This window comes from Alteromonas sp. AMM-1 (assembly GCF_047290655.1).
In the GTDB taxonomy this organism is placed as follows: domain Bacteria; phylum Pseudomonadota; class Gammaproteobacteria; order Enterobacterales; family Alteromonadaceae; genus Alteromonas; species Alteromonas mangrovi.
In genome coordinates this window covers 1-57,671 of record NZ_JBLBUE010000002.1, presented here as the reverse complement: position 1 = coordinate 57,671, position 57,671 = coordinate 1, and the positions used below count along the sequence as shown (strand labels likewise).

The 57,671-nt window shown below is 48.6% G+C and carries 38 protein-coding genes (1 of these 38 running past the window's edge); 20 read left to right on the top strand and 18 right to left on the bottom strand.

Annotated features, from left to right (window positions below):
- From ACLR2L_RS00855 to ACLR2L_RS00830, 6 genes are all read right to left on the bottom strand, one after another.
- On the bottom strand, positions 1 to 209 hold the start of the coding sequence (locus ACLR2L_RS00855) for a tryptophan halogenase family protein (protein WP_413364861.1). 1,324 nt of this gene lie to the left of the window's left edge; the window shows 209 of its 1,533 coding nt (coding positions 1-209); it begins with the start codon at positions 207 to 209; its stop codon lies off the left edge, out of view.
- Positions 210 to 248: 39 nt separating this feature from the next.
- Positions 249 to 1,745, bottom strand: a complete 1,497-nt coding sequence (locus tag ACLR2L_RS00850; RefSeq protein ID WP_413364859.1) for a tryptophan 7-halogenase — start codon at positions 1,743 to 1,745, stop codon at positions 249 to 251.
- A gap of 1 nt (position 1,746) precedes the next feature.
- Positions 1,747 to 3,306 carry a tryptophan halogenase family protein gene (locus ACLR2L_RS00845; RefSeq protein ID WP_413364857.1) on the bottom strand — a complete coding sequence of 520 codons (1,560 nt, stop codon included), beginning with the start codon at positions 3,304 to 3,306 and terminating at the stop codon, positions 1,747 to 1,749.
- A 119-nt stretch (positions 3,307 to 3,425) separates the two neighbouring features.
- Positions 3,426 to 6,014, bottom strand: a complete 2,589-nt coding sequence (locus ACLR2L_RS00840) for a glycoside hydrolase family 3 protein (protein ID WP_413364855.1) — start codon at positions 6,012 to 6,014, stop codon at positions 3,426 to 3,428.
- Positions 6,015 to 6,555: 541 nt separating this feature from the next.
- Positions 6,556 to 7,797 carry an ABC transporter permease gene (locus ACLR2L_RS00835; RefSeq protein WP_413364853.1) on the bottom strand — a complete coding sequence of 414 codons (1,242 nt, stop codon included), beginning with the start codon at positions 7,795 to 7,797 and terminating at the stop codon, positions 6,556 to 6,558.
- Positions 7,791 to 8,498 carry an ABC transporter ATP-binding protein gene (locus ACLR2L_RS00830; protein WP_413364946.1) on the bottom strand — a complete coding sequence of 236 codons (708 nt, stop codon included), beginning with the start codon at positions 8,496 to 8,498 and terminating at the stop codon, positions 7,791 to 7,793. Before ACLR2L_RS00830 ends, ACLR2L_RS00835 begins: the two co-directional genes overlap by 7 nt.
- A gap of 232 nt (positions 8,499 to 8,730) precedes the next feature.
- On the opposite strand from ACLR2L_RS00830, the gene ACLR2L_RS00825 reads away from it, so the two are divergent.
- The gene (locus tag ACLR2L_RS00825) at positions 8,731 to 9,645 is read left to right on the top strand and encodes a DUF2608 domain-containing protein (protein ID WP_413364851.1); all 915 of its coding nucleotides are present in this window, start codon (positions 8,731 to 8,733) and stop codon (positions 9,643 to 9,645) included.
- A gap of 86 nt (positions 9,646 to 9,731) precedes the next feature.
- On the opposite strand, the gene ACLR2L_RS00820 is transcribed toward ACLR2L_RS00825, so the two are convergent.
- A complete protein-coding gene (locus ACLR2L_RS00820; protein WP_413364849.1) occupies positions 9,732 to 10,871 on the bottom strand; it encodes an MFS transporter in 1,140 nt (379 codons plus the stop codon).
- A gap of 162 nt (positions 10,872 to 11,033) precedes the next feature.
- Between ACLR2L_RS00820 and ACLR2L_RS00815 the strand changes: the two genes are divergently transcribed.
- The 4 genes from ACLR2L_RS00815 (at position 11,034) to ACLR2L_RS00800 (ending at position 22,805) form a co-directional block, all read left to right on the top strand.
- Positions 11,034 to 11,798: a DeoR/GlpR family DNA-binding transcription regulator gene (locus ACLR2L_RS00815; protein WP_413364847.1), complete on the top strand. Its 765-nt coding sequence runs from the start codon at positions 11,034 to 11,036 to the stop codon at positions 11,796 to 11,798.
- A gap of 157 nt (positions 11,799 to 11,955) precedes the next feature.
- Complete coding sequence (locus tag ACLR2L_RS00810; RefSeq protein WP_413364845.1) at positions 11,956 to 13,224, top strand: pectate lyase family protein; 1,269 nt, start codon at positions 11,956 to 11,958, stop codon at positions 13,222 to 13,224.
- Positions 13,225 to 13,507: 283 nt separating this feature from the next.
- Positions 13,508 to 16,510, top strand: coding sequence for a TonB-dependent receptor (locus tag ACLR2L_RS00805; RefSeq protein WP_413364843.1), 3,003 nt, complete (start codon positions 13,508 to 13,510; stop codon positions 16,508 to 16,510).
- A gap of 1,888 nt (positions 16,511 to 18,398) precedes the next feature.
- A complete protein-coding gene (locus tag ACLR2L_RS00800) occupies positions 18,399 to 22,805 on the top strand; it encodes a pectinesterase family protein (protein ID WP_413364944.1) in 4,407 nt (1,468 codons plus the stop codon).
- A 443-nt stretch (positions 22,806 to 23,248) separates the two neighbouring features.
- Here ACLR2L_RS00800 and ACLR2L_RS00795 read toward each other — a convergent pair whose 3' ends face one another.
- Entirely contained in the window at positions 23,249 to 25,087 is a 1,839-nt protein-coding gene (locus tag ACLR2L_RS00795) for an SLC13 family permease (protein WP_413364841.1), read from the bottom strand.
- Positions 25,088 to 25,294: 207 nt separating this feature from the next.
- Positions 25,295 to 26,344, bottom strand: a complete 1,050-nt coding sequence (locus tag ACLR2L_RS00790) for an arabinan endo-1,5-alpha-L-arabinosidase (RefSeq protein ID WP_413364839.1) — start codon at positions 26,342 to 26,344, stop codon at positions 25,295 to 25,297.
- Between the two features lie 112 nt (positions 26,345 to 26,456).
- Here ACLR2L_RS00790 and ACLR2L_RS00785 point away from each other — a divergent pair, with 112 nt between their 5' ends.
- Both ACLR2L_RS00785 and ACLR2L_RS00780 read left to right on the top strand, forming a co-directional pair.
- Entirely contained in the window at positions 26,457 to 27,482 is a 1,026-nt protein-coding gene (locus ACLR2L_RS00785; RefSeq protein WP_413364836.1) for a family 43 glycosylhydrolase, read from the top strand.
- A 235-nt stretch (positions 27,483 to 27,717) separates the two neighbouring features.
- Positions 27,718 to 27,999: a hypothetical protein gene (locus tag ACLR2L_RS00780; protein WP_413364834.1), complete on the top strand. Its 282-nt coding sequence runs from the start codon at positions 27,718 to 27,720 to the stop codon at positions 27,997 to 27,999.
- A 565-nt stretch (positions 28,000 to 28,564) separates the two neighbouring features.
- Here the strand turns inward: ACLR2L_RS00780 and ACLR2L_RS00775 are convergent.
- Both ACLR2L_RS00775 and ACLR2L_RS00770 read right to left on the bottom strand, forming a co-directional pair.
- Positions 28,565 to 29,470, bottom strand: coding sequence for a sialate O-acetylesterase (locus ACLR2L_RS00775; protein ID WP_413364831.1), 906 nt, complete (start codon positions 29,468 to 29,470; stop codon positions 28,565 to 28,567).
- 154 nt (positions 29,471 to 29,624) lie between these two features.
- On the bottom strand, positions 29,625 to 31,253 hold the full coding sequence (locus ACLR2L_RS00770; RefSeq protein WP_413364829.1) for a sodium:solute symporter: 1,629 nt from the start codon (positions 31,251 to 31,253) through the stop codon (positions 29,625 to 29,627).
- 552 nt (positions 31,254 to 31,805) lie between these two features.
- Here ACLR2L_RS00770 and ACLR2L_RS00765 point away from each other — a divergent pair.
- The 4 genes from ACLR2L_RS00765 (at position 31,806) to ACLR2L_RS00750 (ending at position 35,289) form a co-directional block, all read left to right on the top strand.
- Positions 31,806 to 32,525, top strand: a complete 720-nt coding sequence (locus ACLR2L_RS00765; RefSeq protein WP_413364827.1) for a FadR/GntR family transcriptional regulator — start codon at positions 31,806 to 31,808, stop codon at positions 32,523 to 32,525.
- A gap of 61 nt (positions 32,526 to 32,586) precedes the next feature.
- Positions 32,587 to 33,366, top strand: coding sequence for an SDR family NAD(P)-dependent oxidoreductase (locus ACLR2L_RS00760; RefSeq protein ID WP_413364825.1), 780 nt, complete (start codon positions 32,587 to 32,589; stop codon positions 33,364 to 33,366).
- 305 nt (positions 33,367 to 33,671) lie between these two features.
- Entirely contained in the window at positions 33,672 to 34,376 is a 705-nt protein-coding gene (locus ACLR2L_RS00755; protein ID WP_413364823.1) for a sulfite exporter TauE/SafE family protein, read from the top strand.
- Positions 34,303 to 35,289, top strand: coding sequence for an SMP-30/gluconolactonase/LRE family protein (locus ACLR2L_RS00750; RefSeq protein ID WP_413364821.1), 987 nt, complete (start codon positions 34,303 to 34,305; stop codon positions 35,287 to 35,289). Before ACLR2L_RS00755 ends, ACLR2L_RS00750 begins: the two co-directional genes overlap by 74 nt.
- Before the next feature lie 29 nt (positions 35,290 to 35,318).
- Here ACLR2L_RS00750 and ACLR2L_RS00745 read toward each other — a convergent pair whose 3' ends face one another.
- Positions 35,319 to 36,323, bottom strand: coding sequence for a LacI family DNA-binding transcriptional regulator (locus ACLR2L_RS00745; RefSeq protein WP_413364819.1), 1,005 nt, complete (start codon positions 36,321 to 36,323; stop codon positions 35,319 to 35,321).
- Positions 36,324 to 36,507: 184 nt separating this feature from the next.
- Here ACLR2L_RS00745 and ACLR2L_RS00740 point away from each other — a divergent pair, with 184 nt between their 5' ends.
- The 6 genes from ACLR2L_RS00740 to ACLR2L_RS00715 all read left to right on the top strand — a co-directional run bounded on the left by ACLR2L_RS00740 (position 36,508) and on the right by ACLR2L_RS00715 (position 43,743).
- Positions 36,508 to 37,569: an aldose epimerase family protein gene (locus ACLR2L_RS00740; RefSeq protein WP_413364817.1), complete on the top strand. Its 1,062-nt coding sequence runs from the start codon at positions 36,508 to 36,510 to the stop codon at positions 37,567 to 37,569.
- A 332-nt stretch (positions 37,570 to 37,901) separates the two neighbouring features.
- Positions 37,902 to 38,945 (top strand): UDP-glucose--hexose-1-phosphate uridylyltransferase, encoded by a 1,044-nt coding sequence (locus tag ACLR2L_RS00735; RefSeq protein ID WP_413364815.1) that lies wholly within the window; start codon positions 37,902 to 37,904, stop codon positions 38,943 to 38,945.
- Position 38,946: 1 nt separating this feature from the next.
- Positions 38,947 to 40,089 carry a galactokinase gene (gene galK, locus ACLR2L_RS00730; RefSeq protein WP_140958718.1) on the top strand — a complete coding sequence of 381 codons (1,143 nt, stop codon included), beginning with the start codon at positions 38,947 to 38,949 and terminating at the stop codon, positions 40,087 to 40,089.
- Between the two features lie 61 nt (positions 40,090 to 40,150).
- Complete coding sequence (locus ACLR2L_RS00725; RefSeq protein WP_413364812.1) at positions 40,151 to 41,713, top strand: sodium/sugar symporter; 1,563 nt, start codon at positions 40,151 to 40,153, stop codon at positions 41,711 to 41,713.
- Positions 41,714 to 42,072: 359 nt separating this feature from the next.
- Positions 42,073 to 42,528: a hypothetical protein gene (locus ACLR2L_RS00720; RefSeq protein ID WP_140958720.1), complete on the top strand. Its 456-nt coding sequence runs from the start codon at positions 42,073 to 42,075 to the stop codon at positions 42,526 to 42,528.
- Between the two features lie 243 nt (positions 42,529 to 42,771).
- Positions 42,772 to 43,743: a class I SAM-dependent methyltransferase gene (locus ACLR2L_RS00715; protein WP_413364809.1), complete on the top strand. Its 972-nt coding sequence runs from the start codon at positions 42,772 to 42,774 to the stop codon at positions 43,741 to 43,743.
- A 175-nt stretch (positions 43,744 to 43,918) separates the two neighbouring features.
- Here the strand turns inward: ACLR2L_RS00715 and ACLR2L_RS00710 are convergent, their stop codons facing one another.
- From ACLR2L_RS00710 to ACLR2L_RS00690, 5 genes are all read right to left on the bottom strand, one after another.
- Positions 43,919 to 44,611: a PEP-CTERM sorting domain-containing protein gene (locus ACLR2L_RS00710; RefSeq protein ID WP_413364807.1), complete on the bottom strand. Its 693-nt coding sequence runs from the start codon at positions 44,609 to 44,611 to the stop codon at positions 43,919 to 43,921.
- A gap of 369 nt (positions 44,612 to 44,980) precedes the next feature.
- Positions 44,981 to 47,557, bottom strand: a complete 2,577-nt coding sequence (locus ACLR2L_RS00705; protein WP_413364805.1) for a cellulase family glycosylhydrolase — start codon at positions 47,555 to 47,557, stop codon at positions 44,981 to 44,983.
- 4 nt (positions 47,558 to 47,561) lie between these two features.
- Positions 47,562 to 48,584: a UDP-glucose 4-epimerase GalE gene (gene galE, locus ACLR2L_RS00700; protein ID WP_413364803.1), complete on the bottom strand. Its 1,023-nt coding sequence runs from the start codon at positions 48,582 to 48,584 to the stop codon at positions 47,562 to 47,564.
- A gap of 22 nt (positions 48,585 to 48,606) precedes the next feature.
- Positions 48,607 to 50,844, bottom strand: coding sequence for a glycoside hydrolase family 2 TIM barrel-domain containing protein (locus tag ACLR2L_RS00695; RefSeq protein ID WP_413364942.1), 2,238 nt, complete (start codon positions 50,842 to 50,844; stop codon positions 48,607 to 48,609).
- Between the two features lie 249 nt (positions 50,845 to 51,093).
- Complete coding sequence (locus ACLR2L_RS00690; protein ID WP_413364800.1) at positions 51,094 to 53,730, bottom strand: TonB-dependent receptor; 2,637 nt, start codon at positions 53,728 to 53,730, stop codon at positions 51,094 to 51,096.
- 474 nt (positions 53,731 to 54,204) lie between these two features.
- On the opposite strand from ACLR2L_RS00690, the gene ssb reads away from it, so the two are divergent.
- The gene (ssb, locus tag ACLR2L_RS00685; protein ID WP_413364797.1) at positions 54,205 to 54,771 is read left to right on the top strand and encodes a single-stranded DNA-binding protein; all 567 of its coding nucleotides are present in this window, start codon (positions 54,205 to 54,207) and stop codon (positions 54,769 to 54,771) included.
- A 123-nt stretch (positions 54,772 to 54,894) separates the two neighbouring features.
- Here ssb and ACLR2L_RS00680 read toward each other — a convergent pair whose 3' ends face one another.
- Positions 54,895 to 56,235, bottom strand: a complete 1,341-nt coding sequence (locus ACLR2L_RS00680; RefSeq protein WP_413364795.1) for a magnesium transporter — start codon at positions 56,233 to 56,235, stop codon at positions 54,895 to 54,897.
- A 180-nt stretch (positions 56,236 to 56,415) separates the two neighbouring features.
- On the opposite strand from ACLR2L_RS00680, the gene ACLR2L_RS00675 reads away from it, so the two are divergent.
- Both ACLR2L_RS00675 and ACLR2L_RS00670 read left to right on the top strand, forming a co-directional pair.
- A complete protein-coding gene (locus tag ACLR2L_RS00675) occupies positions 56,416 to 56,685 on the top strand; it encodes a hypothetical protein (protein ID WP_413364793.1) in 270 nt (89 codons plus the stop codon).
- Complete coding sequence (locus ACLR2L_RS00670; protein WP_413364791.1) at positions 56,682 to 57,548, top strand: mechanosensitive ion channel family protein; 867 nt, start codon at positions 56,682 to 56,684, stop codon at positions 57,546 to 57,548. The genes ACLR2L_RS00675 and ACLR2L_RS00670 overlap by 4 nt, the downstream gene beginning before the upstream one ends.
- Positions 57,549 to 57,671 lie beyond the last annotated feature (123 nt).

Sequence of the window (57,671 nt, the reverse complement as noted above, 5' to 3'; positions counted from 1 at the left end):
AATTCACTTTCGCTGATGCCCAGTAATTTATTAAAGTTGATCATGTCGGGGATAGTAGCTTCACCCACACCAATGGTGCCAATCTGTTCAGACTCCACCAGAGTAATCTTAACGTCGCCAGTGGGCAGCATGCGAGACAGCGCGGCAGCGGTCATCCAACCGGCAGAGCCGCCGCCGACAATGGTTATGTGTTTTATGATGTTTGGCATTGTGTCTTTCATTTTATTCTTCGTGACCTTGCTGCGTTCTTATTGGCTGCGCTTTTGAGACAGATAAGCCATTAGCTTTTCCAGGTAAATAGCGTGAGGCGGCATTTGGCTCACCACCTGCTGAATCACATTGCCCATGCCGTTTAATTGATTCGCCATCTCCGCGCGTGGCACCTGATCTGCCACTATGTCGTAAGTTTGTGGGCGGCGCTGCATGCCACTGTGCAGCATAAGCCATTCCTGTTCATTAAAGGGTTCTAAATCGTAGCTTACCAGAATGCCCCGATGATTATATTGAGTGAGCTTGCGGGTAAGTTTCTCAATTTGCACAAACTGCGCAGCCTGTTGCCAATAGGTATGCTCTGGCAAGGAGTCTGGAAGATGTTCAAGCGCAAACAACGCACCTTGAAATAACTCGGTATGTTCAACATCGGCGATAAAGCGGCGGTTATATTCAGTTGCCTCTACCGACATATTGTTGGTTATCGGAATGAGTTCCAGCAAGCGCTGAATATCGCGCATCAGCATCATCAATGGTGCAGGTGTGAGTGGCTCTATCACACTGGCTGCCTGACCGATAGCGACGCAGTTGCCTGTCCAGGCTTGTTGCCGGTGCCCGGCGCTAAACGCCATGGCAATACTGGCCTGTGCCCCGTGAGCGTCTATCGCCTGTGATTTCTGTTCAGGCGAACACACGGTTAATCGTTGAATGCTGTCGCGCAGATAGGTATCGGCTTGCCAGCCAAACTCACAAGCGCGAATGTACCTGTGTGTAGGCAGTGCTTCTCCGCGTTGCCGCGTGCTGTGAATCGCAAACAGGGTTCGTGCATTTTCGACCCGGCTTTTTGGGGCTTGGTTATTTTGTGCTAGCGCGGAATACAACCTTGCATCAGGACCGGTGCAGTCGATGTATAAATCCGCTTCAATCCGTTGGCCGTTGGTCAGTTGCAAGCCGGTTATGCTTATATCGCCGGTGTCTGTAACCACCTCTGAAATGCTCGCATTGATCACCGTTACCTTGCTGCTGAGTTTACTTGCATACAGCGCGCTTAATGCGCTGGCATCAAATTGATACCCGTATTCTGCTCTGGAAAGCGGATGGCGATTGTCTTCAGGCGGGTGGGCAAATTTACCGGTTTTGTCGGCCTGTGCATTGATTAGATAAGTTGCCAGCTCGGTTTCACCGTGGCGGGTAACAAAGTGATGTAAGCCTACGCCGCGCATGGCGGGAAACGGCAAATGAAAGCCCTGTAACCACGAGCAGGATGTCATGGCCCAGCGATCAAAATAATTGCCCCAGCAGAATGTACTGTTGGTGTTAAACAACAGGTCAGGCTCAGACACGTTAAGCGTCAGGTTAAAGGCGTACATGTCTGGCACGCTGGTACTGCCATAAAGAAAATCCAGATCCGCATGCTTTGCACTGCTAACCAAAGTCAAAGTGATGTCAGGCGGTAGTTGTTGCTGTAACGCAAGCGCGGTCATGTTCGCTGCAAGGCCGTTACCTGCAATGACGATGTGCTTTATGCCGGACATGCTAGTTGCCCTCCGACGTTGTTGATGCCATGGCAGACATAAGCGGCTTACTGTTTGATGCCGCGCCATAGCGGGTAAGGAATTCGCGGTGTAACGGCGTGTTATTTACGGAATTAACTATGGCCTTGCGCATGCGTTCGCTGGTTTGGATAAATTCAGTATCAGAGGTGTTATTTACTCGCGGATCAAATCCTGTTGGCATTAAATTCTGCCCCAGCAATACCGCTATCCAACTGGGTGGCAGGAACACACCAAACTCGTAACGCTGAATATAGCCGCGACTCAGCCACAGTTCGATTTTGGTTTGTAGGCTGTCGGGCAGGGTCAGGTTACGGAAGTATCGCCACATGTCACTGTCGTCGCGCTTCGTAGCAACATAGTGCAGTAACAGGAAGTCTCTTACCCGCTCGAAGTTCAGCGCCATACGGCGGTTGTATTCGTCGGCATCTTGTTGCTGAAGACGTTGCTGCGGGAACAACTCAATTAACGTGGTGATCCCTTCCTGAATTAAGTGAATCGACGTGGACTCCAGCGGCTCTAAAAAGCCCGATGACAGACCAATGGCCACCACGTTCTTTTTCCAGCAGAGGTTACGTCGACCCGCTTTAAAGTACAGCTGATTAGGCTCGGCCAGCGGCTTGCCATCCAGCGCGTTTAGTAACTGACTACAGGCTTCGTCGTCGGAGATATGCTCGCTCCAGTACACAAAGCCATTGCCGGTGCGGTGTTGCAGCGGAATTCGCCATTGCCACCCTGCCGCTTTGGCGGTTGCTCTGGTATACGGCATCAGTGGGTCGGTGCTTTCGCAGGGGATCGCCACGGCGCGATTACAGGGTAACCATTCAGACCAATCGTCGTAGCCGGCGTGTAAGGTTTGTTCTATTAATAATCCTCTGAAGCCAGAGCAATCAACAAAGAAGTCGCCTGCAATTACCGCCTGGTTATCCAGTACCAGTGAGACCACTTCACCGGTGTCGTTGTGTTGTTTAACCTCAACGATTTTGCCTTCGGTGCGCATTACGCCCTTGGCCTGAGCATAGCGTCGTAGAAATTTGGCGTACAGTGAGGAGTCAAACTGATACGCGTAGCCGTAGTGTTGTTCTATGTTGGAGGAAGACTGCTCGGGTATGCGGAATTTGTTGTGTTTTGCCGACATCACGCCCGCAGCATATTCATGTAATGGTGTGGTGATGGCACCGCTCTGAAAATGCTTTAGCCAGTGTTGGTAAAATTCAACGTTATTGATTGGCAGGCCAAAGTCGCCGAAGGGGTGAATGTAGCTTTCGCCCAGGTTACCCCAGTCACAAAACTCGATCCCTAGTTTTATAGTGGCTTCGGTTTCCCGCATAAATGCGGCTTCATCAATGCCCAGCGCGGAATTAAAAAAGCGAATGTGGGGCAGCGTAGCTTCGCCAACGCCTACGGTGCCGATACTGTCAGACTCAATGAGCTCGATATCAATCGCCAGCCCTTGTAGCTTGTTGGCCAGCGCTGCGGCGGTCATCCAACCGGCAGTGCCGCCACCCACAATTACCACTCGCTTAATGTCATTCCGGTTCACGTTGCTTTTTCATTCCTTATGGCGCAATGATGCGAATTTACTCCCATCATTGCGCATGTTGCAGGCCCTCACAAGTCGTTCGGGCCGACTTCTGCTTCATTTACTGCTTTTTAATTTCTCTACTGACAGCTCAGTGTTGCTTCATCAGCCTTACCCGGTACGCTGGCAATGTTGGTGATACTCAGGTCGACATTACCTTCCATGCTTAAGGCAAATGGCACAACAATGTCACCTAAGCGTATTCCTTGTGCGGTAAAACAGGCTAAGTCGACAGACATTTCACTCCATTCACCCTGAGGTAATTGCTGCATGTATTCGGTGATATCCAGGTAGGCTCTGCAAGAGCCTTCCGGATCCGCGGTGCCTTCGCAGTTCATACCCAGCTTAATACTCGCATTGTCGATGTCGTCTGCTTTTACTTCAAAGCTTAAGGCTGCCTTGGCTTGTAAATCAGACAACATGTCTTCGCGGAAATGGCTCTTGCTCACAACGCGCATTTCCGCTGGTTGCGTGCCGTCTACGGTGAGTTTCACCGCATCTTCCTGCACCACTTTGTCAACGGTACGGAAGGTTAACGAGCCGAGCGTGTGAACACTGGCGCTTACGTTGACGTACTGGCCGCCAGAGAGCAATGCCATTTCCCAGGGCGCGTGCATTTTGCCATCAAACATCTTACGCACCTGTACGTCATCCATGTCCAGTTCAAAACTTTCGTTCAGATCGTCGGCAAGCACATTCTCGTCGCCATAGGCTAATCCAAACCCATAAGGCAGCAGCGGTGCGTAGTCTTCGTCTCCGCGGTTAAGCACTGCCTGGGTTGGGCTTTTCGGCCAGGAATACGACAGTTTACCTTTAAAGTCGTGTTGCAATGAGCCGTCTTTGTTAGTCAGTAGTACATCGGCAACGGCCAGTCCTTCAGAGCCGGGTAGCCAGGCCGCCACAAACGCATCGGAACTGTTCAGTTCGGCATTGACCCACATAGGGCGTCCACTAATGAACACCGAGACCACAGGAATGCCCTGGGACTTAAGTTTTTTCAGAAGTGCTAAATCCGTTTTATTGCCGCGCTGGTATTCCAGGTTCTCACGATCACCGTGCCCTTCTGCATAAGGCTCTTCACCAAACACCACAATGGCAACATCCGGCTTTTGCGAGTAGTTACCTTGTTCGCTGAGTATTACTGTGCCGCCTGCTGCCTCAACCTGTGATTTGATGCCATCGTAAATGGACGAACCGCCTGGGAAATCCGCATTGGTGTTGTTGGTACCCTGCCAGGTAATGGTCCAGCCGCCAGACTGCTTGCCAATATTATTGGCACCGTCACCCGCTACCAGAATCGTTTGAGTGGGGTCGAGGGGTAACAGGTTTGCTTTGTTTTTAAGAAGTACCAGTGATTCGCGTACGGCCTGGCGGGCCACTTCGCGGTGGGCGTCTTGTCCAATCAGTTCCGTTTTACCTGAAAATTTGCGCTTGGCCGGGCTGGGCTTGTCGAACAATCCGGCACGTAATTTCACGCGCAGAATGCGGCTCACCGCATCATCAATACGCGATAAAGGAATGGTGCCGTCTTTAACTTGAGCAATGGTGTTTTCGTACAAAGGTTTCCAGGCTTGAGTGGGCACCATATACACATCCAGCCCGGCGTTAACTGCCTGTGGGCAGTTGTCGTTAGAGCAGCCTGCAATCTGACCGTGGCCATTCCAGTCACCTACCACAAACCCATCGAAGCCCATACGGTCTTTCAGTACATCAGTAAGCAGGTACTTACTACCGTGTATTTTCTTGCCATGCCAGCTGTTAAACGACGCCATAACGGTTTGTGCGCCTACGGTTAAGCCTTCTACATAACCCTGCGCGTGAATATCGAAGAGCTCTTGTTCAGATGCAACGTTGTTGCCCTGATCATCGCCACCTTCAGTGCCGCCATCGCCTAAGAAATGCTTAACCGTGCTGATTACACGGTTGTCACTCAGAAAGTCATTATTTGCATGGCCCTGTAAGCCGTTAATGATGGCCTTGGCGTATTCACCTACAATGACAGGATCTTCTGAGTAACCTTCATAGGTACGCCCCCAGCGGTCATCCCGGACTGTGGCAACGGTGGGCGCAAACACCCAGTCAATACCGGTTACCATGACTTCCGTTGCCGTTACATTGGCGATTTTTTCAATTAATTCAGGATTGTTTGCTGCGCCCAGGCCAATGTTGTGCGGAAACAGCGTTGCGCCAATCACATTGTTATGGCCGTGTACCGCGTCGGTACCCCACATGGTTGGGATGCTTGAACCATCAAGCGAATCATCAACTGATGCCTGGTACATGTCTTCGGCTAACTGTATCCAGTCGGCCGGCGTGGCGTGCTTATTATTATTCGGGAAGGCGCCACCGCCATTTAGGTATGAACCAAACCCATATTTGCGCATGTCTTCAACGGTGATGTCGCGTATTTCAGGCTGAATCATTTGCGCGATTTTTTGTTCCAGCGTCATCGAACCGAGTAGCTCAGCTATTCTGGCCTCTATGGCTGGGTCTTGTTTTACTACAATGTCCAGCCTGGGCCAGATTTGTGCGGTTTGACTGTTATCGCCCGGTTGGCTGCTTTCATCCGGTACGGCGGGCTCGACTGTGTTGCTCTGTTCCTGATCTTTGGCACAACCCGCCAGCATTAAAGTGGTGACGCTTGCCATTACAATTGATTTTATTTCCATTAGCAGTATTCCATGATGATTTTTGTTTAACGTGCTTGTTGTCTTTCAAATCATCAAAAACAATGGGTAAGTAGCAGCTAATTGGCGGGACATTTGAAAGTTGCACTTCACAGTAACCAATGCGTATTCCCAACCACGAAGGAATTGCTTGTGTCCTGTGAAGTGCGCAAAAGAGACACAATGGCCTCTGGCTTTCATGTTCACATTTTTACGTTTTTTGTTATTAGACTTGCTCGTCGGCTAGATCACACACCAGGTAAAATGCCGGTTTTGTCAAATTGAAAGCGCTTACAGTATCCTGTGGCTGATGTTAAATTTCAACAGAATATTGTGCTTTCCTGCCTGAAAAATAAGCGTAAGCAGGCTAGATATTCGCTATTTCCTGAGTGGGTTGAACATGAGGGTTTTGTTTATGCTTTTGAAAATTAAAGATTAAGTTTGTTTTTTGGTGTGTTGGTGCGCTCGTTTTTTCTGTTAACTTTTTTGAAAAGTTTTTATTACAAATTAACAGCTTAGGTAGCCTGCAAAACACATCTGCCAATCAGGATGACAAACGCTGGCTTAACGCACCGCGGTAGGCGTCGATAGCCGGTATTAAACTACAAATAAGTGTAGCGACCATAATAATCCCCACCACCATCAGGCTGTGCTGGTTAAATACGTTGGCCGATATGAACATACCGTACTCACTGGCTAACCAGTCTGTCGACAGCGTAAACACCGTAAATACCAGTATTAAGGCAGAGGCACTGGCTGCTACCGACAGTAATAACGCTTCTACCAACACCAAACGAAAAATCGTACCTGCACCGGCACCAATAATACGCAGCACGGCAATTTCTTTCTCCCGCTGCTGCATGGACGCGAGTAACATGGTGGACAGCCCGAATAGTGATGACAACATGATTAGCAGGCTGATAAATCGCAACAGGTTTTCAATACCCGACATCATCTGCCACATTTCAGCTAGTGCAACGCCCGGCAGAATGGCCATCAGGCGGTCGTCAGGGTAATTGTTGAGTTCGCGCTGTAAGGTAAAAGTGGCAAATTTGCTGGTGAGCCCCAGCATAATGGCCGACACATTGTCTACGTTCAGAAGCTGAGGGTCAGCCTCTTCCGGGTGTTCCAAAAGCGCGTGTAACTGCGCTGGTGGCAGATGCATCGCTTCAATACCAGCCAGCGAAACATGCACGGTGTTGTCTACCGGTGTGCCGGTTGGGGCCAGAATCCCGGTAATGGTAAAGGGTGATTCGTCGTGATTGTGAAAACTCACGGCGCCCATACCATGTGCGATGACAATGTTATCGCCCACCTTGTAGTTCAGGGTATTGGCAACATCAGCACCAATTACGGTGCCAAACGTGCCAGAAAACGTATTGCCTTTGGCAAAGGTGAGTGGTTGTTTATTGCCGTATTTGTAGTGCTCAAAATAGGCCTGAGTGGTGCCCAACACGCGAAAGCCTTTGTGTGAATCGCCCAAAGAAATTGGAATAGCCCAGCTTACCTGCGGGTGGTTTTGCAACATGGTGTAACTTGCATAATCAATATTGTTGGTGGGCGACCCCATTCTGAATACGCTGTACAACAGTAGATTGAGCTGGCCACTGGGCGCTCCCACTATCAGGTCAACATCGGAGACCGTGCGCTTAAAGCTGGCTTGTGCCTGTAATCGAACATGCTCGACACTCAGCAACACGCTTACGCTGATCAGAAGGGACAAAAAGGTCAGTGCAAGCGATTTGCCGCGGCTTTTCAGGCTGCTCAAGGCAAACGACATTAACATGCGTTTGTCTCCTCAAACACGAGAATGTCGTTCACTGACACGCGGGATGTTAAGTACTTACTGAGCGACTGATCATGACTCACAAAAATAAGCGTAGTGTTATGCGCCTCACATAAATCAATAAGCAGCGTCATGAAAGCGTCTCTGGCATCGGCGTCCAGTGCGGAGGTAGGTTCATCCACCAGTAAAATTTCTGGTTCATTCACCAGCGCCCGGGCAATCGCAACACGCTGCTGCTGACCCACGCTCAATTGCTGCGCTTTTTTATGCAGTACGTCTGCCGGGAGATGCAATGCGTTAATTAACGTTTTTAATCGGTCGTTATCGGGGTGTTTATTACCAGCAAAATGCGCCGCTAACCGAATATTCTGCGCAACAGTTAAATGCGATATCAAATTGAACTGCTGAAATACCACACCAATATGACGGGCCCGAAAGCGATCGCGTTTAGACTCTGATAATGCTGAAAACGGCTCGTTGAGTACCGTAATACTGCCTTCTACTGGAGTGATAATACCCGATAGCAGATTCAACAGTGTGGTTTTGCCTGAGCCAGACTTACCGTGTAAAAAAATGCGCTCGCCTTGTTTTACCTGCCAGTCCGCAATCCGCAGGGTGGTTTTGCTATTGGGATAACAAAACGAGACGGCATTCAACTGAATGACAGCGGATTCGGCGAGTGTGGAGAGCGGTGCGTTCATCACAGTTATTGTCGGGTTACTGGCTTAATGTGCTGACTTAATGAGTTCCCAGTGTAGAGGTTTACCCATATCGATACAAAATATTCCTACAGCGGAAATTCGACAATTGGTCTGTTCTGACTCTGATAACTCATGTTCACCTGTGTACCTGTAGCTTTCATCGATTGAAATAACAGTAATCGCGACGCATTGGTGTAGTATTCTCACTAAGTTTGATTATGTACTGATTCTTATGGCTTCTGTTTTTAAACCTATTTACGCCAATCCTTTAGCGACGGTGATTCTTGCTTGTGCTGCAATCAGTTTAACCGCCTGCGCCGCGGCTCCCGTTCCGCATAAAACGGGTGCTTATGTTGAAGAGGTTATCTCGTTTAATCAGATTGCGCCGGTTGTTGAGGCTCTCAATCAACGGTATCAGCCTGAAAACGTGCTAATCGTGTCAGATATCGACAATACCTTACTTACTAATAACGGCGGTTTGGGAGGCGATATCTGGTATCAGTGGCAGCGCGGAAAATTACCAGTTAAACCCACACCCGAGCAAAGTGTGAGTTGTTTGTTTGAGGATGTGATTGGCATGCTTTACGAGCTAAGCCCCATGGCATTAACCGAACCTCAGGTGCCTGCGCTGATAGCACAATGGCAGTCTGCCGGAAACCCCGTGATGTTGCTCACTTCCCGCTCACCCGATTACCGTTCTCCTACGGAAAGAGAATTATTGAATAAAGGGATTAATACGCGCATTTCTGCACTGCTTCCTAAAGATGGTAGCAACCCGGAATACCGGGAAAAGCTGGAACGTGAAATGAGCTATAGCCGGGGAATAATGATGACCACTGGCATGCACAAAGGAAAGATGCTGGAGTGGATCCTAAATAAAACCGGTCGCGAATTTACCGCTATCGTATTTATTGATGACTCACAACACAACATCGACGATATGTTCGGGAGCTGGCAAAACAAACCGGTAGAGATGGCTATTTTTCACTATACTCAGGTAGAAACGAAGCGCATTGAAAAATTTGGACAGGTGTTGAACGCTGAGCAAGCTGATGCCTTGGCTAACGATTATGCGGCGTTAAGCCAAACACTCAAAACGGTGTTTCCCAAACGATATGAAAGTGGCCGTTGTTTGAGTACGCAATAATATTGCATTAGCTGCCCGGTTTTCGGCTTCCGGTAACCGGTTATCTGCGCAGTTTCTCGTGTTGGCGGTGAATGTTGTCGACTGCCCTACACACGGATCTTTAAGCTGATCAGCAGCGCCAGCACCATTAAACCAACAATGATGTGCAGTGACACAGGCAGGCTGAACAGCTCAGCCCCAAAACCTACCAATGCCGGTCCTGCCAATACCCCGGCATAACCTAATGTAGATACTGCGGTAACGGCCATGGATTCAGGCATGACGGTTTGCTTGCCGGTGGCTGAAAACATAATGGGTACAATATTAGCGCAACCAAAACCAATCAACGCGTAGCCTGCTAATGCCAGTTGCCAGGTATCGGTATGCAAGGTAAGCAGAAAGCCGAAAATGGCGGTTAATGCGCCGGCGTTTATCACGATTCTCGGGCCCATGGATGATACAATTTTGTCGCCCGTTAAGCGGCCAATGGTCATTGCCACGGAGAAACTGGCGACACCCAGCCCGGCGCTGGATGTTTCAATGTTCATGAACTCGGTTAAGTAGATCCCGCTCCAGTCCAGTACGGTACCTTCCGAAAGAAATAGAATGCTGCACACCAGGCCTATTAGCACCACAATACTGCGAGGCATAATCATGATTGGTCCCGAGGAAGTCTCTGCGTTATTTAGTAATCCAGTGAGGCTGTAAAACAGCATAGCCACAACCAGTATGGACGTTACAACACAAGCAAGCATAACAGGCACGTCCAGTGAAAGTTGTGTTGTCATTACCAACGCGCCAGCCATGCCGCCCAAACTGTAAAACCCGTGGAAGCCAGACATCAGTGGATTGTCTGAGGCCTTTTCAACCACCACAGCCTGAATGTTCATGGCACAGTCGGTTAAGCCAATGCTCATTCCAAACAGGAACAGTGTGAATGCCAGGCTATAGATGCTTTCCATCATCGGGATAAGTAAAAAGAGTATCGCAAAACTCAGTACAGAGGCCGTAAGCAGACGCTTGCAACCAATACGGCCAGCCCATACTCCTGCTAGCGGCATGCCTGCCAGGGCGCCAGCGCCAAGACACAGCAAAAGTCCGCCAATCACGCCGTCACTGATCTGCACATTGTATTTTACGAAAGGAATAATCGATGCCCAGGCCGCTGTAATCATGCCTGCACTGAGGAACATTATACGGGTAGCCAGGCGTGTTTGCGGTGTATTGTTTGAGACTGAGTTGTCCATGTTGGCGGATATAAAATGTTCGTTTTCGTTATGGTAAACGATATCATAACGCTAAAACTGGTTTAAATAAACACAAATAAACTAAAGTAAAAATAAATGAACAAATTTGATGAGTCGTGTAGTATTCATTGGTTAGCGTAGCAAGCAATACAGGTTTTGATTGTGGAAAAATACTCGCCTGAAGAACGGCATCAGCACATTATTGAACAGCTCAGATCACAAAATAAGGTAATGGCGTCCGAGCTGGCAGAACGCTTAGGCACGACGGAAGCAACCATACGTCGCGATCTCAGACATCTTGCCGAACAGGGTTTGTGCAAGCGTATTCACGGTGGAGCAATGTCGTTTGCGCCAGCGTCAGGCACGCAGCAAGAACGATTGCAGCGCAATAGCGATGAAAAGCAACGTCTTGCCGGCCGGGCTTTAACCGTTGTAAAAGCACACCAATTGATATTTTTGGATGCATCCAGTACCAATTTAATTCTGGCCGGGATGTTACCAACAGATAAACAACTCACTGTGGTAACCAACAGTCCGTTAATTGCACTTTGCTTGTTGGAACAGAACGCGGTTAAAGTGATTCAAATCGGGGGAGAGTTAGACCCAATAGTAGGCGGAGCGGTTGATAATGTGGCTATCCAGGCTCTCAGCCGATTTCATTTTGATATTTGTTTTCTGGGGGTGTGTGCCTGGTCTTCGGAGCATGGTTTTAGCGCCAATAATTTCCAGGACGCCGAATTTAAACGGGTAGCGGCATCGCGTTCCAGCGAATCGGTGGTCATGATCACTCAGGATAAAGTTGACGTATTTGGGCGATACCCGTTTTTACCATCAGATCAGTTGGGTTGCTTGGTTAGCAGTGACCACAGTAATGCCTTGCAAGCGGTGTTTGCCAATGCAACCTGCCAATGGATAACCACACAATAATAGATGGGGTAAAAACCACAAATATGTGAAAATAGTTATCAGGTTGTAAATGCAGTCATATTGGTGTATTTTTGATTGAAATGCTACCGGTGGCACAATAAATTTATTTACAATTAGCCAATCGGTTTACAACGTGAATTTTCAAAGGTGGTACATTATGGCAAGAGCCATTACGCTTTTTGGCACGCTAATCTGGTTTGCGCTTTCCCTCTCTCAGGCTCAGGCTGGGGGGCCTGAAAAGGCCTTCGAAGGTGCCTTGGGATTTGGTCAGTATACTCAGGGCGGACGTGGTGGAAAATTACTTGTTGTAACGTCTCTGGCCGATAATCCCGAACATCCGGAACCCGGTACGCTACGCTATGCTGTTAAGCAAAAAGGCCCGCGTATTATCGAATTTGCGGTGTCAGGGGTAATTCATCTGCAAGATGTGCTGGAGATTACCCGGGATAATGTCACCATAAATGGGCAGTCATCCCCCTACGGCATTGTGATCACCGGTGCACAAACATCGATTAAAGCGAATCAGGTCATCCTGCGTTATCTGCGCTTTCGTCCCGGAACCGAACAGGGTGAAGGCGATGCGTTAAATGCCAGAGACAGACAACATATCATTATTGACCATTGCTCGTTGAGTTGGGCAAACGATGAGGTTGCATCTTTTTATAATAATCAATGGTTTACGCTGCAAAAATCCATCATTTCTGAAAGCTTAAAAGAAGCAGGACACCACAAAGGCAGTCACGGTTATGGTGGTATTTGGGGCGGCGCTAAAGCAAGCTTCATTCGTAACGTGATAGCCCATCACGACAGCCGTAACCCGCGTATTAATGGCTATCGGCTAAAACCGCCTTATCCGCAATCTGAAGCGCTGGTTGATATCCGCAATAATGTGTTTTTTAACTGGGGCGACAACAGTGGCTATGGTGCAGAAGGCGGGAAATTCAACTTAATTAATAACTACTATAAACCTGGCCCAGCCTCTGAGGCAGACCATTTTTTCCAATTCTGGTCGAGCACTGATTTACCCGGAACCCAGGCATATATTGCCGGTAATGTTATGCACGGTAAGCCTGAGGTAGAAAGTAACAATCGTCTGGGATTGTCGGTAAAAAACCAGAAAAAAATGTCGCCACAGGAAGTGGAAGATGTGTATTCATCTGCATTAGTAAACAGCCCATTTGAACAGCCTGAAGGTGCTACGCTGTCAGCTAACGACGCATTTGATTTGCTGATCGTGAAAGCGGATGTTGGTGCAAACCAAAATGCCCACGGCGCGTTTCAGGATTCAGTAGATATGCGATTACTGAATGAAGTAAAGCGGGGCGAAGCCACGTTTGGCAACGGGCTGATTAACACTGAACACACTGTGTTGGGTGCTGGTGGCTGGGCCGCCTATGCGTTGGAATTTTCTGCCAAAACTCACTAAATAACTTAAAAATGAGACACGTTTTACGTGTCTCTGCCTGCACCGTTAACGGGTGCTATTTTACTGTTTTCCCTTTGTTTGCCCTTTTTCACTCTGCTGTTACGATTTCTTTCCTAACCTGTACTATTTCTGTTAATAAAATGTTGATCTCGTGTGCTAATGGCGATATATTGCCACCGGTGGCACTGGTTTGGTGTGTTATGCCTGTTGTACCTGCCATCAGAAAAAATTATATCGCCACTCATCAACACCAGCCTGCGGGCTCGTGTCTGGAGAAAGGATTATGAGAACATTTAAGTTAAACGCGGTAATGGCCTGCCTGGCATTCAGTTTGCCCGTTTACGCACAGCAAGCTTCGACCCCGGCCGAACAGCAAGCACATCAAGAAAAAGCCAACGCCACAGCGCTGCAGTCTGCTCAAACAGAAGCAGATGCTCAGCAAGCCGAACAAAACGCAGAACAACAAGATCTGGAAATCATCCAGGTTAAAGGCGTTAAGACGGCAGATTTAAAAGCCCGTGACCTTGAACGAATGAAAGACGGATTTAGTTCTGTTATTTCTACCGATGAACTGGGTAACTTTGTTGACCAGAACGTAGCGGAGTCGTTACGCCGTCTGCCAGGTGTTACGCTTCAGCGTAGCGAAGGCGAAGGTAAATTTGTAGCCGTTCGGGGTCTTGGTCCCAGCTTCGTTACAGTTAGTATGAATGGTGCTGAAATGGCCGGTGCAGGTGAAGACCGGGCAGTGAGTCTGGATGCCTTACCGGCGGATTTATTGGGTACTATCGAAGTACTAAAATCACTCACACCGGATCAAAACCTGAACTCCATTGGTGGTACGGTAAACGTAAGAGCTATTTCAGCTTTTGATCGTGGTAAAGAAACGCTGAACCTGAAAATCCAGGACGCTTACAACGAGCTTCGCGAGTCGCATTCTCCCCGCTTCAGTCTGAACGGCACCGAATTACTGATGGGCGACAAAGTCGGTATTGGTTACGCGTTGTCGTATGAAGACCGCGAAACGCTGATAGATGAAACTCGTCATCACAGTACTAACGAAATGAATTTCTATCGCGCCGATTTCCCGCTATCAGCAGAGGACATCGCCGCCGGTAACGTAGGGCCTGAAATTCTGGGGCCATCGCAGCTGGAAATTCGTCGTGAGATTGCCGATCGCACCCGCACTGCAGGTGCACTGAACGTTGAATATAAGCCATCGGAAGATGCTTATTATTATATCAAAGGTACTTACACCAAGTATGAAGACGGCGACTTTGCCCTGCGTGAGTTTTACGACTTCCAGGATGCCGGTTCGTTTGGCAGTAACGAAATACTGTACGTAAACGATCAGACCAAAGAATTTATCCTGTCTGACATCGACGTGTTCCATCAGCAATTTATTCAGGAAAGTACTAACGAAACCACTACGTTCAGTATTGGGGGAAGAAATACCTTCGATAAAACCTGGATCCTGGACTATGAATACGCCCGTTCCAAGTCAGAAGAAGACTCCCGTGGCGACCGTCGGGTGCAGTTCCGTGAACGCGACTTAATTGTGTATGGTCAGGGCTCGCGCAACAACATTAAAGCCCAGGTGATGACACCTGAAGAGGCTGCGGCGTTCGCCGGGTTGGACTATACCGACGACATGTTCGGAAGTTCTGGTCGTGGTGATGCCAGTGATTTGAGTAACTTCGAATTTGACAATCTGTTCCTCGAAGGCGGTTTGCGCACTGATGATCTGGAAAGTTTCCAGGTAAACCTGCGCAAAGACGTGTACAGCGACTATATCAACTACATCAAAGTAGGTGGCTTGTTTACACAGCGCTACTACGATCGCGATAAAAACCGTTGGAGCTTCGACCCTTCTGCTGCCGATTGTAACGGCGACCAGGCGTGTATTGATGTTGTGAATTCCAGTCTGGCAGATTATGTCAGCGCCATTCCTGCTAACAGTACATTCCAGTATCCGTTTGAAAGTGCAGCCACGGTGGATGCTATGGTTGCGGTTACTCGCCAAACGGTAGAAAGCGCGACGAATGGCGAAGAGTCAATTGAGAGCACGAAAGGCGATTACACCATTAACGAAGACACCAAAGCCTTGTATGCCATGACAGAAATTCCGCTGGGTGCAGATGCAACGCTGATCACAGGTGTGCGTTGGGTGGAAACTGAATTTGCTTCTACCGGCTTTATGTCACTGGAAAACGATGACTTTGAGTTTAATGGTGCTGGAAACGGCAGCCTGGACATCGCTATTCCACTACCGGAAGCATCCATTAAGTACAGCGAGTTTTTCCCGAGTGCTCATTTGCGTTACGAGCCTACCGAAAATATTTTGGTACGTGGTGCGGTATGGAGCAGCTTTACCCGTCCTTCATTTAGCCAGGCTCGTGCCTATGCAACGTTCGACAGCGACATTGAATTGTGTCCGCCTGCCAGTGACAACTGTGATGACTCACAGGGTGGGGCAAGCATTCGCCAGTTGCAGGATTACATTCTGGCCTCAGACAACGCGCTGGACGTAGGTAACCCTAACCTCACGGCGATGACGTCAATTAACTACGACGCGTCATTAAGCTGGTACGCCAGTGAAAACCTGTTTATGGAAATTGGCCTGTTTTACAAAGACATTAAAAACTTCATTGTTGATGTAAACGGTATTTCCATGTCATTGGCTGACCTGCCAGTGAGTTTGCCGGTAAATCAGGTAACGCAATTCGTTATTCCTCAGGATCTGGTTTTGGATGAAATCAACATCACACTAAACGGTGACAAAGCCAAAGTGTACGGTGTGGAACTGAGTTACAACCAGTATTTTGAAAACGGCTTCTTTATTCAGTCCAACGCTACCTTCCTCGACAGTGATGCGCGTTTGGATGGCACGGTTCGTCAGGGCTCATTGCCTCTGCCAGATCAAGCTGACCAGACTTTCAACTTCACGGTTGGCTGGGAAAACGAAGTGTTCTCGGCGCGGTTAATTACTAACTACCGGTCTGAGATCCTTGAGCAAATCGGTTCTTGTCCGACGACTGCTGATGTGAGCAATGTGAAAGCCTGTAAGATCTGGGGAGACCAGTATCAGGCGGGTTACACCAGCGTAGATATGAAACTGAAATACGACCTTAGCGAAAACATACAGTTGTATTTCGATGCGCTGAATCTGACTTCGGCTGAAGACCTGCGCTACTTCGAGGGTAATGAATACAGCGGTGGCAACATCCTGTACCAGAAAGAAGTGTACGGCCAGACCTATCAGTTGGGTGCCACGATCAAGTTCTATTAATGCAGGGATTGAGGCATAGCCTCAGAACAATTAATCGAATCGGGAACGTGGCATTTCATAACGGGTAACAGCGGTTGCCCGTTAGCCGACTTCCCGCTCCATCATCCTTGGGAGGGTGAACATGAAAAAGCTCAATCGCATAGCCGCCATGATGAGCGGCGCCGTGCTGGTGACCGGCTGCGGATTTGAACAAACCATAAACGTAAAAGAAGAGCCCGCACCTGCGCTTACCGGCCAGTTTGTTGATGCACCGGTTGGCGGCTTAGGCTACCGCTCAGAATCTTTCCCCGACGGAACAACGAATGCCAACGGGGAGTTCTCTTATTTCCGCGGCGACCAAATTACCTTCTATATTGGTGATTTTGAGTTCCCCAGCGCACCGGCATCCAGCATTTTAACGCCGTTGGCGCTGTTCCAAACCGATAACCCATTTAATCCGTCAGTAGTGAATACGCTGCGCTTACTGCAGGCGCTTGACGCAGATGCAGATGCCAGCAACGGTATTAGTATTTCTGCCAACGCCGCAGCGGCTGCACAAATGGCCCTGGCTGATGGCGAAACCATTGAAAGCTTTTTTGCTCAGGACCCGGCGGACTTTGCTGCCGACGTAGAGCCATGGCTTGCCACGGCAGGCGGTAGCGCCAGTTTGGTTAGCTACGACGATGCCGTAGAACACTTTGTGAATTATCTGGAATCAGAATACGGCACGCTGCTTACCAATGCCATTAACGTAGAATTGATTACCGGCACGCTTTACAACACCTTCATTCGCGGCAAAACAGCGGTTAAAAACAGCATAGATTTTACCCCGGATGACGCTACCGGAATGACGGGTACCTTTACCATGGTGGAAGGGGAAACCTCCGTTACCGGTACTTATGGCTATGCCTTTGGTCGTCGGGCGTTGGTGTTGACTACAGAAACCAGCACCCATTACCTGGTGTCGCGTTCGTTTAATACCGTGAATCAGGTTTACAGCATGTGTTGGTTCGACAACCCAACCCAGGCCGTGACCAGTTTGGTACGTAGCTGTGACGCCGACGAAGATCCGAAGGACAATTTACTGGTATTAACTGAAGAGCAAGCCGATCTGGAACTGATTGCGTTGGAAGAGGCCGCGTCAGCTATTGAGCCTGCGCTGGCGGAAAGCTTTGATACCGATATCACTACGTTCTTCTCTTCGGGTTACAAGCGGTTAAGCGACGATGAAAACGCTGGCCCTATGTACTACAAAACGGGCGGTAGCCCGATTATCGATCCGGATTTAGGCCAGTTAACCCTGGCTGGTGCACGTTTTACTATAGGTAACGCGGCTGCAAATCCAGGAGCAGAAACCGCCGATACCGATACGGTAGGAACCGGTATTTTTAATATCAGCCAGGGCTTTACCATCAGCTTTGACGTGGTTGCCCACAATGGCGCCGGTAGCCTTAACGTGTATGTAGACAACAACACTACCAGCCAAAGCAAGTCAATTCAGGGCGCGGCCAGTAAGTTTATTGGTTTAAGCATTACTGAAGAAAACTTCCCGGTAGGCCAGCGTTATACCTACACGTATGTACCGGGCACAGATGTAACCGGATTGCCAGCAGATGATCCGGATGCGCGTATTTTAAATCCTGATGTAACCAACTCTTTCTTCCAGTTCCGTACCGATAGTTCAGGTAGCATCACAATTGATAACCTGACCATTGAAACGGTTGCTGATGCGGTGGATGTGCCTGATGAGCCGGAGGAACCAGTAGAGCCAGAAGAACCGGATACACCGGAACAACCTGTTATTCCTCAGGTTGATTTACCACTGGTATATGACTTTGTGGGTGTAACAGAAGACATTTTCTCAGACGCCTTTGCCAGCCTGGTTAATAGCGCTGGTGAAACGCTGCCAATGTACACCCGGACCGGGGGAACAGTGGTAGTGGTTAGCGAGGGTCTGCAAATCGACTCTGGTCGCTTTACCATTGGTAACTCCACACCTGATGTGGAAACCTCGGCGGATGACGTTACTCACTCTGGTGTACTGGATTTAAGTCGCCCGTATAAAGTAGTCATGGACATTGTGTCGGTAAGTGATCCCGATGGCGATAACAACTTCCAGATTTATGTTGATAACAACACCAGTAGCAGTAGCAAATCGATACTCGGTGGAGCGTCAAAATTCTACAGTGAACTGATTAACACGCTTACCCCTGGCACTACGCTGGAAGTGGAAGGACCTATCGCGTCTGAAAACTCCTTCCTGCAACTTCGCACAGAAAGCGGCGGTACTGTGGTGATTAATAACCTGCGTATCGAATATCTGGACGACACCAGCGTGTTCTCGTGTGACGATCAGCCTGAATTGTATTTCTGTGATGACTTTGCCAGCGGTACAACCGATAACTGGGAAGTTCTGGCGCAGCCAGATAACACAGAAGGTGCGGTAGGCAGTTTCGACATCTACAACGATGAAGGCAACAAAATACTGCGTTATACCGCAGGCAGTGCCGGAGGCGAAATTCTGCAGTTAACCGAAGCCGCCATGGCGAAAATTCCGGATACCGCAGATTATTTTGTGGAAGCGCGAATTCGCCCTCGTCAGAACAGCACTACTGCCAATAAACAGCTCTACTTTACTGCCCGTTACGACAGTGAAGGTAACTGGTACGGCGGCGGTATGAACCTGCAAAATTCATCCAGTAACACACGGATTGAAATTGCAATCAGTACAGATGGTTCAATTAGCCGTCCTGTTCAGGCAAAAACACCGCTGTTAATGGGTGAGCAGGACGGAACCGATGGCGTGTGGTATCGCGTACGCTTCGACCTGGTAGGCGAAACGCTCACAGCGTACCTCGACGGCGAAGAAATGGGCTCAGTAACCGATAGCACGTTCACCGCGAAAGGGCTGATTGGTATGTTCACCAACAACCGTTCGTTCGAAATGGACGACTTTAAAGTAGGTGATCCGAGCGTTAAACCCGTACAGCTAACGCTGGACTACAAAGACACTACATGGGATACCACTACCACCAGTGATCCACTGTACGTGTATGTCACTGCTGTGAAGAACGACGGCATTACTGACGATACTTACACTGTTACATCGTCTAAAGACAGCGTAGTAGCCGTAACGGTTGATGGCCCTAACGTAACACTTACTCCGGTAGGTGCAGGCAGTGCCACCATTACCTTTACGTCTGGCTCTGACGCCACACTGACCCGTAGTATCGACGTAATGGTAACCGAAGGTTTCGTCATGCCTTCCAGCGAGTACGGCGATTTAACCGGTAAGGTATCACCAGCGACGTCAGCGACTGGCGCGTACATCGATGGCAAGCTGATGCTGACCTTCGACAGCGCACCTACTTTGGGTGAAGTGGGCGAGGTACGTATCTACAACGCTGCAGACGATACAGTGGTGGACGTGATTTCCTTGGGTGGAGAGATTAACACGCTGGGTTACACCGGTCAGGATCGTTTGCGCAGAGTGAACTACCGTGCGTTTAACGTAGATGGCAACACCCTGACCATTGTGCCGCATAACAATGCGCTTGCTTACGACCAAACTTACTACGTTGCAATAGGTGACGGTGTGGTTACCAATACACAACTGAACGGCGTCGACTTTACCGGAATGGGTAAAAACGCTGGCTGGTCATTCTCAACGCAGGAAATTGGCCCGTCAGGTAGCGATGTAACCGTGGATGACGACGGTCAGGCAGACTTCCGTACCGTACAGGGCGCACTGAACTATGTAATGGAAAATGTGGCAAAAGACACCGCAGCTACTATTACAGTGAAGTCGGGTATGTATAACGAACTGTTGTATGTTCGCAATAAAAACAACCTGACCATTCAGGGTGAAGACCGCGATGATACCGTTATTTACTACGACAACTATGAGTCGTTCAACGGCGGCACAGGTGGCAGCGAACCGCTGGGCACAGGTACACCAAATGGTGGTCGCAGTGTGTTCCTGGTAGAAAGTGCTGACATGCTGGTACTGAACAACTTCACACTGAAGAACAGTCATACCCGTAATAACGTGGATTCAAACCAGGCGGAGACCATTTACTTCAACAGTAGTCACCGTTTAGTAGCCAACAACATGAACTTCATGAGTGAGCAGGATACTCTACTGCTGAAAGGCTACAGCTGGTTCTATAACACGCTGGTGGCGGGTAACGTCGACTTCATTTGGGGTTACGTAACGGCGGCCTTGTTTGAAGACAGTGAAATCCGCACTATCGGTGATTCCAAGTACGGTGCTGATGCAACCTCGCCTGGTGGCTATGTGCTGCAGGCCCGTGTACAAAACGCAGCCGATCCGGGCTTTGTATTCCTGAACAGCGACTTTACGCATGGCCCTGGTCCATTGGGTACAACTGTAGAAGCGGGTTCAACCTATATTGCGCGTAGTGGAGGTAATAGCAGCTACTTCGACAATATTACGTTGATCAACAATACCTTTGGTGAGCACATTGCCACAGTGGGTTGGGCTTACAACGGTATTAACAGCCAGCCACAGCCAACACCTGATCCGGCAACGGCTACGGGAGGCTGGCGCGAATACGGCAGCACAGATGCGCAGGGTAACCCGTTGGATCTGAATGCACGTGTGGGCGGCTACATTCTGAGTGACAGTGAGGCGGCTAATTACAGCAGTCGAACTGCAGTGTTTGCCGGCTACAACGACGGCGCAGGTTGGGATCCTCAGCCAATTGACGCTCCTGTGATTGTTGAAGCGGAAATTGATAAAGGTTTTGCGGGTTATAACTTCGATATTACCGGTGGTGCAGGTGGTATGGTGGTTACCGTGGATACCGGCGCTAAGCTAACCGCAGCCCTTAAACAGGCCAAAGACGCCAATTCACCTATCACCATTTATGTTGATGGTGTGATCACTGACGCCAACAATGATGGCAGCGGCCGCTCTATCGAAATTAAAGACATGGATAACGTGTCGATAATCGGTGTGGCTGACCGCGGTGAGTTCGACGGTATCGGTATCTCGATTCGCCGTGCAAACAACATCATTGTACAAAACCTGAAGATCCATCACGTATTAACCGGTGCTAAAGACGCTATCTCTATCGAAGGTGATAACGATGGTTCAACTACCAGCAATATCTGGATCGATCACAACGAGCTGTACAGCACGCTGAACGTAGATAAAGACTACTATGACGGTTTGATTGACTCGAAATCAGGTGCCAAAAACATCACGATTTCGTACAACTACCTGCACGATCACTGGAAAGCGTCGCTGCATGGTCATACCGAGTCTGATACAGGCAGTGATAACACCGAGCGTTTGATCACGTTCCATCACAACCGTTTCGAAAACATTGAGTCGCGTTTACCGCTGTTCCGTTACGGTCATGGACACCTGTACAACAACTACTACAACAACATCAATTCAACCGCCATTAACTCGCGAATTGGTGCAGAGCTGCAAGTCGAGAACAACGTGTTTGAAAACACGCAGAACCCGATTGTATCGTTCTACTCAGACGTGATTGGTTATTGGAATACGTCAGGTAACTTGTTTGGTACCGGTGTAACCTGGACTACGCCATCTGGCACCGACGTATCGGCTGGTCCTGATCAAACGCCTACCAGCAGCTATGAAGTGCCTTACGACTACAATCTGGATGACACCAGCATTGTGAAGAGCAAGGTAATTAACCATGCGGGTGTGGGTAAGCTTGACCAGTCTGGTTTGGATATTCCTGCAATCACAGACGGCAGTGGTGATGGAAACGGCGGTACTGGCACAGGTGAAACTACCGATGTTACCTTGCCATACACCGAAGACTTCAATGCGGCAGATGCCTCAGCCTTCTTCAGCGCCGACTACAAGTCTCTGCCTGATGACAGCTCGGCTGCACTGTACAATGTTACTGGTGGTGGTAGCGGTATCACTATAACCGACGGCCAAATCACTCTGGACAGCGCCCGTTTCTCAATCGGAGACACGCAGCCAGGTACTGAAACGGCTGCAGGTGACACTGCCGGACGGGGGGTATTTGACTTAAGCCGCCCTTACAAAGTGCTGGTTGATGTTATTAGCGTAAGTGATCCGGATGGTGACAATAACTTCCAAATCTACGTAGACAACAATAGCAGTAGCAGCAGTAAGTCTATGCATGGCGGTAGCTCGAAGTTCTATACCAAGCTTATCGGCGAACTGACCGTTGGTACGCTGGAAGTAGAGGGCCTGGTTGCCACAGCAAACTCCTTTATCCAGCTTCGCACGGAAAGTGGCGGCGTAGTGGTACTGGATAACCTTCGACTGGTGTATCTGGAATAATATTTCCCGCCAATCCAACATGCAGGTTGGCACCTGCAAAATATAAAAAATCCGCGTAACTGAAAAGTGCGCGGATTTTTTTATAGGTGTAAATAAGATGATTGATTTACACGCTTCGATAACGGGTTTACATACCATTCTTGATCTTTTTTTTGTTTTCTACTGTAATAAAAACAGTCACTAAAATAATTTTGGTATACATTTTTGGTTTTAGTGACGTTTGTATTGCCGCTTTTTATCACAGTAGACACAAAGGAGGATGTTATGATGAAAGCAATAAAACGATTCTTCAAACGAGCGCATCCGTACACGGTGGCGTTTTACTTGGGCAGGAAAAATACCCAGCGTATATTGGACTGCAAGATCAAGAAGAAGTCCAAACTTGTAGATGAAGCCAATAATACGGCTTCTGATTAAAAACAACTGATTGCTGGCTTTACCGTTTACCACGGAAAAAACAGCGGAATCAACAAGTAACAACAGGCAAATACCCACAGCAACATCGGTGTGCCCAACTTTATAAAATCGCTAAAGCGGTATTTTCCTGGTTCAACAATTAGCGTCACTATGGGCGAAGCGATGGGTGTCATAAAGGCTGCTGATGCCGCAAATAACACCGTTAATGCCAAGGGGTAGGGCGATACCCCTAACTGCTGTGCCAGACTAATTGCTATCGGGGCCATCAGTACTGCCGACGCGGTATTCGATAAAATATTGGTAAGTAGCGCAGTAATAAAAAACACCATAACTAACAACGTTTGTGGTGAGGCGCCTTCGGCAACGTGCAGTAAACTTTCTACTATGAGGGTTGTGCCACCGGTTTGCTGAAGCGCATCGGCTAGTGGCAGCATACCGGCCAGCAGTACCAGGCTTTGCCAGTGAATTGCCCGGTAAGCATCGGCGGCACTTAAACAGCGGGTAACCACTGCCGCCAGCGCAGCAATTAATACGGATGCCACCAATGGCATCCAGTTGAACACTGAGCTCAACACCATTAGCGCGGTAATCCCCAAGGCTACTGGCATTTTCTGAAATGCCGGTACCACTTCCGATGCCTCTGCGGGCTTTTCCAGTACCACAAAATCATGATTTTGCTGTTGCAGGTGCGTGATTTTGGCCCACGGCCCGGTGACTAACAAACTGTCGGACGGCTGTAAAATGAGATCCTGAAATTGTTCAACGGATGCCCTGTTGCGTCTTACACCGAACACATCCAGCCCGTATCTGTCGCGGAACCGGGTTTCCCGGATGGTTTTGCCGATGAGCCTGGATTCCGGGTGAATCAACACACTCACTGCACCAAACTCCCAACTGCGATATTGAGCTTCCAGTTGCGAAGGATGAAAACCGAATAGTTGATAGGTTTGCTTAACTGTGTCCAGCTGATCAGCCGGAATAGCGACATGTAATACATCATCGCTGTGCAGCACAATATCGGGTGAAACGCCGGCTTTTAGTTCACGCCAGCCCCTTACTCGTTGAGAAAGGTCCAGAATGCGTAATCCATGGCGATTGTAAAGTTCACTTTGTGCAATGGTTTTGCCATGTAAGGGTGAATCCGGGCCAATTTGCAGATACACCAGTTCCCGGTTTACCCGGTATTCATCCCACAACGCCTGAATTGTGCGCTGTACCGACAGTGTTTCATCTTTACCCGAATCAGGCAGCCAGTGTTTACCAACTGATACCATGTAAACCATCAGCCCGGCTAATACCACTGCCCCCATTATGCTGAAGGAGAAGAAACCCAGAGGTTGGAATCCCTGACTGCTAAGTGCACCGCTTATCACCAGGTTGGGCGGAGTGGCAATGAGTGTAAGCATGCCACTTACCAGCGCTGCATACGACATTGGCAGTAACAGTTTGCCCGGATTGTTTGCCGTGTGACGGGCAATTCGCATAACGATAGGAATAAAAATAGCAACGACTGCCGTAGAGCTCATTACGGCGCTCAACATGGCGCAGGCCAGCATAAGCATGATCAGTAATTTGGTTTTCGACCCCTGGCTGTGATCAGCTATCCAATCGCCAACAAATCTGGCGACGCCCGTACGATCGAGCATTTCCCCCACCACCAACAGGCCTGCAATGAGCACAACCACCGTATTGCCAAAGCCGGAAAGCGCGCTTCCAACCGTAGTGACACCGGTTAGCATAAGCGCCAGCATAACCATAATGGCAATCATGTCGTACCGTACGCGGTTTGTTGCCATGAGCAGCGCGGCGACGGCAATAATGACAAACACAATATGGACATGCCAATGAGCAGGTATCGATAGCACGATCACGTCTTCCCTGAGGTTGAACGGTTAGTAGAGATGTCAGCTTAACGCTGCCTGGTGTGCTGGCACCAGTCATTGGATCAATAAATCAGGTAATAGCGGAAAAAGAGCCGAAAATAATTGTTCGACATGCGCTTAAAACCTCCCGTGTAGTGGGTCTGTTCGCTATCCTTGCGAACAACACGGGAGAGATCGTAAATCAACCCATCATTTTAACAGTTGAGTTTTCCGATGGTTTAGGTCAGCTGCGTCTACAACAGGCCAGTTATCGTCCCAGGTAATGGGCAGAATACGTAATTTTTGCAGTGCGTTATCGGCGGTTTCATAGGCGTGAAGTACCAGATAGTCTTTGCCGTCGAAGGTGTAGGCTGCATTGTGACCCAGCGCTACCCAATCTTTATTGCCTTCAATCACCAACGTGCCGCCGCCTTCAAGCAACGACACGCCGTCCCTGTCCAGATAAGGTCCCGTCACAGTTTTACTGCGGCCAACGCGTACGTTGTAGGTGCTGTCCATGCCGCGGCAACACTTGTCGAAAGAGACAAACAAATAGTAATAGCCGTTTTGCTTAAAAATATAGGGCGCTTCAATGGCACCTTCTCCCGGATCAGCATCATTAGCGACACTGGCTCCGGGACGTTTGGCAATGGTGTGCCACTCTTGTGGCTCAGCCAGACGCACCATATCGTCATCCAGTTTTACCAGTTTTAACCCTTCCCAGAATGAACCGAAGCTCATCCAGGCATTGCCCTCGTCATCTTCGACAATGGCTGGGTCAATGGCGTTCCAATGATCGCGATTGGGCACAGAGTCAATCACAACGCCGTAATCAACCCATTCGTAATCCGGCGATGTTGGGTCCAGCGTGGTGTTAACCGTTACGCCAATGCCAGAGGTGTTTTTGCCGAACGCAGAGGCGGAGTAATACAGGTAGAATTTACCGTCTTTTTGATAAATATCCGGTGCCCACAGATGGCCATTAAAGCCTGGTGCTACGCGGCGGGCCCAGCTTGGCTCGTCAGGGAATACCCGTCCCGTAAGCTGCCAGTTAACCATGTCTTTAGATTCGTAGTAGGTAATACCAGGGCCGGTACTGAATACATAGTAGGTATCTCCGGCTTTGGTCATAACCGGATCATGCACTTCAACCTGCTTGGCGTGCGCGCCGCAGCCAGCGATGAGCAGGGCGCTTGCTAACACCCCTGAGCCAGCTTTGACTAATCGGTTTGCCAGCGGGAAAGTTCGATATTGAATCATTTTTACCTCAATTCAAAAAGCGTTTGCTAAGTGTAGCAGCGATCATGTTAAATATGTAATACAATATTAATAATTGGTTAGCAATTTGGCAACCGCAAAACAGGTGTAAGCTATGTTACAACAAACTATCTATAAAGCGCTGCAACTGGTAAGCCTCACCCTGGTTGGGCTGAGCATGGCATCGAATGCAGCCCCACTTGAACCAATTGATAACCCAATAGTGGTACAGCGAGCCGACCCTTGGATAGTCAGGCACGATGATACCGGGTGTTATACATTCATTGGCACGTCGCCGAAATTTGATGAAATTGAGCTGCGTGCCGCCTGCCGGTTAAACGATTTGAAAATTGCTGAGCCAAAAGTGATTTGGAAGAAAAACGCCAAAGGCCCGATGAGCGTAAATATATGGGCTCCGGAGTTACATGAAGTCGATGGCGATTGGTATATCTATTTTGCCGCTGGTGATATTGATCACCCGTGGAGCATTCGCATGTACGCACTGAAAAATACAGCAGAAAACCCCATGGAAGGAAAGTGGGAGGAAGCGGGGCGCATTGCTACGCCTGTCGATTCCTTTTCGTTAGATGCAACCACCTTTGAACATCGTGGAAAGCGCTATTTGGTTTGGGCTCAGCAGGATGCCAAACGCACGTATAATTCCGCTTTGTGGATAGCCGAGATGGACTCTCCCACGTCAATTAAATTCGAGACGGCAACCTTACTCAGCGAACCTAAACTTAATTGGGAAGTGCTTGGCTATAAAGTGAATGAGGGGGCGGCGGTTATCATCAGGCATGGTCGTGTGCTGATTACCTATTCAGCCAGTGCTACCGATCATCGTTATGCGATGGGATTGTTATGGGCAGATGAAAACGCGGATTTACTGGACTCTGCTAGCTGGCACAAGCGTGAGGAGCCCATTTTCACTACTAATGCGGAAGCCGGGCGTTTTGGTCCGGGCCACAACAGTTTTGTAAAAGCCGAAGATGGTAAAACGGATGTGATGATTTACCACAGTCGCGATTATGAAACACTGCGCGGTAATCCTTTGACCGACCCAAATCGACACGCCAGAGCGCGGGTTATTTATTGGGATGCCGAGGGATTTCCGGTATTGCAACCCGAGTTAACTGACTAGCGACAATAAGGTAAAAAATAAGGTACATGGATGTACAGCCGATTGGATTATTCCATTCTGAGCGGTATTCTCCAGTGTCATCCTGATTGATATTTTGTCGTACCATCGGGGTTTATTATTCTCTCCTGTCATCCCGGTTTCGCGAAGCGAACACCGGGACCTTCGGCTTGCAATGCAATAGCACAACCACTAAGATTAAATTTCATTCAATTGCACGCTTCATAGGGAAATGAAAATGGATGCAATCAGCTCAGTTCAGCTCGTCCTGTTAGGTATTGTTGTTGTAGCGTTAATGCTCGAACTCATCGCCATGAAACAAGGCATGTTGGTTCGGGTGGAATATTCCAAAGGAGCCAGGTTTGCATTGGCACTGTTTGTTGTAATAACGTTCGCTTTCTTCGCCATTATTAGCCCAGGTCCGGCTCAACCGCTATTTGCCCTGTGGGGTTTACCGATAGCGATAATTATTTATCGTAAGAAAGACTGGCATAAAGTGAAACCAGGGCTGTGGGGTTAATATGGAAATAATCGCGTTTTTGTTAGTCGTACTTCTAGGCTTTCTCTTTAGTGTTTTACCCTGGCTTTGTGCATTGTGTTCCCGCAAAGCGTCAGGCGCTAAAAAATTGATGTGGTTTCTATTGTCTTTTTTATGTTCCTGGCCAGGGCGTGTTGTTCTTTGCTGTGCACTTTTGCAGCAGCCCATAGCTGGCCAGTGTGCGCCATTTAGGCAAGGTGGCTGTTTGCAGGTCTAGTGGGCCTAAATCAAAAACAGTCAACGCAGTATAAATGGCGCACACTGGCCGGTTACCGGGCGCTGCCCGAAGGGGTCGTCATGAAAGCATTTTACTCTTTGTCACAGCCCTTTGACGTAGAACAACTATGCCTGCAGGGCTGTTTCGCGATTAAAATGCTTTCATATAGACCAAAAGTCGTACAGCAAAGATCAACACGCCCTAGATTATGCCGTTTACTATTTCCTGATTGTAAAACCAGAATGGGAAGATAAGCCTGCACGCCGCGAAAAGCGTGTGCCGAGAAATGAAAACGGTATGCCAATTAAAATGGTAGAGCGCAACTAAAGCCTACTTGTTACATGCCTTATTCAGGTTGTGAACACTGTCTGCAAAGGCACTACCCAGCGTAATATAGTCTTTTGAATGGTAGTGCCAGCCGTCGTCCAAATGTTGGAAAGACTCGGTTACCGTAACCAAATCAGCGCACACATCTTCCTGCTCAAACACCATTTGGGCTTGTTGCACAATGTGGCCCCAGTTCATACGTAAGCCGTCTTCCGGGTCATTGTGAGAGTCGGTAATTTTGCCTATGACTACCGGTAAATCGGGTGCTCTCAACGCTGCGCGTAATAGCGCCATGATGTTTTTCAGGTTGTGCAAATACTGATTGGCCACCACTTCGCTGTCATAGGCATCCGACTCACCTTGCATCCAAATAATCCCCGCGGGAATGAGGGTGTCGGCCTCACCATCACCATCTATATCGCGTACTGCAAAGGCCTGCTGGAATGTATTCAGTGCGTGGTCATACTGATTTATTCCATTTCCCCTGCGGTAGTCGGGAAACCAGTTGTTACCTACGCCATACCCCAGTGCTGAACCTCCCAGGGCGTACTTGATAATGGCAACATTGTCGTTGGGGTTAAGTTCAGCTATACGGTGCCCAAAACCCAGTTCCGGACCAAAAAAATCAGAGTGATGATTGGCTTCACCGTCAGATTTAAACTTTCTGCCATATCCGGGCTGTAGCGCATCCCAAATGCCTCTCCCACCACCGTTGCTGAAGTCGCCAGCCGGGTTGCCATTGAAGATTCGTAATGCAGGTTGTGCAGAGGTATAGGGCTCGGAAAGCTCGGCATTGTTGCCGTAACCCGCCATATTGGATTGCCCACCCAGGTAATACACTTTGTAGGTTTTGGCTTGCGCAGTGAGCGCAAAAAATGACAGGAGCAACAGGATGGAATAACGTTTCATAGGCATATATGTTGTGTATGTCTCGTGTGATACACCCAGCCTACTGTAAGTTGCCATCGGTGTGTTGCTTTTTTTAATCCGGTTTCAAATACGAAAAAGCGGGCGATTACATACTCCGTAATCGCCCGCTATCCAGGGTCAACTCATATCCGGTTTACCAGAAGCGAATATAGATGAACGCGGTAATGCCCAAAATCCCAATTGTGTGGATATAATCCCATTTATCGAGGCCGTCGATCACTTCGCGCATAGTGCCTTTGCCCAGTGTTCTGAACGTCAGGCCTTTAAGTTTTTCGTCGCTTGCACGCTCGGTAAACATACTTACTGCAATCATTACTACGGTAACAATCACAAACAGCAGAATACAGTAGTACAGCCAGTTCATGTTGATGATCCAGGCAAAGGCAGTGCCTTCAATGCTGTCTCTGAAAGGCAGTAGCACCAGACGGATCATGCCAAGTACGAAACCCGATACCAAACCAATATAACCCGCGGCTGGCGTAATGCGGCGACTAATCAAACCGAGCAGGAAGACTGCGGCAATACCAGGCGCAATCAGCGATTGCACGCTTTGCAGATATTCATACAGCACATCGGCAATCAGGCTCATCACGGGGATCCACAGAATACCCAGTACTACGATAACAATGGTGGCAATCCGCCCCACTTTTAGCAGATGCTTCTCGGTGGATTCTGGTTTGAATTTCTTGTAAAAATCGATAGTGAACAGGGTGGCAGACGAGTTGAATAGCGACGCTAGTGAACTCATCAATGCCGCTACCAAACCACCAATTACGATACCTTTCACGCCTGAGGGTAACAACTGGGCTACCAGTGTTGGAAAGGCCTGGTCTGCACTGTCGTAGCTGATTATGCCTTTGGTTTTTAAGGCAACGGCAATCATGCCAGGGAACAGGAAAATAAATACCGGAAGCAGCTTGAGGTAACCGGCGAACATGGCACCACGACGCGCTTCTTTTATGCCTCTAGCTGATAGCACGCGCTGAACGATATACTGGTCGGTACACCAGTACCAAAAACCAATAATAAATGAACCAAAGATAATACCTGGCCAGGGGAATTCGGCATCGCTGGCCGAACGAATAAGGTGCAGATTAGCTTCGTTGATGCGTTCAACTTCAGACCAGCCACCCACTTGATCCAATCCCACCACCAGAATGACTACCGAACCAATAATCAGGACGGGTGTTTGCAGTACCGACGTCCACATGATGGCTTTCATGCCGCCAAGTACGGTGTAGATACCCGTAATAATGACCAGACCCAGTGCCGAGATCCAGAAGAAGTCGATACCCCAGATACTGTCGATACCCAGGATGGTTTTAAAGGCGATACCACCTGCATACACAGTTACCGCTACTTTGGTAAGTACATAACTGATCAGGGATATGACTGACAGGAACGTGCGTGAGGACGAATTGTAACGGCGCTCCAGAAATTCGGGCATGGTGTACACTTTACTGCTCCAGTAAAACGGTACAAAAAACCAGCCCAGCAACAGGATGATCCAGGATTGCAGTTCCCAGTGAGCCAGTGCCATACCTGATTGCGCACCGGAACCAGACAACCCTACCAGGTGCTCAGAACCGATGTTGGAAGCAAATATTGAGGCACCAATGACTAACCAGCTGGCATTGCGGCCAGCGAGAAAATAGTCAGCAGTGTCTTCTTCCTTTTGGCGCATCGACATGCCAACCACACCTAGCAGAAGGACAAAAAATCCGGCTAGCACGAGCCAGTCGAGGGTACTTAATTCAACCATGAATGAACCTTGAAATGTACGGCAGAAAATTATTGGATAAAAATATTATATTACAATTTGATGGATGAAAAGCGATTTTGTTAATGCTGCGTTAATGTGTTGCTGTGTAATGTTGTAATAATCGTGGCAATTTAACGCCCGAAGTGCTTGCACTACTGGGCTTTACGTCATTATGATGGGTTCAGAATTTTAACAATAGTTTAGGGCCTGTTTATCTTTGCTGTACAACTTTTGGTCTATATGAAAGCATTTTAATCGCGAAACAGCCCTGCAGGCATAGTTGTTCTACGTCAAAGGGCTGTGACAAAGAGTAAAATGCTTTCATGACGACCCCTTCGGGCAGCGACCGGTAACCGGCTAGTGTTTATCATTTATCCTGTGTTGACTGTTTTTGATTTAGCCCACTAGACCTGCAAACAGTCGCCTTGTCTAAATGACAAACAGACTGCTGCAAAAGTGTATAGCAAAGTTAAGCAGGCCCTAGCTCAGCGCCGGTGGAAAAGTATGATAGTATGTCGGTGTGAGCCAATAAGCAGAAAAGAATAAACTCCCATGGCGCGAATTGAGAATTTAAACCTATCTCAGCGAGTTACAAATGAGCTGGGTAAGTCAATCATTGCAGGCAAATACGGCGAAGGTAGCGGATTGCCTACTGAAGCACAGTTATGTGATGAATACGGCATCAGCCGCACAGCGGTTCGTGAAGCCGTTAAAATGCTGGCGGCCAAAGGCCTGATTTCATCCAGACCCCGTCAGGGGATCCGCGTAGAGCCGCCGGAAAACTGGAATTTATACGATACCAGTGTACTGGGGTGGATGCTTGAAAGCAGTCCATCGCTATTGGTACTCAAAGAGTTTTTACAAATGCGCCTTGCCATTGAACCTCAGGCTGCCGCACTGGCTGCCCGTCGCGGTTCGCCAGAAGCCATCGCACAAATCGAAAAAGCACTGGCAGACATGGACAGCGCAGCACAATCTCACGGCTCAATTCACGAACCTGATTTGGCGTTCCATACCGCGATATTATTGGCCAGTGGTAATCGCTTTTTCTATCAGTTGCGCGATTTTATTCGCACTGCACTGAATGTGAGTTTTCAGTACACCACGAATGCCAAGGACAGCTTACAGACTATTGCCGATGAACATCGCAAAATCTATCTGGCAATTAAGAGCGGTGAGGCCGAGCGCGCTAAGAACATGATGGCATATTTAATTGACGAAGCCATGGCGTATATCGAGTTAAAAATCAGTGAATCTGCTCAGGCAGAATAAAGATTTTTAAAGGCATTTCTGTTATGGTGTCACGGTCGTTTAGCGCTGGTAAATTCTGGTTATGATCCAATCTTCTGATACAAACGCACAGTATCCTAGCTTACGTGGCAAAAGCGTTTTCATTACTGGTGGCGGCACCGGTATTGGTGAGGTCATGGTGGAGCAATTTTGCGCACAGGGTGCCAAAGTTTGCTTTGTGGATGTAAACTGCGAAAAAAGTCAGGCGCTGGTTGAACGTTTGAACCAGCGTTATAGTGCGGATATCCTTTTCATTGAGTGCGACATTCGCGACATCCCCAGTTTGGAACAGGCGGTCGCAAAGGCCGGTGAAGTAAATGGCGATGTGAGTGTGCTGGTGAATAACGCAGCCGATGATACCCGTCACGAACTGGAAGAAGTGGATGAAGCCTACTGGCAGGATCGCATGGATGTGAATTTGCGCCCGAGCTTTTTTGCCGCCAAAGCCGTGATAGCACAAATGCGACGTGCTGGTGGTGGCAGTATCATTAATGTGGGTTCTGTTAGCTGGCGTCAGAAGCAAACCTGTATGCCTGTGTATACCACGGCAAAAGCGGCCATCGATGGATTAACCCGTACGCTGGCAGCTAAGTTAGGTGCAGATAAAATCCGGGTAAATACGCTGGTGCCTGGCTGGGTAATGACAGAGCGTCAGATGACGCGGTGGGCAAGCCCTGACATCGTGCAAGAAGTCCAGCAAGCCCAGTGTATTCACGAAACGCTGCTACCGATTGATATTGCCAGAGCCGCTTTGTTTATGGCGTCTGACGACAGCAAAATGATGACCGCGCAAACCCTCATCATCGACGCTGGCTGGGTATAACTGCCAGCGTTACTGTTTTTCTATTAGTTTAGTCATTCCCCGACACCCCTTTTCACCGGGTTACCTACTCGTTTCACCTTACTTTCTCAGTCTGGCATCAGTCCGATGGTGCTATGCGTCAGGCAATTAATTGCGCCTGGTGTTGTAATACCAATTCGCATTCCAAACAACAGTACAATCTTCGGTAAACGTCAGTTGTTGCAAAATTGTGTAAATTCTGGCAATGTCCACACCTTAAAAGTAATATAATATGTAAATTGTTGTGAGTAACGCATGCGAGATGTGTTTACCAAGGGAATACTTGTTTGACCGAATTTATGCTGGTGTATCTGGTCTTGATTGTGGGTGCCTGCCTGCAAAGCGTTATCGGCTTTGGTTTGGGCTTGTTGGGTGCGCCACTGATTTATCTGCTCATGCCTGAGTTAGTACCAGGGCCTATGATCCTTAATGCGTTACTGCTCACCACGTTATTGGCAGTGAAACATCAGTACGATATCGATTTAAAGCAAACTGGCTTCTCGATTTTGGGGGGCACCGCTGGAGTACTCGTTGCGGGTAGTGTGTTGCTTTACATCGACGCACATCAGTACCAGATGCTGTTAGGCTTTTGTATTCTTGCTGCTGTGGTGTTATCGCTGGTAGGGGTAAAACCCAGGATCAGTATTATCAGCAACCTTATTGCCGCCATGGTGTCTGGATTTATGGGTACCACTACCTCTGCGGGCGGTGCTCCCATGGGGTTGCTATATCAGTCTGAAGACAAAAATAAAATAAAAGCCAATCTCAGTGTGTTCTTTGTATACATCAATATGTTCGGCATTGCCGTACTGTGGTTCACCGGGGCGGCAGGACACAAGGATTTAGAGCTATTCCTGCGCTGCATACCGGCCATACTGATCGGGTGGTTGTTGTCATATTTTGTTAACCGCAGAATCAATGAGGAGTTTACCCGCAAACTCATTCTTGCCGTGGCTGCATTTGCAGGGGTGGCGCTCATTCTGGCACACTAAGCCTTCGTTTTATTCATTATCGAATTGTAAACTTATGGCTGTGGCTGCACTTCGCGCTTTATATCCTGTTGCCTGCACCCTTGGAGAAGGACTCCATTACAGCGCCTCCCTGGATCGCCTCTTTTGGGTAGACATTAAAGCGCCGGCGCTGTTTCAAATGTGTATGCGGACGCGCAGTATTCAACGAATTCCCATGCCAGAACCGATTGGCTGGGTTAAGGAAACCACAGAAGGCCTCTGGCTGGGTGGATTTCAATCGGGTGTATACTGGCTTAATCAAGATTTCCAGCCAGAACATAAAGTGTGCGCATTGCCCGAAGAACCGCTTTCAAATCGTCTTAACGATGCCAAAACCGATCGCCAGGGCCAGTTGTACTTCGGCACCATGGATAATCATGAACAACAACCCTCCGGTCAGTTGTACAGGCTCACTGCTCAAGGTGCGGTCTCTGTAGATAACGGATACATTGTGTCTAACGGGCCTGCGTTCAGCGTTTGCGGAGCGTACCTGTACACAGTGAGTTCTTCTGAACGCGTTATTTATCAGGCCAGGGTTGGGGGGGCGGGCGAGTTAATCGACAAGCAGCCCTTTATTCAATTCAGCAAGGCCGAAGGCTATCCTGACGGGCTGACCGTGGACTCAAGCGGCAACCTGTGGGTAGCTTGTTGGCAGGGGTTTGGCGTGCGATGTTATTCTGCGTCTGGCAGGTTTATCCGGCACATTATGTTACCTGCGCCCAATGTAACGAATGTTACCTTTGCCGGAACCCATTATGACCGATTATTTGTTACCACTGCCAGAATTGGCCTGAGTGAGTCCCTGCTGGCAAGATACCCTTTATCCGGTGCGCTATTCGAACTGGATGTGACACAGCGCGGTATTGCAGAACACCCGGTTAACATGGGGCGCTAACTGGGCGAGTAGACCTGCAATCAATCGCGCTAATTAACCCGTGCTACAGAATCCCGTTTAACAATAGTGGGTGTATATTTAAACGTTGTGCCCGGTTCTGGAAATTGCCCTTTTGCGCAATCCAATGCAAGACTGGCTGCATGCTTTGCCATCATTTCAATTGGATAACGCAATGTGGTGAGCTTGGGACGACAGTATTTGGCAAGTAATACGTCATCGTATCCGACAACCGACACTTTATCCGGCACAGATATGTTGTGATCCAATAACATAGATAGCGCACCGGCTGCCATCGCGTCATTGTATGCCAGAATCGCGGTAAACTTTACGCCTCTGGCTAACAGGTTTTGTACAGCGATTTCACCGCCTTCCTGATCCGGTGTAGCAAACTCAATATGCGACTCCGGCAGGTGTTTACCCGCTTCGCTAAGGGCCAGTTTTATCCCATCCAAACGCTGAACCGGGTCGAGAATTTGATAGCGGCTACTAATTACGGCAATGTCTTCATGACCGTGATGCAGAATATGTTCTGCCATTAATTTACCGCCGGCCTGGTTATCCAGCCATACGCAACGATTGCCAATTGCTTCTATGTATCGGTTGATCAGAATAAAGCCCGGCACCTGATTGGCAAACTGCACCAACGTATCATCATCGAGGAACTTACTGTGCACCACCATGGCTTCACAGCGATGCTCCATTAACGTTTCAATAGCGCGCATTTCCGTTTCCGGACTGGTAGACCCCGCACTCATCAGAATCTGGATACTGTTAGTTCGGCACATTGTTTCGATACCGTGTGCCAGGCTGGCGAAAAAGGGATCGTGTAACTCGGCAATAACTACGCCTATCGCTGGATTTCGCTGGGTAACCAGCGCGCGTGCATTGGCATTGGGGCGATAGCCCATCTCATCCATAATTTTTTTCACGCGCTCGCGCGTTGCATCGCCTACTTTGGGGCCATTGTTTATAACACGGGAAACCGTGGCCAGTGACACGCCTGCCGCGCTGGCTATATCTTTTATTGTTGCCATGTAGCTATTAAATCCTGTTACACATTTTCGTCGTTAGAGTAAAACATTTCCCCACCAGGCGGTAATGCTTTTTTAAGAATGAATAGGCAAGCCTAAACAAATTGTTAACAGAGTTTACCACACTTATTGATTTATGAGGTAAAACGTATAACCTTTTGTGCTAATACAGATAAAAGAGATCAGCATGACACAATTTAAAGCAGGCATTGAATCAGCATCATTTGGCAGTGCAGAGTGCGGCAATGTTGAGTTATTTACGCTCACCAATGAGCAGGGTATGCAGGTAAAAGTGAGCACATTAGGCGCTACGCTGGTGAGCGTGAGCACAGAAGATAAACACGGTAAATTCGCAAACATTGTGCTTGGCATGGATTGCGCTGAAGGCTATCTCGCAGACAGCGCCTATTTGGGACGCACGATCGGCCCGGTAGCTAATCGGATTGCCAATGCCCGGTTTAGTCTGGATGGCAACAAGTATGAGCTGGAAAAGAACGACGGTGAAAACTGCCTGCATAGCGGCAGTACTGGTCTGCATAACAAGCTCTGGAGCGCCAGCCATAGCATCACCCCACAAGGTTGTGAACTTGTCTTAACCGTTAAACACGGCGATCTGGAAGGCGGATTTCCTGGCAATAAGCAATTTGAGGTGTGTTACCTGCTAGGCCAAAACAATACGCTGACCATTTCATTTTTTGCCCGCTCTGATAAGACTACTCCGGTAAGTCTGACTAACCATGCATATTTCAATCTTGCGGGCACCGGTGATGTTCTGGCGCACCAGTTGAGAATACACTCTAATGCAATTACGCCGGTAGATTCTACCTTGATCACTACCAAGGAATACTTGCCTGTTTCAGGTACGCCTTTTGATTTTGAACCAGCTAAAATTTTGGGTAAGGGGTTGGTAAGTAATCACATTCAAATGCAATTTGGCAGTGGTTATGATCACAATTTCGTGCTTGAAGGAGAGGGGGGGCCCTTTGCCATATTGAGTGAGGTTAATAGTGGTAGAAGAATGACCGTATCCACTGATATGCCGGGTGTGCAGCTTTACACGGGTAACTTTGTACAGGGTACACGAACCGCAGTGGGTGATGCTCCATTTGTTAAGCATGCGGGCGTTTGCCTGGAAGCTCAGAATTTCCCTGATGCACCGAACTGGTCTGATCGGCCAGATTTCTGGATCACTCCTGAAAAACCATATAAAGCCTATATTCGCTTCGCATTTGACGTGTTGAGCGAGTAATTCACATAGCCTTGCGCTGCCAGCGTTGCTGGCAGCCTGACGTGCTGAGTTTGAGTACGCTCAAAAAAGTAACCTTACTTCCTGCCGGTCTGTCGTCTCCTAATACGATTCCAGACATAAATATGCTATTGATATCAAGTAATAATTTATTTGTGAAATGATATCCTGAACTGAATTGTTAAAAAATTACATACTTAGTTTGTTTACAAAAACGAATTTTTATTTACAATAGGTAAAACGTTTAACCTATTCATCATCACACACCTCATTGTTGAACAAAGTACATACTTGGCAACGATATTTAGAGTGTGAATTGCTTTAAGGGCTTTGGAATGACTACTGCGTTCAATCCTTCTGATCATCCTCATCGTCGTTACAATCCATTGATTGGCGAATGGGTGCTGGTTTCGCCGCATCGGGCAAAGCGCCCATGGCAGGGCCAAAGTGACGAACCCGACAACTCGCCCCGTCCGGCCTATGACGAAACCTGCTACTTGTGCGCTGGCAACAAGCGCATTAACGGTGAGATGAATCCGGCATACAAGCAAACTTTTGTGTTCACCAACGATTTTGCTGCGCTGCAGGAAGATACACCAGATGCCGAGTCAAATGACCCACTGTTTCGCTTTCAGGCTGAGCAGGGCTGTAGCCGGGTAATTTGCTTTTCGCCGGATCACAGTAAAACGCTGCCAGAATTAACCCCTGCTCAACGCGAAGCTGTGGTTGCCACCTGGGTGGAACAAACAGCAGAGTTAAGCAACGCTTACACCTGGGTACAGGTATTTGAAAATAAAGGGGCTATGATGGGATGTTCAAATCCGCATCCTCATGGTCAGGTATGGGCACAAAAACACATGCCTACACTCGCGGCCAAAAAATCTGAGCGCTTTGCTGACTACTTCAATACGCATGGAAGTAGTTTGTTACTGGATTATGCTAAGCGTGAACTCGCGCAGGAAGAGCGGGTAGTCTGCAGCAATGACGACTGGGTTGTGGTAGTGCCTTACTGGGCCGCCTGGCCATTTGAAACCCTGTTGCTGCCGCGCTTTGCTGTGTCCTCATTGGCTGACATCACAACAGAGCAAGCGGTATCGCTGGCCAACATTGTTGGCGTGATCACCACAAAGTACGACAACTTGTTCAACACTTCATTTCCTTATTCGATGGGATGGCATAGCCAGCCTTTCAGTGGCGAACTCCGCCCGGATTGGGGATTGCACGCCCATTTCTTTCCACCGTTGCTGCGCTCAGCAAGCGTACGCAAATTTATGGTGGGATACGAAATGATGGCTGAAGCGCAACGTGATATTACGCCAGAGCAGGCTGCTGATCGCCTGCGCGCATTATCCAGTGTGCATTACAAAGAGAATAAATAAGATGGCGAAAGACAACGCATTATTGGCGGTATTTGAAGAATTCTATCAACACAATCCAACCGCAGATGTACATGCTCCAGGCAGGGTAAACCTGATTGGCGAGCACACGGATTACAACCAGGGTTTTGTTTTTCCCGCGGCAATTAACTTCGGCACCAGAATCCTGGGTTCTGCCCGGGACGATCGCAAAGTGAGTGTTGTTGCGGTTGACTACGATTACGCAAAATGTGAGTTTTCATTGGACGACATTGAGCATGTAGATTACCCGGGATGGTCAAACTATGTACGCGGCGTATGCAAAGAATTGTTGCTGGTATATCCACAATTACAGGGCGCCAACCTGGTCATTACCGGTAACGTTCCGCAAGGAGCGGGGCTAAGTTCTTCCGCTTCTTTTGAAGTGGCCATTGCGAGTGCGTTTAACGCGCTGTATCAACTAGATCTGGATGGTGTGAATGCGGCACTGATTGGTCAGCGTGCAGAGAACAACTTTGTTGGGTGTTCCTGCGGTATTATGGACCAGCTTATTTCTGCTATGGGCAAAAAAGATCAGGCCATGTTACTGGATTGTAGGGACCTGTCTCGTCAATATATAAGTCTGCCAGATGATTTTGCCATTATGATCATCAATTCAAACGTAAAACGTGGGCTGGTAGACAGTGAATACAACCTGCGTCGCCAGCAGTGTGAAGGTGCAGCAAAAGCAATGGGTGTGGCGAGTTTACGCGAAGCGGACCTGGCCTTACTGGCTGAGCATCAGGGGAATATGAGTGATGAAGAGTTTCGCCGTGCCCGACACATTATTACCGAGAACGAACGCACGGTTGCCATGTTTGCAGCGTTAAAGCAAAACGACATAGCAACCGTAAGTGCCCTGATGGGGCAGTCTCATGTATCAATGCGTGACGACTTTGAAATTACGGTACCTCCAATTGATTATCTGGTAGAGATTGTCGGTGAAGCAATTGGCAGCCAAGGCGGTGTGCGTATGACCGGCGGCGGCTTTGGCGGTTGTGTTGTTGCTTTATTACCAAAAAATCTCACCGAAAAGGTGACTAAACTGGTGGAAGCAAAGTATCATGCCCACACACAATTGAAACAAACGATTTACATTTGTACGGCTGAGCAAGGGGCTTTTGTTTAAAAACGCCTCTTAGCTGCCCGAAATGTAGTATTAAAACAACAAAAAGTGTATGGAAAATAGTATGAACATAGCAACGCTGGATATAGCGCTCTTTGTCGTTTACGTGGTTGGCCTGATTGGGATTGCCTGGTGGGTATCACGTGAAGAGAAAGGACATGAAAAAGACACCAATGATTACTTCCTCGCAGGTTCGAGTTTACCTTGGTGGGCCATCGGTGCATCACTGATAGCGGCTAACATATCTGCTGAGCAGATTATTGGTATGTCGGGTTCAGGTTACATGGTGGGTCTGGCGATTGCTTCTTATGAGTGGATGGCCGCTATTACCTTAATCATTGTAGGTAAGTACTTCCTGCCTATTTTCCTTAAACACAAAATTTACACCATGCCACAGTTCCTTGAGCAGCGCTACGACCACCGGGTTCGCATGGTAATGGCGGTATTCTGGCTGGGTGTTTACGTATTTGTAAACCTGACTGCGGTATTGTGGTTAGGTGCTCTGGCTATTAATACCATGGCCGGGATTGATTTGATGTACGGCATGATTTTCCTGGGGCTTTTCTCGTTAGCCTATTCGCTGTACGGTGGTCTTAAAGCCGTTGCGATGACCGATATTATTCAGGTTGTGCTGTTGGTGGCAGGCGGTTTATTCCTGTCTTATACCGCATTAAATCTGATTGGCGACGGACAGGGCGTGATGGCTGGTTTCAATATTGTAACCGAACAGCTTCCTGGTAAATTCGACATGATCCTCAGCGAGGACAACCCGCATTATATGGACCTGCCAGGATTGTCGGTACTCATTGGTGGTCTGTGGATCATGAACCTGTCTTACTGGGGTTTCAACCAGTACATTATTCAGCGCACACTGGCCGCGAAAAGTGTGCACGAAGCACAAAAAGGGATCGTGTTTGCAGCCTTCCTGAAAGTACTGATGCCGTTAATTGTAGTGCTGCCCGGTATCGCCGCCGTATTACTGGTGCCTGATTTGGAAAAAGCGGACCAGGCCTACCCATCGTTGATGACCCTGATGCCTGTTGGCCTTAAGGGCATTATCTTTGCTGCGCTGGTAGCGGCGATTGTGTCGTCGCTGGCGTCGATGACAAACAGCGTATCAACTATTTTCACCATGGACATTTATAAAGATCGCAACCCAGGTAAATCGCAGCAGCACTATGTAAAAGTAGGCCGCATCGTGAGTCTGGTCGCGTTGTTAATCGCCATGGTGGCAGCGAAACCCTTATTGGGGCAGTTCGATCAGGCATTCCAGTATTTTCAGGAATTCACGGGATTCTTCACGCCGGGTATGGTGGCTCTGTTTGCGCTGGGTATGTGCTGGAAGAAAACCACGGCGAATGGTGGTCTGGTAGCAGCAATTGGCTCAGCAGTATTCAGTCTGAGCTTCAAACTACTATTGCCTGAACTGCCATTTATGGACCGTGTTGGCATCGTATTCCTGCTGTGTGTTGGCCTGGCTGTGATTGTGAGCCTTATTGAAAGTAAAGGCGACCATGCCAATGCTGTTGAACTGAAAGACATCGACTTTAAAACCACTTCTGGTTTCAACCTGGCGTCACTGGCGCTCACCATTGTAGTGGCCGCGTTTTACATCATTTGGTGGTAAACCGCTAAACTAATAATACATCAGCCCCTCTTGCAGGGGCTTTTTTTTACCCGCTATTCACCTCTTCTTTGGCATGCCTCATTTTGTGAAATGAGCAGGAAATAATGTATAAGACATTATCAGCATTACTGTGTTTATCCGGAATTGCACTTTCTGTGTTGGTGCCAGGCGGACCAATTGAAACGCGTGATGTCTCGCATATCTCGCCGGTTATTCTGACTGTGTGCAATAGTTATACATTGTGATTAGAAAGAGCAGAATCGGTTGAATAGTTGAACAAGAAACGCTATAACCAAAGACGGTGGCGATGTGCTTATATGCGCAATGTGCAATTTTTTACCCAATCCATGGAGACGTGAGTGACTACAGCGTCAGCAGTGAAGTTGTACGATTCATTTCACTCCGACAAATACGGCAGTGTGAAGCTGCGTATTATTGGCAATATCCTTGTGTCTCAGTTTGAAGGTCCTTGTGGCGTGCGCTTAGCGAAGTATTTTAAGCGAGACGTTATTGATTTTGTTTCCGTACTCGAGAGCCAGCCCTGGGCATACATGAGTATTTCCAACAGTTTCGAAGCTGCCACTACGGATGCGCTGGCAATATTAACCGAATCCTTCCTGGCTTGTGCTAATCGCGGCTGCAGAGCAGAAGCCTACGTTATGCGCTCACCCATAGCTCGCCATCAGGTAAATGCGATGCGTTCAAAGGCCGGACTTGAACATACCCCTGATATTTTCTTTGCCGATTACCGAAGTGCACGGCGACATTTGAATACTGTTTTAGTGGGATCTGCATCCTTCGTACCACCGGCTTAATTCATCCAGAGACATTCCGTTTGTAGGTTATTCGCAACGGCAGTGTGTTTGGCTTTGTCGTTTTAATGTTCATTTTACACGGTCAATTAGACAAGATTCTTTTTAATGAGCTAGCGGCATTCTTTGCTGAAAGCCTCAAATAACGGATTTTGATTTGGTACATCGACTATAAGGCACAGAAGAAACTATCCAGGTCTCTTCTGTCGTTTAAGAGCCTATACAATTGGTTGTAAAGATATGTCGATGGCTTTACTATTTTCCTCATCACTGTTCGCCGGAGTTGCGATTGCTATGCCATTCAGGAAAGTCAGCTTTTTAGGCATTACGCTGGGTGTTACTGCCGACAAATACGGTGCCGGTTTCAGCTTTTCCTATGATGGCGCGCTTTGGAAAAAACTCACTGCCTCGATTCAGCGCAAGCGCCGTAAACAAATGGTTGATAAACACGCTGCTGATGTTGGAAAGTCGTCTTCTAAGCCTGTGTTAATGAACCAGGGATCCCTTGAAGAGCACATAAACAGTACTTACTGGTATCACACACTGCATTTTAAAGACGGGCTAAGTACGCCCGGGCAATTCGATCAAAATCCTATATTAGCGCGTTACTGCCTGCCTGAACGCCTTGACGGTAAGCGGGTGTTGGATGTAGCAACGTTCGACGGTTTCTGGGCGTTTGAATTCGAAAGGCGTGGCGCTCGTGAGGTGTTAGCACTGGATGTTGAAGGACCCGCAGATTGCGACTATTTACCATCCAGAATGGCAAAGGCAACTGAAGAAGAGCTCAGCATTAAATTTGGGCGTGGTTTTGCGATTGCCAAAGCGGCCTACCATTCCAGTGTGGAGAGGGTGATATGTAATGTGTACGACCTGTCACCAGAGACATTCGGTATGTTCGATGTAGTGCATTCCGGGGATTTTCTGATTCATTTGAATAATCCTGTTAAAGCACTGCAAAACATTGCGAAAGTCTGTTCCGAGTACGCCATTATTTCGGATGTTTATGATCCTGGCCTGGATGTAATGGGCAGCAGAAAGTACATACAGTACCATGGCGGGCACAACGATGTTACCTGGTGGAGTTTTAGCTTGTCAGCCCTAAGAGCAATGATTGAGGATGCGGGGTTTAGTAGAGTAGAGCTTATAGCCAACTTCGCTTATGGACAGCGTGGACATCCTGAAAATATGCATCACGCTGTGTTTAAAGCGTATAAATAGCACTTACTTTCTTTGTACGCAAAATGGAGGAAATTGCTTGTGTTGAACGCATATTATACTCCTATACATGTATTTATATTGGACATCCGGGAATAAAAAAGCCCGGAAACTAAGCCGGGCTTCTGGGTTAAGTAATTGCCATTATCGATAAGTGGCCACCTTAACATACACAGTATTATGCGTTTATCGCAACTCTACGTTTCTTGCCAATTAATGCCAGGCCAAGACCTATCAAAGCCAGACCTGCTGGTGCTGGAACTGTGCCGGTATTATCTCCACCTGCGGTTGCAGAACCAAAAGTAATATCATCGTAGGCAATTTGGTTTACCGTACCGCCAAAGTCAATCGAATAAGCGGTACCCGCGAAACCAGCACCTACAGCAGTCCAGTTACAGAAACCACCATTCGGGTCCCCTGAACAATTGTCAGAAAACTGAGCGTTAAGATTGAGGGTTGCCAGCAGATTGCCTGTCGCATTCAAACCGTCATAAACAAATACAGACGCTGTTGTTGCTGAAGAATAGAAAAATGAAAATCCGTCCGTAAAACCTGTGTTGTAGTTGAGTATTGCTGTACCGGTTAAGAAAAACATAACGGCATCACCGGAAGGTTCATTGGCTATGTTACCGGTACCGCCTGCGTCTGCGTCAGTAATACCCAATGAATTACTACCAAAAGCAATACCGTAATTCGTGCCCGAGTTACCCATGCTATCGGTACCGCCATTATAAAAGTCGTTAATGGCAGCCTGGTTTCCAATACCTTCAAAATCTAATACGATAATTGCTGCGTTGGCAGCGCCAGAAACTGCCAGTAAAGTCAGGGCGGCAATCGTGTTAAGTAGCTTTGATTGCGTAAATTTTTTCATTTAACTTTCCTTTTAAATATCACTTTTTGTATTTGAGTCGTGTAATTAAATACGCATTGCCATTTCACGAACACGACGTATTGGACTCGAACACCTTTTGGTCCATTCACTTCCTGAGCAAAAAATGAACCAAAATAAATTATCTAATTAAATCAGTGGATAACTGTGGAATACGAGTAGTGTAAAATTTGATCTGTATAAAATATGGACAGTTTTTGTTAGTGCTTAATCACGTGAGTAAAGTCTTTTTACATTTATTAAATAACGTGGGGTGGCTATACAGTGATATGGAATCCGGAAAGCTGGATTTTAGGGGGATTGATTAGATTGTGCAGATTGTGAAGGGGGTAAAGACCCCCTTCGCTTTTTCTATTCGCTCAATGCCACAAGGGCTATTTCACCGAGTTCAATGCCCCGGCGATGTTCGTGATGATTTGAACGGGATGCTGGTAACTGAAGCTGTAATCCCGATAACTGAGTTAAATCCAACGCACTTACTTTATTATTCACGGGTAAAGTAACAGGCATAAACATGGGGTAAGCCCGCGGCATTACTGTTTCAACCGGCTTTAATTCATTCAACGGAATAACCAACGTTTGCCATTCATCGGTAATGGCAACACTGGCGCCATACGCAAGGCCATCATTGGCAATGATGCCCAGCGATAACACGTCTTTGTGTGTCGTTGCTCTAACCCTCAATGCGATTGCGTTGTAGCCCGTTACATTACGGGTTGCCAGACTCAGGTTTTTGGGGAGTTCTGTGCGTAGCAATGAGCCGCCCATCATAGGATGAGGTTCAAACACCTCCAACAACACACTTTCACCCTCTGCCGAAGCAGATGATGCTGGCCAGGCAATGGCTTGTTGCGGGGTTATTATCGCACTGCGATCAAATGCCGGATCAAACACGACAATGGGTGAGTGCTTCGGCATTAACACCGTGTGGTACTGACCCGCTGTTACATGGTCCCAGTCCTGTGGATTGCCTGCTACTTTGCCCGGAAACGTTGTGGTTTGTCCGCTGTCGTTTACCGTAAAGACATATTCAAGCTTACCCGGATGCTGCCAGGCTTCGTCCTTGGGCAGTGATGTTTCAAATATGCCTTGTCCGTTAGATGACATGGCCATAGCAATGTATTCGTTGTAACCCTGATATTTCACTAACAGGTTAACCTGTGCACTACTACTGATGCCCTCAACTTTAACGCGGAACATTAACGTATCGCCCAATGTATGCTGCCGCACAGCCTGATGAATTAACACCGGCTCTGCAGTTTGGATAGCGGGTAAATAGTAGCGATTATCGATGTCTGCGATAGGCTTTACGCTGGATTTTTCAGATAGCACATAGATACCGGGCTGCACGGAAATGCGTCCGCTTTTCGCCTGAACGGTTTGTTGGGCGGGCTGTGCTTCAGTCCCACCAATACGAACCGCTGTATAGCGGCTACCGAGGTCTGGCAAGTTAATCTGAATATCACGATGCTGCACGTATAACCGGCCTACCTCGCGTTGCAAACTCGAGGACTGATACGCATCCTGTAAGTTGATCACATCGGGAAAGACCTCTAATCGCCAGTCGCCATTGTCCAGCCGGTCCAGAAAATACGCACCACTACCGGTGTAATTCACCAGCGGCGAGCTGCCAACACCGGCGATATGTTCCAATGTACTTACTTGTTTGGGTTTGGTATTCGTACTGTTGGTGTAATAGGACTGCTTGCCATCGTCGAAAACGGCGAGGTTGTCGGTGTAGCTGAGTTGCGTATGGCCAAACTGGTTGTTCGCCGGGTAGTCTGCAGCCTGGTAATCAACCGGCAGTGCACGAAATTCCTCGCCTGCAATCATCAGGCTTATCGCCTTACCCGGTGTGTACAGCAGGTTTAAAAAGTGCGTGTTGTAGTCGGAGTTGGTGTCGGCAATCACCGCAGGATCGTAAGCAAATTGCGTGGCCCACTGAAAGCCCGCTTGTTTGAAGCTGCGCGCCATCGCGGGGTACATGACCGTATGCGCCACGTCGGCGGCGTCAAATTCGTACACCATTCGCGCTTTCGGAGCACAGGCTTCAATGCCTGCAAATGGATCGGTATAGCGTGAAACCGCGGGCAGCATATTGGTATTCATCGCGCTGTATTTCAGTAAGCCTGTGGGATACCACTGATAAGCAATGCCGTCGATATTGCTGTTACACAAGGCCTGTGCAAATTGCTGATTGTTGCCCTGTTCGGCAATGTTGTAGAACAATGGCTTGGTTACACCCGCGGCACGTACCGCGTTGATTAACCGGTTAACGTAAGCCTTTGCGTCCTCAGAAGGCTGAGGGTGCTTGGGTTCGTTAAACAGTTCAAATGCAATGATATCTGGGTCGGTACCAATTAACCGATTGGTATAGCGGTTTTTGTGCTGCAAAAACTGCTTAAGATAGCGTTCCTGAGCGGCAATTAAGTGTTCTTTTTCATTCATGTCTGACTTACCGAAGCCAACCGCAAAACCAGGTTCTGCCGGATCGGGCTCCGGATAACCTGAGCCCCACCACGCAATCGGCGTGATAACGGCTTTTATGCCGCGTTCTTGTAAACGCATGATCAGATAATCAAATAGCTCAAGATTGTGATTGTTCAGCAAGTTGCCTTGTTTATCGCTGATGACTTTGTCCCACACGTGAATGCGGTAGGCATCGAGTCTCAGGCGAGCAATGTGATCCACATCCATGTCGATAGCGGCTTTGTGATCGATACCAAGGCGCTTGATGGCGCGATAGCCGTAGGCAAACGGTGCGCTGTAATTCACACCAAACAGGGCGACAGGTTCGCCAGTGTCCTGCCAGCGCATTTCGCCGTTTTCAACCACAACGTCACGCGCATCGGCATTCAGAGCAACTGATAACAGCACTGCACACAGAAACGGCAATGCGTAGCGAAGAAGTGGACGTGATAGCGACATTGTATTACTCCTTGTCACCCTTGTAGCCATTAGGGTTGTTTGATTGCCAGTGCCAGCTTGAGGCCACCATATCAGTTAATTCCCGTGTGGCCTGCCACCCCAGTAACGATTTGGCGCGATTGGCATTAGCATAGCATTTTGCGACGTCACCTGGGCGACGCGGGGCAAATTTGTAGGGCACAGCGCGCTCACTGGCGGCCTCATAGGCCTTTACCATTTCCAACACTGATACACCCTGTCCGGTGCCCAGGTTAATGATATGCGAGCCTGGATTTGCAGCCAATTGTTCCAGCGCTGCAACGTGCCCTTCCGCGAGGTCACACACGTGAATGTAATCACGTACTCCGGTGCCGTCGCTGGTTGGGTAGTCATTACCGAACACCGATAACTGTTCGCGTTTGCCGCAGGCTACTTGAGCGATAAAGGGCATCAGGTTGTTCGGAATGCCATTGGAATCTTCCCCAATCAGGCCACTCGGATGCGCGCCAACGGGGTTAAAGTAACGCAAAATAATGGCACTGAAACGCTCAAAGGCCACACAGGTATCCTGCATCACCAGTTCAACTATGTACTTACTACGTCCATATGGGTTGGTTGGCGCTAATGGGAACGACTCGTCAATTGGCACCGTATGCGGGTCGCCGTATACCGTTGCCGAAGAACTGAATACCAGCGCCTGTACGTCGGCTTCCAGCATGCATTCAATCAAGGTTTGACTGGCAGTCACATTGTTGCGGTAGTACATCAGTGGTTTTTCAACGGATTCACCTACCGCCTTGGATCCTGCGAAGTGAATTACGCCATCGAAGTCATATTGGCTGAACACGCGTTGTAGCAGTGCTTTGTCGCCCACATCGCCTTCGAAGCAGGTAATAGACTGGCCGGTAATGGCTTCTACGCGTTTGAGTGCCTGTGGGTGACTATTGCTAAAATTGTCGATAACGACGACCTGGTGGCCTGCGTTAAGCAGGGCCACACAGGTGTGCGTGCCGATATAGCCCGCACCACCAGTGACCAGAATTTGCATGCCTTAGATTGCTCCTGAATCGTTAAAACGTGAAAGTGGCCGCGGCGAGTCCCGGGCCAGAAACGGTGATGGTTGCGCCGCTTAACTGTTTACCTGCTTCAACTAAAAGTGCAGCTTCACCACGGGCAGTCGCAATAGGGCTTTGATTTAATATGGTAATGTCGCCAGTACTGCTGGCTGAAAGTTCGATGTTGTTGACGAAAGCCGGGTTGCCATTGGCGTCTAACAATTGAGCGTACACGAATACCACGTCTTTCACGCCTGCTTGAACCGGCATACCGCTTTCATCAATACGCAAGGCGATTTGGGTGGGGGCTGACGCCGTAGTAACTCTGTGAGTAGCAACAACCTGGTTATCGATGAGCGCTTCTGCGCGCAACGTACCCGCTTCAAACCCAGTCAGCTTAAAAGTAAACGGTGGATGCGCCAGGTGTGAACTAAGTGCGTCGATATCCGGCTTCTGTTGTGCAATCAGGGTGTCGTTCAGATACAGCTTAACCTGTTCGGCGTTAGAGAATACCCGCACAGTTGGGCTGGAATCAGCTTGCCAGTCGCTGGCAATGAATACCATGGGCCCGCTGGTGTAGCGAGTATCGACTTCTTCGGGCGAGCGTTGGCTCTGGAACAAGTAATAACTGTACTTGGGCTGACGATACAGACTCATGATACCTGATGACTCAATGTCGTCAGCGTAGCCGCGGTTGTAGTCAAACATTACCCAGTAGCCGTCTGCAAAGGCGGGTACGGTAAAGTTATCGTTGTGTGCTTCCTGCAGGTTCAACGCCTGTTGTAATAATCGTTGTTCACCGCTGTTGAGCAACTGACGACTGGTACGCTCTTCTTCCTTCAGGCCTTCCCAGGCATCCTGGTTCAAACCGGCGTTCTGCGCATAGTATTCCCAGTCACCGTATTCAGACACAATGTATGGCTGGTTTGGCGTGCTGAAGTGCTGCAAACGGTGTTGGCGGGCCTGCACGAAGATGTCGTAACCCTTTTCCCAACCGGCAGAAAACGCACCAGGGTATTCGGTTTTAACCGTGTTGTGCAGTGTTGCAATGAACTCGTCTGGCATATCCGACTCGTTTAACGAGCATTCCCAGGCGATCACGCTGGCGTGATTGCGGTCTCGGCGTATGAGGTCGGCGCAGCTGTCGATAATATGCGCTTCGAAGGCCGGATCGGCATTATAAAACTGCCAGCCTAGCACGGCGTTGAGTAACACTAAACCCAGTTCATCTGCCGCTTGCATAAAAGCGGGTGAGTGCGGATAGTGAGACAGGCGCACATAGTCAAATCCGGCTGATTTAATTTTTACCGCGTCGCGGTAATCGGCCTGCGGAGAAATGGCATAACCTACAAAAGGGTATTCCTGATGACGGTTAACGCCGCGCAGAAAGGTTTTTTCACCGTTGATCAGCAGTTCGTGGTGTTCATTAAAGGCAAATTCGCGAATGCCGATTTTGCGCTGCTGGCGTTCAACCAATTCATTGTTGCGGCGCAGCTCGGTAGTCAGGGTATACAGGTTAGGGTGAGCGGGTGACCAGAGCCTGGCGTGTTCAACGGTAAGTTGCTGATCAATGTGTTCTGCCTGACCGGGTTCAAGCGAATATTGGGTTTGCTGGGAAAGCGTTTGCCCATTATTTTCCAGTGTTTGCACCAGCGTAAAGGTAGCTTGGGTTGCAGTCTGGTTAGCTACGTGGGTTTTGATGTTTACGGTAGATACGTCTTCACTCACCTGTGGGTAGGTTACGAAGATGCCGCCGCCTGCCGGGATATCGGCCAGGATCTCGTCGGTAATGTGCAGCGGGTCTTTCACCATTACACTCACGCCGCGATACAAGCCGCCATAAGTATTAAAATCCAGTAATGCCAGTGGTTTCGGGCCCGTAGTGGGATTGTCCTGATTGTCCAGTTTCACGGTTAGCGTGTTGCTACCCGGCTGCAGGTAAGGGGTGAGGTCCAGTGTGAAAGGCAGGTAACCACCGAGGTGCTCGCCAAGCGGTTGGTCGTTCAACCACACGGTAGCCACGTTCATCGCGGCTTCGAAGCGCACCAGTACGGTTTTATTGTGCCAGTTGGCTGGCGCATCGAAGGTTTTCTTATACCATGCAATACCTTGCCACTGATTATTTACCACTTCGGGCTCAAGGTTTGGGGTGTGTGGAAGCTGTACGGTTTGCCACGTATCGGCAGGTGCCTGACCGTTTTCATCTGCTTTGGTGAATTGCCATTGCAGGTTAAAATTTTCCGTTTGGCTTATCGCAACCGCAGACGCGCTGCTATTGGTTTTAGTGGTGTCTGAAGGCAGATTAGGTTGGCAAGCGCTGAGCCAGAGTACATTGCTCAATAGCAATGCCGTACGAGCAAAATAGTTCACGAAGTAACCTCAGTTTATCTAATCGTTGTATCAAAAGGCAGAATGGGTATTGCATAAAAGCTGGCAGAATCTGGCACACACGTCAGATTCTGCCATAACACGCTGCCCGTGGGTCTCAGGCAGCGATTTTCCTTACATAGCGTATTGGAAACCAACCAGGTAACGCTTACCCCATTCGATGTAACTACCAATGCGGCTTGGGTCGTTATCGAAGTAGCTTTGCGATACTTCGTTCGTCAGGTTTTGCCCCTGCAGCATGATTTTGAAGTTGTCGGTAACATCGTAAGAGATACTGGCATCAACCGTTGCTTCACCGCGAGTTGTAGTGATTTCCGTTGGATCCCAGCTACCTACGCGTGTATAAGCGCTGCGGTAGTTGTAGGATACCTTGGCATCAAATCCGGCTTTGTAGTACCACAGCGTGAGGCTACCCACGTTCTTCGACAAACCACCTAATGGCAGTGGATTGTCTTCCGGTACGAACTCAGTCACGTTGCTATCGGTATAGCTGTAGTTTGAGTAAATACCCAGGCCGTCAAAGGGCGCTGGCAACATAGTAAACGCTTGCTGATATAACACTTCGAAACCGCGGATTTGGCCGCCGTCACCGTTCACCGGACCGCTGAACTGATATTCAACACCGTTAAAGGTAATGGTATCGGTTGCGCTGCCCACGTGAGTTTTCAGGTCTTTAAAGAACAACGAGAATGTCAGTGCTGCGTCTTCCGCAAAGAAGTACTCGTAACCTAAGTCAATCTGATCAGCCACAAAGGGGTTCAGTTTAGGGTTACCGCCCGAAGCTGTTTTCACTGGAGATTGGTTATCCAGCCAGAAACCGGTGCGCATTTCTACCAGTGGCGGACGAGACATAGTGCGTGCCAGGCCAACACGTACCTGAGCGTCTTCGCTTACCGATAAACGCAGGTTAAGTGAAGGCAGGATTTCGCTGTAGCTGTGATCTACTGACGTTGGGTCAATGGTTACGCCGTCTTCGGTTTGGTAACCGGCAGACGTAGACTCTGTGCGAACATAGCGCACACCGGCGTTACCGGTATAAGGAATACCAAACAGTTCGCCGTCCAGGTTAACCATAACGTAAGCCGCAGAGTTGGTTTCCTGCACGTTCCACGAGTTTAATAAGTTCTGCGCTTGTGGTTCGTAGTCGTTGCGGCTGTCAATGCCTCCAAACGCCTGATTTACGACAGATTGCCAGTTATTGATTGTGTAAAGATCAGGCGATACAAAGCCGCCGCCCAGTGCGTAGCTGCTGCCGTAGCCGCTTACCGAACTGTCGGTTACGCCCTGCCACCAGGTCACTACGTCGTTGTCTTTTTCGCGATCAGACCAACGCACACCAAAACTAAACTGCGTAGCATGGCCCCAGTCTACAAAGCGCGACATGTCTGCTTTGATGGTCAGCATTTCGTCGTCGAGAATACGGTCGTTGTCAACTGTCATGCCATTCAGCGTGTAGTAATCCGGGTTGCCGATATCTTCACTGGCGACAACCTCCAGGCGATCACCGCTTACATCCCAGCCAACATCAAGTGGTGTTGGGCCATTGTAAGTTGAGGTTACGTTTACCCAGCGCGATTCAATCGATGCGTTTGAGTAACCTACATCCAGTGCGGTCAGCCACACATCACCCTGCCATTCCAGGTTAAGCCCGGTGCTGACTAATTCGTTTTGCTGGAACCAGGTGGCGTTATTGGCTGAGTGATTGGCCCAAATTAAACCGCCAGAAGTGATTTGTTCGCCGCCGTTTTCGGTAGATTCAATTTGCGTGTCATACTGAGAATTCTGGTAGTTCCATACGCTGGTATTCTGCCAGTTGCCCCAGCCGTCAAACCAAAATTGATCTTCGCGCTCTTCGATGTCGAACTTAGAGTAGAACAGGTTGTATTTTACTTGCAGTGAATCGGTAGGTAACCACTGAATCACAGCCATACTGCCAACACGCTCGGTGTTGCCGCCTTTGGTAGCAGATTTACCGCCCCATGGCGCGGCTTCTTTAATACCGTTTTCGTTTACATCACCCATGTCCCAGTCGTATTTGTTGTACGAGTAAGACGACGTTTCACGCTGCACAGATGGCTGATCCTGATAGGCTACGCCAAAAGCAAAGCCAAAGCGGTCGGAGATAGGTTCAATAATGCTGAAGCTGCCGCGCTTGCCGCTGGCATCGGCGGTGGGAATGTCGTCTCCCAACACGTAATCCATAGCGTGAGCACTAATGGTAACCAGACCTTCGTCGCGCGACAAAGGCTCAACAAAATTCATGTTTACCAAACCTGAAATACCGCCTTCGGTTTGGTTGGCCATAGGGCTCTTGTATACTTCTACTGAGCTAATCAGCTCTGCAGGAAATTGCTCATAGCGCACGCTGCGGCTTGGCTCGCCACTGACGATTTCACGGCCATTCATGGTAGCCAGGTTCAAGCGTGGACCCAGACCGCGAATTGACAGAATACTTGGATTGCCGCGGTCGCGATCGGCAGCTACGCCGGGTAAGCGGGCAAGTGCATCGGTAATGGTTACATCAGGCAACTGGCCCAAATCATCCGTTGAAATAATCTCAACGGTGGAGTCTGCCAGTTTCTTGTGTTGCAAGGAGCGAGTAAGCGTGCTGCCAAAACCCCGAACGGTAATGACTTCGGTTTCTTCTTCCTGTACTTGCGCGGATGTGTCTTCCTGGGCTTGCGCCACAGACAACCCTAATCCCTGAATTAATGCGAGTGCGGTAAGGCTCAGTTTAAATGGTGTTTTCATATTTTACTCCCAAGGCAAGAGTGACTCGTTTTTCAAAAAATGCAGTCGTTACCTGTTTATTAATTATTCGTATGTTTAGGTTAACGGCCACACTAACAATAACATATTTATAACATAGGAGGGAAAACGTTTTCCATAAAAAGTGATGTAATTTACAAAATATTTTTAAATACTCATATATTACATATATTTAAATGGTGAAACGATTTCCTGTAGTTATGTGGAGTGGTTCAAATGTGAACGATTTTGATGAAAGTGGTGGGTGTATCAGGACTGTGGTTCAGGTTTAAATCACTTTGCATGCTGATAAACTTCATTTTGTTTAGCACAACCAGAGTAAAAAGGGCGAGTTGTGATTCCCAGCAAGAAAAGTGGAAAGCGCTTGGCAAAAATAGGTTATACTGGCAAGCTTCGTTAAACATAATTAAGCACGACAGACGCTCAAAGCGTAGAACAGATTTACAGGAGACATCCATGGCAACACGAGGCGTTAACAAAGTCATTCTGGTCGGTAATTTAGGTAACGACCCGGAAGTGCGTTACATGCCCAACGGCAACGCCGTTGCCAATTTAAGCATCGCAACCAGCGAAAGCTGGAAAGATCAGCAGGGTCAGATCCAGGAGCGCACTGAATGGCACCGTCTGACGATGTATCGCCGTTTAGCCGAAATCGCCGGTGAGTACCTGAAGAAAGGCTCGCAGATTTACGTTGAAGGTAAATTGCAAACCCGTAAATGGCAGGATCAGCAAGGACAGGATCGCTACACTACTGAAATCATCGTAGACCAGATGCAAATGCTGGGTGGTGGTAGTCAGGGCGGTCAGGGTGGACAAGGCGGCCAAAGTGGCGGTTATCAGCAGCGTCCTCAAGGCGGTGGTCAGCAAGGGGGTTATGGCAATAACCAGGGTGGCTACGGCGGCAATCAGGGCAATCAGGGCGGCGGGTATCAGCAGCCACAGCAGCGCCCACAAGGCGGTGGTCAGTCAACGCCTCCTATGGCAGAGCCTGATTTCGACTTTGACGACGATATTCCGTTCTAAGCCGAATAATATTCAGCGTGTAATACACAAAAAGCCCCGTTTTTCGGGGCTTTTTGTATTGGCTTTGGTGTCAGAGCACTTTTTGCTGGCTAACCACTAACGCAAACATCTGCTGGAAATCCCTCACAACAGCAACGCCGTTCCCAACCCCAAAAAGGCAACAAAGCCTACTATGTCTGTTACGGTTGTTAAAATTACCGAACCAGATAAAGCCGGGTCGATATTAAATTTTTCCAGTACAACCGGTACCAGTACCCCGGATAATGCTGCGGCAACTATGTTCACCAAAATCGCAATGCCAATCACTGCACCTAACCAGGGCTGTTGGAACCACATCATCGCTACCAGGCCAATAATCACGGCCCAAATCACGCCATTGAGCCCGCCTACCTTTAACTCTTTAACCAGTAATGCCCGCATGTTGGCGCCAGACACCTGATTGAGCGCCAAGCCACGAATAACCAGGGTCAGCGTTTGGCTCCCTGCAATGCCGCCCATACTGGCAACTACCGGCATCAGCACAGCAAGTGCCACCACTTGTTGCAATGTGGCTTCAAACAAACCAATAAATGCACTGGCCAGAAATGCGGTTAGCAGGTTAATACCGAGCCAGATTGCCCGCCCCTTCGCGCTTTTTCGCACCGGCGAAAACAAGTCTTCGTCTTCGTCCATACCAGCAGTGGCCATCAGCTGTCGCTCGTAGTGTTCGTGGGTTAGCTCTGCTGCTGTGGTGACATCTACCCGACCAACCAGCTTTGCCTGTTCATCTAACACAGGCAGAGCACCGTATTCAGACGTTTGCACGGCGATGGCGGCTTCAATACACGATTGTGAAGCACTTACTACTGGCAAGTCATCCAGCGATAGGTCTACTAAAGGAATGTGCTCTGGTTGCGCATGTATCTGGCCCACTTCCACGGCTTCGGAAAACTGCCCCGAACGATTGACTAAGAAAATCAGGTCGGTGTGACGGGGTATCTCACGTCTTAGCAAGCGGTTCGCATCGCGCACTTTTGCATTCAGCGGCAGCACCAGGAAATCATGAGTAACCCAGTGTCCAATTTGTTCTTCTTCGTAGGTATTGGCCTGGGCAAAGTGCATGCGCTGCACCTTATCCATCGCGGCATAAGCGCGCTCGGTTAGCTCACCAGACAGTGAGTCTGCCAGTTCCAGCAGGTCTTCTGCGTCGATATCGGTGAATATGCTGTCCCATTCTTCGTTGCTGGTAGCTTCAATAAGCACCTCACGAGGGTCGCTACGCATTTCAATGAGTACATCGAGCTTTTTGCTGACCGGCAGGTTTTCCCATAATGCTAAACGGTCATCGATAGGCAATGACTCTAGCAGTAATGCGGTTTCCGATTCGTCTGACTGGGCCAGCAGCACTGATACGTTGGCGCTCTTTTGTTCGGAGTCGGCGCAGTGGATGACTTCACCAATTAAATTAGAGAGAGGCTCCGACATGTGTATTTGTTCCTATATTCATATAGTTGGGTTTATAGACGTGTCTGAAAAACAAAAAGTCACATATTTTGTGACTTATTGAAACGCGGTAGCGTCTAACCAGAAATATACCTGTTACTGAACAGGCCATTTACCGGTAAAGTGTGGTAACGGCCCTTCCTGATAAAATGAGTAACCAGAATGACAACGGATGAAGAGAAACTAAAAGCCCTGTTTCAGGCGTCTTCGCCTGAGACCAATCATGATCTCGCCTTGAGTAAAGTGCTGGCTAAATCGCACAAGGTTACCGCTGTAAAAGATGTAGCCGGCCTCTTTACAGGCTGGATTTGGGTTGTTTTTCTGGGTTTTGGCGCTTCCCTTTATTCTGCCAGACGGCAGATGCAAAAACACGTTTTACCGCCAAGAAAACAACATAACAAACATAATAAACATACTGGAGGAGCAGAATGAATTTAGACGCATGGACAGAGTCGTTCAGCCAGGCGCTTACCCGCTTCTGGATCGAGATTGCAGGATTTCTACCCAATTTCCTGGGTACCTTATTCGTGGTGGTATGCGGATATTATGTATCGAAATACACCACGCGCTGGTTGGCAAAACTGATTAGTCGTCTGGGCTTCGATAGCTTGTGTCGCAAACTCGCCCTAACCAGTGCATTAAAGTCGATTGGCGTAAAAACCTTGCCATCTGATTTGGTTGGCAAGCTGGTACATGTGTTTTTTGTATTGGTGATCCTGGTGGCCGGTGCGGACACCCTTGGCCTGGATCGGTTCTCAGCGATATTGGATGAATTTGTACTGTATTTACCCAAGTTGGTAGGTGCATTGTTTATTACCGTAGTGGGCTTGTTCATTGCAAAAGCAGGCAAATCCCAGGTAGAAACCTCGTTAAATAACATTGGCGTAGAATACGGTGCTGCGGTAGGCCGGATATTGCAGTTACTGGTAATGTTTATTACGTTCTCTTTGGTAATTGGGCAACTGGAACTGGAAACCGCACTTCTGAATGTGGTGTTTACGGTGTTAATCGCCAGTCTTGGTGTAGCACTGGCCCTGGCACTGGGGTTGGGTACCAAAGACATTGCCAGCAGTATTGTGTCAGGTATTTATGCCCGGGAGCAGTTACAACCGGGAGACGAAATTGAATTTGATGGCTTTACAGGTTATATCGTTGCGGTTACTACGGTGAATACGTTGGTGGAAAACAGTGAAGGCAAGCGCTTGAGTATTCCCAACGATCAATTGTTAACGAAGACCTACACCACTACGCAGTATGGTACTGCGCAGCCAATGGATAACGAGGCAAAGGATTAACCACTGAGATGACGGCAGCAGAGAAACGCACTAAGCAAGTCTCTGCCCGACTATCAGCACTCAAAGATGAAGAGTTGGTAAGAATTGCACGATTGCAACTGCCTTATGTGACAACGGCTTATG

Coding starts and splice junctions, on each gene's coding strand:
- ACLR2L_RS00765 (WP_413364827.1), top strand. CDS start 31,806: ATGGCGCGAATTGAGAATTTAAACCTATCTCAGCGAGTTACAAATGAG.
- ACLR2L_RS00690 (WP_413364800.1), bottom strand. CDS start 53,730: ATGAAAACACCATTTAAACTGAGCCTTACCGCACTCGCATTAATTCAG.
- ACLR2L_RS00830 (WP_413364946.1), bottom strand. CDS start 8,498: ATGAACGCACCGCTCTCCACACTCGCCGAATCCGCTGTCATTCAGTTG.
- ACLR2L_RS00835 (WP_413364853.1), bottom strand. CDS start 7,797: ATGTTAATGTCGTTTGCCTTGAGCAGCCTGAAAAGCCGCGGCAAATCG.
- ACLR2L_RS00670 (WP_413364791.1), top strand. CDS start 56,682: ATGAATTTAGACGCATGGACAGAGTCGTTCAGCCAGGCGCTTACCCGC.
- ACLR2L_RS00775 (WP_413364831.1), bottom strand. CDS start 29,470: ATGAAACGTTATTCCATCCTGTTGCTCCTGTCATTTTTTGCGCTCACT.
- ACLR2L_RS00710 (WP_413364807.1), bottom strand. CDS start 44,611: ATGAAAAAATTTACGCAATCAAAGCTACTTAACACGATTGCCGCCCTG.
- ACLR2L_RS00825 (WP_413364851.1), top strand. CDS start 8,731: ATGGCTTCTGTTTTTAAACCTATTTACGCCAATCCTTTAGCGACGGTG.
- ACLR2L_RS00810 (WP_413364845.1), top strand. CDS start 11,956: ATGGCAAGAGCCATTACGCTTTTTGGCACGCTAATCTGGTTTGCGCTT.
- ACLR2L_RS00780 (WP_413364834.1), top strand. CDS start 27,718: ATGGATGCAATCAGCTCAGTTCAGCTCGTCCTGTTAGGTATTGTTGTT.
- ACLR2L_RS00820 (WP_413364849.1), bottom strand. CDS start 10,871: ATGGACAACTCAGTCTCAAACAATACACCGCAAACACGCCTGGCTACC.
- ACLR2L_RS00850 (WP_413364859.1), bottom strand. CDS start 1,745: ATGTCCGGCATAAAGCACATCGTCATTGCAGGTAACGGCCTTGCAGCG.
- ACLR2L_RS00740 (WP_413364817.1), top strand. CDS start 36,508: ATGACACAATTTAAAGCAGGCATTGAATCAGCATCATTTGGCAGTGCA.
- ACLR2L_RS00705 (WP_413364805.1), bottom strand. CDS start 47,557: ATGTCGCTATCACGTCCACTTCTTCGCTACGCATTGCCGTTTCTGTGT.
- ACLR2L_RS00750 (WP_413364821.1), top strand. CDS start 34,303: ATGAGGAGTTTACCCGCAAACTCATTCTTGCCGTGGCTGCATTTGCAG.
- ACLR2L_RS00840 (WP_413364855.1), bottom strand. CDS start 6,014: ATGGAAATAAAATCAATTGTAATGGCAAGCGTCACCACTTTAATGCTG.
- galK (WP_140958718.1), top strand. CDS start 38,947: ATGGCGAAAGACAACGCATTATTGGCGGTATTTGAAGAATTCTATCAA.
- ACLR2L_RS00745 (WP_413364819.1), bottom strand. CDS start 36,323: ATGGCAACAATAAAAGATATAGCCAGCGCGGCAGGCGTGTCACTGGCC.
- ACLR2L_RS00800 (WP_413364944.1), top strand. CDS start 18,399: ATGTACACCCGGACCGGGGGAACAGTGGTAGTGGTTAGCGAGGGTCTG.
- ACLR2L_RS00725 (WP_413364812.1), top strand. CDS start 40,151: ATGAACATAGCAACGCTGGATATAGCGCTCTTTGTCGTTTACGTGGTT.
- ACLR2L_RS00790 (WP_413364839.1), bottom strand. CDS start 26,344: ATGATTCAATATCGAACTTTCCCGCTGGCAAACCGATTAGTCAAAGCT.
- ACLR2L_RS00680 (WP_413364795.1), bottom strand. CDS start 56,235: ATGTCGGAGCCTCTCTCTAATTTAATTGGTGAAGTCATCCACTGCGCC.
- ACLR2L_RS00785 (WP_413364836.1), top strand. CDS start 26,457: ATGTTACAACAAACTATCTATAAAGCGCTGCAACTGGTAAGCCTCACC.
- ACLR2L_RS00770 (WP_413364829.1), bottom strand. CDS start 31,253: ATGGTTGAATTAAGTACCCTCGACTGGCTCGTGCTAGCCGGATTTTTT.
- galE (WP_413364803.1), bottom strand. CDS start 48,584: ATGCAAATTCTGGTCACTGGTGGTGCGGGCTATATCGGCACGCACACC.
- ACLR2L_RS00675 (WP_413364793.1), top strand. CDS start 56,416: ATGACAACGGATGAAGAGAAACTAAAAGCCCTGTTTCAGGCGTCTTCG.
- ACLR2L_RS00760 (WP_413364825.1), top strand. CDS start 32,587: ATGATCCAATCTTCTGATACAAACGCACAGTATCCTAGCTTACGTGGC.
- ACLR2L_RS00735 (WP_413364815.1), top strand. CDS start 37,902: ATGACTACTGCGTTCAATCCTTCTGATCATCCTCATCGTCGTTACAAT.
- ssb (WP_413364797.1), top strand. CDS start 54,205: ATGGCAACACGAGGCGTTAACAAAGTCATTCTGGTCGGTAATTTAGGT.
- ACLR2L_RS00715 (WP_413364809.1), top strand. CDS start 42,772: ATGGCTTTACTATTTTCCTCATCACTGTTCGCCGGAGTTGCGATTGCT.
- ACLR2L_RS00805 (WP_413364843.1), top strand. CDS start 13,508: ATGAGAACATTTAAGTTAAACGCGGTAATGGCCTGCCTGGCATTCAGT.